This window comes from Streptomyces sp. NPDC001515 (assembly GCF_053597115.1).
Map to the genome: position 1 here is coordinate 170117 of NZ_JBSFHN010000007.1, position 54231 is coordinate 224347.

At 71.2% G+C, this 54231-nt stretch carries 54 protein-coding genes, 4 pseudogenes and 1 riboswitch (2 of these 59 only partly in view); of the genes and pseudogenes, 31 read left to right on the top strand and 27 right to left on the bottom strand.

Annotated features, from left to right (window positions below; genetic code table 11):
- Both ACWCXC_RS10695 and ACWCXC_RS10700 read right to left on the bottom strand, forming a co-directional pair.
- Nucleotides 1-735 carry the 5' portion of a zinc-binding dehydrogenase gene (locus ACWCXC_RS10695; RefSeq protein WP_450888063.1) on the bottom strand. The gene continues 288 nt to the left of window position 1, outside the view, so only the first 735 of its 1023 coding nucleotides appear in the window; the start codon lies at nucleotides 733-735; its stop codon lies off the left edge, out of view.
- Nucleotides 736-782: 47 nt separating this feature from the next.
- Nucleotides 783-1148 (bottom strand): MerR family transcriptional regulator, encoded by a 366-nt coding sequence (locus ACWCXC_RS10700; RefSeq protein WP_450888065.1) that lies wholly within the window; start codon nucleotides 1146-1148, stop codon nucleotides 783-785.
- Nucleotides 1149-1246: 98 nt separating this feature from the next.
- On the opposite strand from ACWCXC_RS10700, the pseudogene ACWCXC_RS10705 reads away from it, so the two are divergent.
- From ACWCXC_RS10705 to ACWCXC_RS10725, 5 genes and pseudogenes are all read left to right on the top strand, one after another.
- A pseudogene (locus ACWCXC_RS10705) lies at nucleotides 1247-1567 on the top strand (sugar nucleotide-binding protein); the annotation flags it as partial.
- A gap of 117 nt (nucleotides 1568-1684) precedes the next feature.
- Complete coding sequence (locus ACWCXC_RS10710; protein WP_450888067.1) at nucleotides 1685-2530, top strand: tyrosine-type recombinase/integrase; 846 nt, start codon at nucleotides 1685-1687, stop codon at nucleotides 2528-2530.
- A gap of 15 nt (nucleotides 2531-2545) precedes the next feature.
- Nucleotides 2546-2830 (top strand): tyrosine-type recombinase/integrase, encoded by a 285-nt coding sequence (locus ACWCXC_RS10715; RefSeq protein ID WP_450888069.1) that lies wholly within the window; start codon nucleotides 2546-2548, stop codon nucleotides 2828-2830.
- A 36-nt stretch (nucleotides 2831-2866) separates the two neighbouring features.
- On the top strand, nucleotides 2867-3529 hold the full coding sequence (locus ACWCXC_RS10720) for a hypothetical protein (protein ID WP_450888071.1): 663 nt from the start codon (nucleotides 2867-2869) through the stop codon (nucleotides 3527-3529).
- A gap of 42 nt (nucleotides 3530-3571) precedes the next feature.
- Nucleotides 3572-4006 carry a hypothetical protein gene (locus tag ACWCXC_RS10725; RefSeq protein ID WP_450685937.1) on the top strand — a complete coding sequence of 145 codons (435 nt, stop codon included), beginning with the start codon at nucleotides 3572-3574 and terminating at the stop codon, nucleotides 4004-4006.
- 274 nt (nucleotides 4007-4280) lie between these two features.
- Here the strand turns inward: ACWCXC_RS10725 and ACWCXC_RS10730 are convergent, their stop codons facing one another.
- On the bottom strand, nucleotides 4281-5114 hold the full coding sequence (locus ACWCXC_RS10730; RefSeq protein WP_450685938.1) for an SDR family NAD(P)-dependent oxidoreductase: 834 nt from the start codon (nucleotides 5112-5114) through the stop codon (nucleotides 4281-4283).
- A gap of 152 nt (nucleotides 5115-5266) precedes the next feature.
- On the opposite strand from ACWCXC_RS10730, the gene ACWCXC_RS10735 reads away from it, so the two are divergent.
- Entirely contained in the window at nucleotides 5267-5890 is a 624-nt protein-coding gene (locus ACWCXC_RS10735; protein WP_450685939.1) for a TetR family transcriptional regulator, read from the top strand.
- A gap of 14 nt (nucleotides 5891-5904) precedes the next feature.
- On the opposite strand, the pseudogene ACWCXC_RS10740 reads toward ACWCXC_RS10735, so the two are convergent.
- Nucleotides 5905-7592, bottom strand: a pseudogene (locus ACWCXC_RS10740) (ISAzo13 family transposase).
- Between the two features lie 141 nt (nucleotides 7593-7733).
- Here ACWCXC_RS10740 and ACWCXC_RS10745 point away from each other — a divergent pair.
- Nucleotides 7734-8231 (top strand): GNAT family N-acetyltransferase, encoded by a 498-nt coding sequence (locus ACWCXC_RS10745; RefSeq protein ID WP_450686211.1) that lies wholly within the window; start codon nucleotides 7734-7736, stop codon nucleotides 8229-8231.
- Nucleotides 8232-8236: 5 nt separating this feature from the next.
- On the opposite strand, the gene ACWCXC_RS10750 is transcribed toward ACWCXC_RS10745, so the two are convergent.
- The 3 genes from ACWCXC_RS10750 to ACWCXC_RS10760 all read right to left on the bottom strand — a co-directional run bounded on the left by ACWCXC_RS10750 (nucleotide 8237) and on the right by ACWCXC_RS10760 (nucleotide 10867).
- A protein-coding gene (locus ACWCXC_RS10750) for an IS5 family transposase (RefSeq protein ID WP_450888074.1) occupies nucleotides 8237-9045 on the bottom strand; the annotation gives its coding sequence in 2 pieces (ribosomal slippage) (nucleotides 8237-8725 and nucleotides 8728-9045; 807 coding nt in all).
- A gap of 324 nt (nucleotides 9046-9369) precedes the next feature.
- Entirely contained in the window at nucleotides 9370-10410 is a 1041-nt protein-coding gene (locus ACWCXC_RS10755; RefSeq protein ID WP_450888076.1) for a hypothetical protein, read from the bottom strand.
- A 94-nt stretch (nucleotides 10411-10504) separates the two neighbouring features.
- Nucleotides 10505-10867, bottom strand: a complete 363-nt coding sequence (locus ACWCXC_RS10760; protein ID WP_450888078.1) for a peptidase inhibitor family I36 protein — start codon at nucleotides 10865-10867, stop codon at nucleotides 10505-10507.
- Nucleotides 10868-11189: 322 nt separating this feature from the next.
- Between ACWCXC_RS10760 and ACWCXC_RS10765 the strand changes: the two genes are divergently transcribed.
- The 4 genes from ACWCXC_RS10765 (at nucleotide 11190) to ACWCXC_RS10780 (ending at nucleotide 16403) form a co-directional block, all read left to right on the top strand.
- Nucleotides 11190-13595, top strand: a complete 2406-nt coding sequence (locus tag ACWCXC_RS10765; RefSeq protein ID WP_450888079.1) for an ATP-binding protein — start codon at nucleotides 11190-11192, stop codon at nucleotides 13593-13595.
- A 200-nt stretch (nucleotides 13596-13795) separates the two neighbouring features.
- On the top strand, nucleotides 13796-14170 hold the full coding sequence (locus ACWCXC_RS10770) for a peptidase inhibitor family I36 protein (RefSeq protein WP_450888162.1): 375 nt from the start codon (nucleotides 13796-13798) through the stop codon (nucleotides 14168-14170).
- Nucleotides 14171-14397: 227 nt separating this feature from the next.
- Nucleotides 14398-15255 carry a hypothetical protein gene (locus ACWCXC_RS10775; protein ID WP_450888081.1) on the top strand — a complete coding sequence of 286 codons (858 nt, stop codon included), beginning with the start codon at nucleotides 14398-14400 and terminating at the stop codon, nucleotides 15253-15255.
- A 134-nt stretch (nucleotides 15256-15389) separates the two neighbouring features.
- Complete coding sequence (locus ACWCXC_RS10780; protein ID WP_450888083.1) at nucleotides 15390-16403, top strand: DUF5937 family protein; 1014 nt, start codon at nucleotides 15390-15392, stop codon at nucleotides 16401-16403.
- Between the two features lie 393 nt (nucleotides 16404-16796).
- Here ACWCXC_RS10780 and ACWCXC_RS10785 read toward each other — a convergent pair whose 3' ends face one another.
- Nucleotides 16797-17762, bottom strand: a complete 966-nt coding sequence (locus ACWCXC_RS10785) for a pirin family protein (protein ID WP_450686161.1) — start codon at nucleotides 17760-17762, stop codon at nucleotides 16797-16799.
- Nucleotides 17763-17905: 143 nt separating this feature from the next.
- On the opposite strand from ACWCXC_RS10785, the gene ACWCXC_RS10790 reads away from it, so the two are divergent.
- Both ACWCXC_RS10790 and ACWCXC_RS10795 read left to right on the top strand, forming a co-directional pair.
- On the top strand, nucleotides 17906-18262 hold the full coding sequence (locus ACWCXC_RS10790; RefSeq protein WP_450888085.1) for a tetratricopeptide repeat protein: 357 nt from the start codon (nucleotides 17906-17908) through the stop codon (nucleotides 18260-18262).
- Nucleotides 18263-18365: 103 nt separating this feature from the next.
- The gene (locus ACWCXC_RS10795; protein WP_450888087.1) at nucleotides 18366-18875 is read left to right on the top strand and encodes a GNAT family N-acetyltransferase; all 510 of its coding nucleotides are present in this window, start codon (nucleotides 18366-18368) and stop codon (nucleotides 18873-18875) included.
- A 74-nt stretch (nucleotides 18876-18949) separates the two neighbouring features.
- Here ACWCXC_RS10795 and ACWCXC_RS10800 read toward each other — a convergent pair whose 3' ends face one another.
- Both ACWCXC_RS10800 and ACWCXC_RS10805 read right to left on the bottom strand, forming a co-directional pair.
- A complete protein-coding gene (locus ACWCXC_RS10800; protein ID WP_450888089.1) occupies nucleotides 18950-19729 on the bottom strand; it encodes a CbtA family protein in 780 nt (259 codons plus the stop codon).
- A 27-nt stretch (nucleotides 19730-19756) separates the two neighbouring features.
- Entirely contained in the window at nucleotides 19757-19972 is a 216-nt protein-coding gene (locus ACWCXC_RS10805; RefSeq protein WP_450686357.1) for a CbtB domain-containing protein, read from the bottom strand.
- Between the two features lie 45 nt (nucleotides 19973-20017).
- Nucleotides 20018-20111, bottom strand: a riboswitch (adenosylcobalamin (AdoCbl) riboswitch).
- A gap of 139 nt (nucleotides 20112-20250) precedes the next feature.
- On the opposite strand from ACWCXC_RS10805, the gene ACWCXC_RS10810 reads away from it, so the two are divergent.
- Entirely contained in the window at nucleotides 20251-20817 is a 567-nt protein-coding gene (locus ACWCXC_RS10810; RefSeq protein WP_450888091.1) for a histidine phosphatase family protein, read from the top strand.
- Between the two features lie 124 nt (nucleotides 20818-20941).
- On the opposite strand, the gene ACWCXC_RS10815 is transcribed toward ACWCXC_RS10810, so the two are convergent.
- Nucleotides 20942-22393 carry a dihydrolipoyl dehydrogenase family protein gene (locus ACWCXC_RS10815; protein ID WP_450888093.1) on the bottom strand — a complete coding sequence of 484 codons (1452 nt, stop codon included), beginning with the start codon at nucleotides 22391-22393 and terminating at the stop codon, nucleotides 20942-20944.
- A 110-nt stretch (nucleotides 22394-22503) separates the two neighbouring features.
- Between ACWCXC_RS10815 and trxA the strand changes: the two are divergent.
- Nucleotides 22504-22881: pseudogene (trxA, locus tag ACWCXC_RS10820) on the top strand (thioredoxin); the annotation flags it as partial.
- A gap of 38 nt (nucleotides 22882-22919) precedes the next feature.
- Here trxA and ACWCXC_RS10825 read toward each other — a convergent pair.
- Nucleotides 22920-23129, bottom strand: a pseudogene (locus ACWCXC_RS10825) (hypothetical protein); the annotation flags it as partial.
- Between the two features lie 346 nt (nucleotides 23130-23475).
- On the bottom strand, nucleotides 23476-24498 hold the full coding sequence (locus ACWCXC_RS10830; protein WP_450888095.1) for a LacI family DNA-binding transcriptional regulator: 1023 nt from the start codon (nucleotides 24496-24498) through the stop codon (nucleotides 23476-23478).
- A 121-nt stretch (nucleotides 24499-24619) separates the two neighbouring features.
- Between ACWCXC_RS10830 and ACWCXC_RS10835 the strand changes: the two genes are divergently transcribed.
- Entirely contained in the window at nucleotides 24620-25087 is a 468-nt protein-coding gene (locus tag ACWCXC_RS10835; protein WP_450888097.1) for a type II toxin-antitoxin system PemK/MazF family toxin, read from the top strand.
- Nucleotides 25088-25209: 122 nt separating this feature from the next.
- On the opposite strand, the gene ACWCXC_RS10840 is transcribed toward ACWCXC_RS10835, so the two are convergent.
- Entirely contained in the window at nucleotides 25210-26052 is an 843-nt protein-coding gene (locus ACWCXC_RS10840; RefSeq protein ID WP_450888099.1) for a TIGR02452 family protein, read from the bottom strand.
- 147 nt (nucleotides 26053-26199) lie between these two features.
- Between ACWCXC_RS10840 and egtA the strand changes: the two genes are divergently transcribed.
- Genes egtA through egtD form a run of 4 tightly spaced genes read left to right on the top strand, consistent with a single transcriptional unit; the run spans nucleotide 26200 to nucleotide 30576 of the window.
- A complete protein-coding gene (gene egtA, locus ACWCXC_RS10845) occupies nucleotides 26200-27516 on the top strand; it encodes an ergothioneine biosynthesis glutamate--cysteine ligase EgtA (protein ID WP_450888101.1) in 1317 nt (438 codons plus the stop codon).
- Entirely contained in the window at nucleotides 27513-28862 is a 1350-nt protein-coding gene (egtB, locus tag ACWCXC_RS10850) for an ergothioneine biosynthesis protein EgtB (protein WP_450888103.1), read from the top strand. Before egtA ends, egtB begins: the two co-directional genes overlap by 4 nt.
- Entirely contained in the window at nucleotides 28862-29617 is a 756-nt protein-coding gene (egtC, locus tag ACWCXC_RS10855; protein WP_450888105.1) for an ergothioneine biosynthesis protein EgtC, read from the top strand. The genes egtB and egtC overlap by 1 nt, the downstream gene beginning before the upstream one ends.
- On the top strand, nucleotides 29614-30576 hold the full coding sequence (egtD, locus tag ACWCXC_RS10860) for an L-histidine N(alpha)-methyltransferase (protein WP_450888107.1): 963 nt from the start codon (nucleotides 29614-29616) through the stop codon (nucleotides 30574-30576). The genes egtC and egtD overlap by 4 nt, the downstream gene beginning before the upstream one ends.
- On the opposite strand, the gene ACWCXC_RS10865 is transcribed toward egtD, so the two are convergent.
- The 3 genes from ACWCXC_RS10865 to ACWCXC_RS10875 all read right to left on the bottom strand — a co-directional run bounded on the left by ACWCXC_RS10865 (nucleotide 30519) and on the right by ACWCXC_RS10875 (nucleotide 33632).
- Nucleotides 30519-31370: a lysophospholipid acyltransferase family protein gene (locus ACWCXC_RS10865; protein WP_450888109.1), complete on the bottom strand. Its 852-nt coding sequence runs from the start codon at nucleotides 31368-31370 to the stop codon at nucleotides 30519-30521. The genes egtD and ACWCXC_RS10865 overlap by 58 nt on opposite strands.
- Nucleotides 31367-32185, bottom strand: a complete 819-nt coding sequence (locus tag ACWCXC_RS10870; RefSeq protein WP_450888111.1) for a GNAT family N-acetyltransferase — start codon at nucleotides 32183-32185, stop codon at nucleotides 31367-31369. The genes ACWCXC_RS10865 and ACWCXC_RS10870 overlap by 4 nt, the downstream gene beginning before the upstream one ends.
- Before the next feature lie 190 nt (nucleotides 32186-32375).
- Nucleotides 32376-33632: an extracellular solute-binding protein gene (locus tag ACWCXC_RS10875; RefSeq protein ID WP_450888113.1), complete on the bottom strand. Its 1257-nt coding sequence runs from the start codon at nucleotides 33630-33632 to the stop codon at nucleotides 32376-32378.
- A gap of 201 nt (nucleotides 33633-33833) precedes the next feature.
- Between ACWCXC_RS10875 and ACWCXC_RS10880 the strand changes: the two genes are divergently transcribed.
- Entirely contained in the window at nucleotides 33834-34049 is a 216-nt protein-coding gene (locus ACWCXC_RS10880) for a dodecin (RefSeq protein ID WP_450685950.1), read from the top strand.
- Nucleotides 34050-34085: 36 nt separating this feature from the next.
- On the opposite strand, the gene ACWCXC_RS10885 is transcribed toward ACWCXC_RS10880, so the two are convergent.
- Nucleotides 34086-34574 (bottom strand): phosphatase domain-containing protein, encoded by a 489-nt coding sequence (locus ACWCXC_RS10885; RefSeq protein ID WP_450685949.1) that lies wholly within the window; start codon nucleotides 34572-34574, stop codon nucleotides 34086-34088.
- 136 nt (nucleotides 34575-34710) lie between these two features.
- Between ACWCXC_RS10885 and uvrA the strand changes: the two genes are divergently transcribed.
- Nucleotides 34711-37131, top strand: coding sequence for an excinuclease ABC subunit UvrA (gene uvrA, locus ACWCXC_RS10890; protein WP_450888116.1), 2421 nt, complete (start codon nucleotides 34711-34713; stop codon nucleotides 37129-37131).
- 309 nt (nucleotides 37132-37440) lie between these two features.
- Nucleotides 37441-39168, top strand: coding sequence for a glycosyl hydrolase family 18 protein (locus tag ACWCXC_RS10895; RefSeq protein ID WP_450888164.1), 1728 nt, complete (start codon nucleotides 37441-37443; stop codon nucleotides 39166-39168).
- A gap of 81 nt (nucleotides 39169-39249) precedes the next feature.
- Here the strand turns inward: ACWCXC_RS10895 and ACWCXC_RS10900 are convergent, their stop codons facing one another.
- The 3 genes from ACWCXC_RS10900 to ACWCXC_RS10910 are packed head-to-tail and all read right to left on the bottom strand — an operon-like array spanning nucleotide 39250 to nucleotide 42651.
- Nucleotides 39250-39996 (bottom strand): succinate dehydrogenase/fumarate reductase iron-sulfur subunit, encoded by a 747-nt coding sequence (locus ACWCXC_RS10900; protein WP_450888118.1) that lies wholly within the window; start codon nucleotides 39994-39996, stop codon nucleotides 39250-39252.
- Complete coding sequence (locus tag ACWCXC_RS10905; protein WP_450888120.1) at nucleotides 39993-41942, bottom strand: fumarate reductase/succinate dehydrogenase flavoprotein subunit; 1950 nt, start codon at nucleotides 41940-41942, stop codon at nucleotides 39993-39995. The genes ACWCXC_RS10900 and ACWCXC_RS10905 overlap by 4 nt, the downstream gene beginning before the upstream one ends.
- Nucleotide 41943: 1 nt before the next feature.
- The gene (locus ACWCXC_RS10910) at nucleotides 41944-42651 is read right to left on the bottom strand and encodes a succinate dehydrogenase (protein ID WP_450686362.1); all 708 of its coding nucleotides are present in this window, start codon (nucleotides 42649-42651) and stop codon (nucleotides 41944-41946) included.
- Nucleotides 42652-42746: 95 nt separating this feature from the next.
- Here ACWCXC_RS10910 and ACWCXC_RS10915 point away from each other — a divergent pair, with 95 nt between their 5' ends.
- On the top strand, nucleotides 42747-43643 hold the full coding sequence (locus ACWCXC_RS10915; RefSeq protein ID WP_450888122.1) for a LysR family transcriptional regulator: 897 nt from the start codon (nucleotides 42747-42749) through the stop codon (nucleotides 43641-43643).
- Between the two features lie 18 nt (nucleotides 43644-43661).
- Here the strand turns inward: ACWCXC_RS10915 and ACWCXC_RS10920 are convergent, their stop codons facing one another.
- Entirely contained in the window at nucleotides 43662-45836 is a 2175-nt protein-coding gene (locus tag ACWCXC_RS10920) for a putative bifunctional diguanylate cyclase/phosphodiesterase (RefSeq protein WP_450888124.1), read from the bottom strand.
- On the bottom strand, nucleotides 45833-46651 hold the full coding sequence (locus tag ACWCXC_RS10925) for an SAM-dependent methyltransferase (RefSeq protein ID WP_450686256.1): 819 nt from the start codon (nucleotides 46649-46651) through the stop codon (nucleotides 45833-45835). Before ACWCXC_RS10925 ends, ACWCXC_RS10920 begins: the two co-directional genes overlap by 4 nt.
- Before the next feature lie 634 nt (nucleotides 46652-47285).
- Between ACWCXC_RS10925 and ACWCXC_RS10930 the strand changes: the two genes are divergently transcribed.
- The 3 genes from ACWCXC_RS10930 (at nucleotide 47286) to ACWCXC_RS10940 (ending at nucleotide 49339) form a co-directional block, all read left to right on the top strand.
- On the top strand, nucleotides 47286-47810 hold the full coding sequence (locus tag ACWCXC_RS10930) for a hypothetical protein (protein WP_450888126.1): 525 nt from the start codon (nucleotides 47286-47288) through the stop codon (nucleotides 47808-47810).
- 18 nt (nucleotides 47811-47828) lie between these two features.
- Nucleotides 47829-48596 (top strand): bestrophin-like domain, encoded by a 768-nt coding sequence (locus tag ACWCXC_RS10935; RefSeq protein WP_450686092.1) that lies wholly within the window; start codon nucleotides 47829-47831, stop codon nucleotides 48594-48596.
- Between the two features lie 173 nt (nucleotides 48597-48769).
- The gene (locus tag ACWCXC_RS10940) at nucleotides 48770-49339 is read left to right on the top strand and encodes a hypothetical protein (RefSeq protein ID WP_450686093.1); all 570 of its coding nucleotides are present in this window, start codon (nucleotides 48770-48772) and stop codon (nucleotides 49337-49339) included.
- A 92-nt stretch (nucleotides 49340-49431) separates the two neighbouring features.
- Here ACWCXC_RS10940 and ACWCXC_RS10945 read toward each other — a convergent pair whose 3' ends face one another.
- The gene (locus ACWCXC_RS10945) at nucleotides 49432-50043 is read right to left on the bottom strand and encodes a hypothetical protein (protein WP_450686094.1); all 612 of its coding nucleotides are present in this window, start codon (nucleotides 50041-50043) and stop codon (nucleotides 49432-49434) included.
- Between the two features lie 313 nt (nucleotides 50044-50356).
- On the opposite strand from ACWCXC_RS10945, the gene ACWCXC_RS10950 reads away from it, so the two are divergent.
- Nucleotides 50357-51019, top strand: a complete 663-nt coding sequence (locus tag ACWCXC_RS10950; RefSeq protein WP_450888129.1) for a class F sortase — start codon at nucleotides 50357-50359, stop codon at nucleotides 51017-51019.
- A gap of 2 nt (nucleotides 51020-51021) precedes the next feature.
- Here ACWCXC_RS10950 and ACWCXC_RS10955 read toward each other — a convergent pair whose 3' ends face one another.
- Nucleotides 51022-51861 carry a polysaccharide deacetylase family protein gene (locus ACWCXC_RS10955; RefSeq protein ID WP_450686096.1) on the bottom strand — a complete coding sequence of 280 codons (840 nt, stop codon included), beginning with the start codon at nucleotides 51859-51861 and terminating at the stop codon, nucleotides 51022-51024.
- A gap of 163 nt (nucleotides 51862-52024) precedes the next feature.
- Between ACWCXC_RS10955 and ACWCXC_RS10960 the strand changes: the two genes are divergently transcribed.
- Complete coding sequence (locus tag ACWCXC_RS10960; RefSeq protein WP_450888131.1) at nucleotides 52025-52486, top strand: universal stress protein; 462 nt, start codon at nucleotides 52025-52027, stop codon at nucleotides 52484-52486.
- A 196-nt stretch (nucleotides 52487-52682) separates the two neighbouring features.
- Nucleotides 52683-53252: a sigma-70 family RNA polymerase sigma factor gene (locus ACWCXC_RS10965; RefSeq protein WP_450686216.1), complete on the top strand. Its 570-nt coding sequence runs from the start codon at nucleotides 52683-52685 to the stop codon at nucleotides 53250-53252.
- Here the strand turns inward: ACWCXC_RS10965 and ACWCXC_RS10970 are convergent.
- Nucleotides 53186-53383, bottom strand: coding sequence for a zf-HC2 domain-containing protein (locus ACWCXC_RS10970; protein WP_450686217.1), 198 nt, complete (start codon nucleotides 53381-53383; stop codon nucleotides 53186-53188). The genes ACWCXC_RS10965 and ACWCXC_RS10970 overlap by 67 nt on opposite strands.
- 157 nt (nucleotides 53384-53540) lie before the next feature.
- On the opposite strand from ACWCXC_RS10970, the gene ACWCXC_RS10975 reads away from it, so the two are divergent.
- Complete coding sequence (locus ACWCXC_RS10975; protein WP_450888133.1) at nucleotides 53541-54050, top strand: hypothetical protein; 510 nt, start codon at nucleotides 53541-53543, stop codon at nucleotides 54048-54050.
- An 18-nt stretch (nucleotides 54051-54068) separates the two neighbouring features.
- Here ACWCXC_RS10975 and ACWCXC_RS10980 read toward each other — a convergent pair whose 3' ends face one another.
- Nucleotides 54069-54231 carry the final stretch of a sensor histidine kinase gene (locus ACWCXC_RS10980; RefSeq protein WP_450888135.1) on the bottom strand. 1028 nt of this gene lie beyond the right edge of the window, so 163 of the gene's 1191 nt are visible here — the last part of the coding sequence; its start codon lies beyond the right edge, outside the window; it ends in the stop codon at nucleotides 54069-54071.

Here is a 54231-nt window from a genome sequence, read left to right on the forward strand (position 1 = left end):
GGTGAAGGGTTTGGCGACCGCCAGGCTGATGGTGAAGGTGGCCTTGCCCACCGATTCCAGGACCAGGTCGACCCCGGCCCCCCTGGTCAGCCGGGTGATCTCCGCGGTCAGATCGGGATGGCGGCTGTCCAGGACCTCGTCGGCACCGAGCGCTCGGACCGTGGCGTGCTTGGCCGGAGAGGCCGTGGCGATCACACGGGCGCCGTAGTGGCGGGCGAGGCGGACCGCGGCTTGTCCCACGCCCCCGGCAGCGGCGTGAATGAGCACGAGCTCGCCGGTCTTGATCTCACCCAGCGGCTTCAGCGCTGCCAGTGCGGTGGCCCAGTTCAGCACCATGCCGAGCGCTTCGGCGTCGCTCCAGCCGGACGGCACGGGCAGGACACCGGCGGCCGGCATCGTCATGTACTGCGCGAAGGCACCCGGACTCGCTCCGATGACGTGGGTGCCGAGGGGCAATGGACGCTCGACGTCGACACCGACTCCGATGATCTCGCCGGCGGCTTCGAAGCCCGCCACGTAGGGTGCCTGCGGTCCTCCGCCGTAGGTGCCGCGGGTCTGCATGACGTCGGCGAAGTTGACCCCGGCGGCCCCGACACGGATCAGGTATTCACCCGGCCCTGGGGTGGGACGACGGTGGCCGGTAGCGAGGGCCAAGTCCTTGGGCCCCCGGTGCGATTGCTGGATCAGGGCTCGCATCGCCTGGTCAGCAGCATGCTCCCGCTCGTTGATCTCCATGCACCACAACGTAGGACCCTGACACATGTGTCAAGGTCAAGCAGCTCTCAGAGACCGGTGCGACGGGCCTCCCGAAGGTAGGTGTCCAGGGCTGCCTGCTGATCGCTGAGAGCGGCGATGCGTGCCGCGAGCCGGTCGCGATAGTCCTGCACCTCATACAAGAACTCCGCGCACACGGCCTCGGTCCCGGCTGCGGTCCCGTCGGTGAGGCCCGGCAGGACTTCCCTGATCAACCGCACCGGCAGCCCGGACTCCAAGAGCGAGCGGATGACGAGCACCCGGTCGATCGTGGACTGGCAGTAGTCACGAAACCCGTTGCCGAACCGGCCGGGGACTATCAAGCCCTCGTCCTCGTAGTGCCGCAACGACCGCGCACTCACACCGCTGACCCTGGAAGCCTCGCTGATCTTCATACCTGCAGCCAACGCCCGCCCGCACCGCAATCTTCCGGCACGCGCCGCGACGGGGTGAGGTCCCGCTCCGGCGCCAGGCGCCCGTAACGTGAGACCGCATGACTGTGCTGATCATCGGCGGCAGCGGCTTCCTGGGCACCGAGCTGGTACGCCAGGCGGTATCCGCGGGCCGTCGTCCCGCCGCCACGTTCCACTCCCGCCCCGGCGCTCACGACGGTGCGTGGCATCACCTCGACCTCCGCGACCCCCTCCACCTGGAGGAGGCCCTCGACACGGCGGCCCCGATCGCGGTGATCAACGCGACGAGCGGCGGAGCGGACTGGGAGGTCACCGCCGAAGGTGGCATTCGAGTCGCCCAAGCCGCAGCCAAGCGCGATATCCGCCTGGTGCACGTTTCCAGCGACGCGATCTTCTCCGGTATTATCTGCGGTCCTGATCTGGCGCTCGTTGTGTGAGGCACATGGGCTCATCAGTCCGTGTGACTGTGAGATATCTGCTGGTTGTGAGGTACGTCTTGACGATCAGTCATCGGTGTCATGAAGTTCCGTGCTGCATGCGCTGAGTCCCCAGTTGACGGGCGCCCGCTGTGGGTCGTGGTCGATGAGTCGTACCGGCTTCACCATGAGTCCTGCCTGTTCCTGGCCTCGTTGCGGGACACGGGTCGGTCGTTCAACACCGAGAAAGCGTACGGCATCCGTTCCGCTCTGCTGCTGACCTGGTGCTCCGAACGTGGCCTCGACTGGAAGTCGATCACGCTGCTCGACCTGGCCCGGTTCCTGCGTTGGCTGGTGGACGAGCCGCTACCTCCACGCGCCCCACAGCTGTCGTCCCCGCCGCGCTTCCGGATGGAGAAGTCCGCGAACGCGGTGATGACCGGGGTCTGCAAGTTCTTGCGGTTCTGCTCGCGCAATGAGTGGGTGGACGCGGAGCTTGTGGGCCGGCTGTCGGAGACGAAGTACCTGAGCTGGCTTCCGCCGGGCAAGGATGCAGGCGAGGACGGCCAGTTCCGCACCGTGAGGACGAAGATCCTCAAGCTGCCTGAGCCGTCCGAAGAGGCCGTGGAGTATCTACCTCCGGAGGAGGCTGACCAGCTGTTCCAGGCCGCGACGCGGGCCCGCGACCGGTTCCTGATCGCCCTGCTCGGCTGCACGGGAGAGCGGATCAGCGAGGCACTGGGACTACGCCGTCAGGACATGCACCTGCTCAGCGACTCACGGATGCTCGGATGCCGGGTGGAAGGCCCGCACATTCATGTCCGGAGGCGGGCGAACAACGCCAACGGAGCCCTGGCCAAGTCCCGCTTCGCCCGGGTCATCCCGGTCACCGAGGACCTCGCCGGGCTCTTTGCGGACTATCAGCTCGAACGGGACGAGGTCCCCTAGGCGGCCGACTGCGACATGGTCTTCGTGAACCTCTTCCACGCCCCGCTCGGGCGTCCGATGCGCTATGGCACGGCGAAGGAGCTCTTCGACCGGCTGGCGAAGAAGACCCAGCTCAACGCCTGTCCGCACATGCTGCGGCACGGGGCGGCCACGGCCTGGGTCCGCGCCGGCGTCGACGAGGACGTGGTCCAGGACCTGATGGGGCACGTCTCCCGGTCTTCGCTGACTCCTTACCGGCACGCCAGTGACGCGGACAAGCGGGCGGCAGTAGAGCTGGTGGCAGCAGGGAGGCACTCGTGACCAGTCCCGCCCCGATTACAGCGGAGCCGCACTCCGATGTCGTTTCCCCTCGACCTGACGGCCTGGACGAGCTGGCTGCAGGAGCAGGTCGATCCTCTCCGGCGGCCGGGCAAGTGGTCCCAGCAGGCATGGTTCTTCGACGGCGACGTGGACAACCCGCGCACCTCGGCCTCGAAGTGCGCCACCACCTCGTGCTGGACGGTGATGCCTTCCCGCAACCTGCTCTGCCGACATTGCCTGGATGCTCACAGGATCAGCACGCTGAGCCGGGAAGAGTTCGTTGCCACCTACCAGCGGCCCCGACGGGTCCGCACGAAATGGGGGTCCGAACGCGAGCCATGCGCTGTGGAAGGTCCCTCCGGCAGATGCGAACGGCCGGCCTACAGCGGCAAGATCTGCCGCACCCACTACTCGCGTTGGCGCCGGCGCCCTGATCCGGAAACCACAGTCGAGGAATGGCTGGCTGTCACCACTGCGGAGCCGCTGGAGGCAAGGCCGACCTGCATCGTCCGGGGCTGCTTCAACCAGCGAGTGGTCGCGGGCCTCTGCGGCACGCACGTCCAGCGGTGGGACCGTGACAAGAGGGCGAGCGCGACCCGCGACCCCGAGCAATGGGCCCGGAAAGCGGCCACCCGTCTGCTCACCCACCAGTTCACCCTGCGGGACCTGGAAGACCCTGTCCGCTGGGAGCCTCTCTAGGCACTGCAGCAACGGGATGCCCGCGGCGCCATCATCGAGCCGATGGCCACCCGCCATCTGACCCGTCGACTGGAGGGCGTCCCGAGCCTGCTGACGGTGGACGTCGCGTCCTTCATCGAAGGGATCTACCAGCACCACAACCTCGCGGCCTTGATCCACGAGACCGTCCGAAGTCTGCGCCGAGCCTCTCTGTCGTTCCGCGGCCTGACACCCACCGATGCCGACACCTGGGACCTGGGCTGGATGAATCTGCGGTCCCCGGCGCTGGGCGGGCGCCGCAGCCGCCCGGGAAAGGTCGACGCTTCCGCCATCCGACAACCGTGGCTCCGGGAAGTGATCAAGACATGGGCTACCACGGTCAGCTTGGACAGCGGCAAGTTCAAGCAGGTGTTCGCTGCTTGCGTCGTCGCTTCCGATGCACCGTCCGACCAGGGCACTTCACCAAGATCCTGTTACGAGCTCTTGAGGACGCTGTGACGGGAATTCAGGACGCTATTTCCGCTGTCCGGCATGTCCGAAGCCTGGCGATGGTCACCTACACCGAGGTTCGTTTTCTCGCTGGCAGTGTCGCCGGAACGCGACTTCGCCTATCAGATGAACACCATCGCTCGGCGAGGCGGTCCGGCCGGAAGGGCGAAGGCGCGCATCCTGCATCTCTCCGAGCCGGGAGCATTATGCGGGCCTTCACCCATATCTGCGCGTGTGGAGATGACAGCGGCCAGGGGTTGGGCAGGTTACGTACCCGCCTGGCTCAGGCGGGTACGCCCTCGGCTTCCTGCGACAAGTGCTCCCAGTCTGCCCAGGTGGCGAGCCGCTCGGCGTACGCCTGGCGGATCATCGGCAGTACCTGGGACCGGAAGACCACGCGCAGCGGCGGGTGTTCGGCGTCGACCAGCTTGAGCAGTGCGGGGGCTGCGGCTTCGGGCAGCGGGTCGGGGACCGTTGCCTGAGCGGCGGCGCTCGCGAAGGCCGCGCGCAGACCGTCGTAGGCCGGGTTCTGGGCGGAGTGCGGGGGCGGGGTGGTGCCGATGTCCGTGCGGTACTGCGCCGGCTCGACGATCGTGACCTTCACCCCGTACGACGCGACCTCCGCCGCCAGGGCCTCGCTCATACCTTCCAGCGCCCACTTGGTCGCGTTGTAGCCGCCCAGCGTGGGGTGCGCGATCAAACCGGACGCGCTGGAGATCTGGACGATGTGGCCGCTGCCCTGAGCACGCAGGTAGGGCAGGACCGCCTGCGTCACGCGCAGCGGCCCGTACAGGTTGGTCTCCATCAGGGCACGCAGGTCTTCCTCGGCCAGTTCCTCGACCGCGACGCCGAACAACGCGGCACCGGCGTTGTTCACGACCACGTCCAGGCGACCGAAGTGCTCGTAGGCGCGCTTGACGGCGGCGTCCACCGCCGCCTTGTCGGTGACGTCCAGGGTCAGCGGGAGGACCGCGTCGCTGTACGTGTAGTGCAGGTCGCGGAGGGCTTCGATGTCGCGCGCGGTGGCCGCCACCTTGTCGCCGCGTTCCAGCGCGGCGGCCGTGAACGCGCGGCCGAGGCCCCGTGAGGTACCGGTGATGAACCAGATCTTGCTCATGTCGTGCTCTCGCTCTCGTGATCTTGCCGGGCACACGCTCGTGATCTTGCCGGGCACACGCCCGTAGGACCGCGTGCCACAGTCCCACGCAAGAGACGCTAACACGCTGATGGCACTGAGTACCAAAATGGGGATGAGGTACGCTGTGGGGTATGCGCGATATGTCGACGACCACGCCGCCCCGGACCCAGGCCGCCCAGCCGACCATCGCCGACCGCAAGCGGCAGCTGGTCCGAGAGGAGATCAGCGCAGTGGCGATGCGCCTGTTCCTGGAGCAGGGGTTCGATCAGGTACCCGTCGAGCAGATCGCCGTCGAAGCCGGCGTCTCGCGGACGACGTTCTTCAGGTACTTCCCGACCAAAGAAGACGTCGTGCTGTTCCAGAACGAACGGTTCGGCCCGCAAGTCCTCGACTCCCTGCGCGCCCGCCCCGACACTGAACCCGCCTGGCAGGCGTTCACCCGCGCTTTCGAGGAAGCCCTGACCGCCGCCGGTACACCCCAAGACGGCCTGCCGGCCGTCGCCATCGTCTGCGGCAACCCGCAGATCCACGCCCGCAACCTGGAAAAACAGCGCGAGTGGCGCCCCTTGTTCGCCCCCGAAGTCGCACGTCGCCTCGCCCTCACCGACGACGACGCCGACGACACCCACACCCACGCCCTGACCGCCGCCGCCTTCGCCTGCCTGGAAGTGGCCTTCGACGCCTGGACCGGCTCCGACGGCAAGAAGGACCTGCTCGAACTCCTCCGCCAAGCCATGGAGGCCATCTCCTCGTAAGGGCTTGCCGGGAATCAACACGTCGGTTTGATCTTGGTGTTGTCGGGGTCGAGGAACCTGGCGACGTCTTCCCTTGTGCGGAAACGGGCTGTTGAGGCGGCGAGATGGACACCATGGGCTTCCAGGAGCGGGCGGACGTCTTTCACTGCGCGGCTGATGGTCATGGCGGTGGTGTTGAAGAGCTGGCCCAGGAGGTCCACGGTCGCGAGTTTTCGCAGGTGGAGCACGGTGACCAGGACCCGGTCGGCTGAGGTGAGCCTGGCTTTGGCACCTGCGCCAGGGGCCACCAGGCGCTCGTGGCCTCGACGTGTGCGGCGCACTTGCTCGCGTTGAACCTCCATCGCTGGAGTCAACGAGTCGATGAGCTCGCTGAGCTACCGGCGGGTCATCCCGGTCAGTTCCGGATCCTGGAGCGAACGCCGCGTGAGGCGAGTCGGTCTGTCCGCCAGGGCCTCGTCCGGTGTGCTGCCAGCGGTCGCCGCATCCATCGGACGCTGGGGGTGGAGGGTGTAGTTCCAGTCGCCATGGAAGCGATGGCGAGTGATGGGCAGGGCCGCGATCTCGTCGTCGCTGACGCGGATGCCAGTGGGGTACTCACCGCTGTCGAGTTCGGCATGCACGGTCAGGCCGGTGCGGCTGGTGGTCGCGGCGATGGTCTGGAGCATGACTTCGTGGCTGGTCAGGGGTCTGCCGCGCCAGTTCATGGTGATGTGGGAGAACAGCCGGTGCTCGATCTTGTTCCACTTCGAGGTGCCGGGCGGAAGGTGACACACCGTGATCTCAAGGCCGGTCTCGGCAGCAAGGACGGCGAGCTGGGTCTTCCAGCCGCGGGTGCGGTAGCCGTTGGAGCCCCCGCCGTCGGCAGTGATCAGCAGCTGGCGGGCGCGGGGGTAGTCATGCCGGCCGCGGGCCTGCCACCAGCGCCGGATCGAGGCGACGGCAAACGCCGCGGTGTCGTGATCGGTGCCGATGCTGACCCAGCCGGTGTTCGCCGCCATGTCGTAGATTCCGTACGGAATCGTTTTCTCGGCCTGGCCGGGGAAGTCGTGCGTCTTGACCCGCACGGGCTGCCCTGCGGGCCGCCATTCGTGCCCGGCGTTCTTGTAGTCGCCGATCAGCTCCTTCTTCTTGCTGTCCACGCTGATCACCGGGTCACCGGCGTCCCTGTGGTCTCGTGCCTGCTCATTGAGGTAGCGGAACTGGGCGTCTCTGTCGGGGTGCTGAGCACCCTCGATGGTCTTGGCGTTGGCCTGCAGACTGAAGCCTTCCTCCCGCAGCAGGCCGGCGACCGTGTCCGAGGAGACCCGGTGGCCCTGCCGGGTCAGCTCCGCTGCCAGCTTCCGGGTCGACTTCGTCGTCCACCGCAGCGGCGACATTGGGTCACCCCGCTCGTCGGGCTCGACCAGCGCAAGCAGCGCCGGCCGCAGCCCCGGATCAAGGTCCACAGCCTTCTTCCGGCCCCCACCAGGGCGACGGACCCGCCCCAACAGAGCCTGACATGACAAGACTGCAGTTCAGCCGCTCCGCGCGAGACTGTGCCCTCTCGAACCCCGGCCGCGGCAGCGACGAGCCTGATCCCACCACGTCCCAGCGACAGCGCTTCCGCCCCTATGGCCAGCCGACGCTGACGCTCGTCCAGATGCGGCAACAACACCTGGAACTTCGCAGCCAGGACGGCCTCGATCCCCTCCGGTCTCCCCATACCAGAACAACGAGTCCCACAGCTGGAAGCCACGAGTTGTTTCCCGGCAAGCCCTAAGGGCTGTCCCGTAACGACCACCGGCTGGGAGCTGAGCAGTAGGACCATGGACGGCCCACGGGCGGCTGCGAGAGCATGGGTTGCATGCCTACTTGGACTATCGGGACCGCGTCTGTCCTGGACACAGGTGTCGACGAGGTGATGCGGGAGTACTTCAGCGAGATGGGGAGGCGGGTTCTGGGACGTGAGGTCACAAGTGAAGAGCTTCGTGCGGTGCTCGCGAAGGACCCCCATCGTGACCTCAGCCCGCCCGGTGGCGCGTTCCTCGTTGCACGCAGCGAGGAGGGCGAGTTTCTGGGCTGCGCAGGAGTGCGGTTGATGAGATGCACCGCTGGGACCGCGGAACTCAAGCGGATGTACGTGCGCCCCGCTGGCAGGGGAGCAGGGGTGGGCCGGGGCCTCCTTCTGGCCGTTGAGGAGACGGCCACCAGGCTCGGCGCCGTCCGGATCGTGTGCGAGACCAACACCCAACTCATCGAGGCGCGGACTCTGTACTCCAAGCACGGCTACCAGGAGACCGAGCCGTATGAAGGTCACGGCAGGGCGGATCACTGGTTCGCCAAGTCTCTTTCGAGCTGGTAACACGATCATGGTCGGGTCTTCTTGAGGCGTCGGTAGCAGATGAGGCTGCAGGCGAGGGAGACGAAGGCGTCGTGGAGTTCGGTACGGCGTTCCCAGCGGACGGCGAGTCGTTTGAAGTGGTGGAGGAGAGCGAAGGTCTGCTCGACGACGTAGCGGAGCTTGCCGATGCCCTTGATGTTGGGTGATCCCTTGCGGGAGATGACGGGGAGGATTCGTCGGCGGCGGAGCTCGTCGCGGTGGGCGTTGGAGTCGTAGCCTTTGTCGCCGAGCAGTGCCTCTGGTCGTCGGCGGGGCCGGCCGGGGCGGCCTGCGACGGGTGGGATGCCGTCGACCAGGGCCAGGGTCTGGGTGACGGCGTTGACGTTGGCCGCGGTCGTGATGACCTTGAGCGGGGTGCCGCGTCCGTCGTAGATCAGGTGGTGTTTGCTGCCCGTCTTCCGCCGGTCGACCGGCGACGGCCCGGTGTCGGCGCCCCCTTTTTCGCGCGGATGCGGGAGCCGTCCACACACGTACGCGACCAGTCGAGTTCGCCGGCCGCGTTCAGCTCCGCGAGCAAGACTCGATGCAACTGGTCGAAGACCCCTGCCCTCTGCCACCGGTCCAGCCGACGCCAGCAGGTCTGCCCCGATCCGAACCCGAGCTCCAGGGGCAGGAGTTGCCAGGCTATGTCGTTGCAGAGGACGAACAGGATGCCCTGGAGGCAGAGCCGATCCGACACCGGCCTCGGCCCCGGAGACCGCTCCGGCCACGGCGGCAGCAACGGCTCGACCAGAGCCCACAACTCATCGTCCACGATCCACGGTCGGGTACCCACACCCTCACGAACGGCCGAATCATCACACCGGTAACGGCCTACCAGGACGATTCAGCAAGATCGTGTTACGAGCCCTATGTCATCAGCAGCCTGCGGTCGGTTTGCAGGCCAAGACGCGTTCGCGTTCACACGGCCCCCACAGCCCCGAGGTGGTGCCGAAGGCACCGTGCGGAGGCCGTTGGGCCACTGCACCCAACGACCCCGGATCCGTTACTCCAGGACTGATCCCCGCCGAGACGCGATGCTTCGAGGCCACTCTGCACAGCGGGGCCCAGCCCAAAGGAGGCTCGAAACCGCACGCCGGCGGACGTGGGAAGGAGAAGGTCAGTGGTGGCGCAGAAGTTCCGGTGCGCGCCGTACTGCTTCGGCACGGGCCAGGTGGTAGGCGTTGATCTCCGTCGAGAGGTCCGCGGAAACGCTGTTGCGGTAGCGACGGTCGAGGCGTTCGGCGACATCGACCAGCCGGCTCACCCGCTGGCACTCGGCGTCTGCCACCGCGATCGTGATCTCTGCGGTTGTGGGCGTGGTGGCGGCGGTTCCGCCGCCTCGGGTTCGTGCAGCGGCCTGGCGCGCGGCTTCTGGTGTCTCGAAAGCGCGATGCCGGTGTTTCATGCATGCCTGCCAGTTCGACGTCGCTTTGTGGTAAGCGGGATCGGCGGTGACGTGACGGAAGACCTCACGGTTCAGGTTGGTCGCCACGAACTGGTTGCGCAGCCAGGTAACGAGGTCTCGTCCGTAGAGGAGGCGCCGTGTTTCGGACGTGCAGCCGTCCTGGTTCGTGGTGATGCTCTCACCGCCCGGCAGGCCGATGGTGATGCGGGTGTCGACGTGTCCGAAGAGAGCGACGGAGTATGCCTGCCGGCGGCTCTTTGAGAGCGACGCCATAAAGGACTGGTTCGGGTCGTCGGATACGAACGTGCGGATCTCGACGCTCGTCCGCGACGGGTCTCTGTAGCCGTAGCGGCGTGCGGTGCTGACGTCCAGGCGGCCGTAGTTGGCGGTGCTGGTCCGCGACACGGCTTGCCCGGGAGGCAGGCGGACTACGAACCGGAACCCGGCGTCAGCCATGCACCGTGACACCAAGCGGCCCTCGGCGAGGAAGAGGTACTTCGCGGCCTCCCCGGTCAGATCTCCGTGGGCATTGCGCAGCGTTGCCGGCGGCGTCGGCAGCGGTGCCGATTCGGCCGCGTGCCGGCCGGTGCTTCCACACCCGGCGAGGAGCACACCGAGAGCCACCAGCAGGCATGCGCCGGTCCCCCGGATCGGCCGCCGGCCGAGAAAAGCGTCCGGACCGTTCCCGGACAGGGGGTTTCCGCGGCGCAGGCGTGGCTGCAAGGGAGTATCGGTGGCCGCATGTGCCGCCATGACAAACCTCCGTCGTGAGAGAGGGGTCCGGCCCGGTCTTCGTTGGGGTGAGCCGTCGGCCCAGAGGCTCTCCGGGCCGACGGCGTCCTCGGTTTCAGCAGCCCCAGTTGTTGGAGCTGCCCAGGTGGGCGTGGGCGGCGTCCTGGGGGGAGGAGGTACCCGACGCCACGACCTTGACCGACCCCAGGTAGCCGGGGTACTGCCAGATGCAGGCGTTCAGTCCGGAGGTTCCGTGGTTGTACCAGGACGAGTCGTGGTTCTCGATGGCCCAGGCACTCCAACTGGAGTTGGAGCCGCTGAACTTGTACATCTTGCCGTTGTAGGAGGTCTGGTCCCAGACGCAGAGGTAGCCGGACGGGCAGTCCGCGGTGGCGGCCTGGGCGGGCGAGACCGGACCGAGGAAGACGGCCGCGGTGGCGGCGACGGCGACCAGCGGCAGAACGCGATTGAGGCGCATGGGATTTCTCCTCTGACGATTCGAACAGCAGGAATGCGATCACCGGCAGGTACAGGAAAGGGCGCCGAACGACTTCTTTTCGGCCCGTCGCCGTGCATCTGCGTCAACTACGAGCATCAGGGCGCCGAAGGTTGTTCAGCATGCAGAGGGGGCGTCCATAATCAACGAATCAATGGGAACCTCCGGAGGGCAGAGCGAGTTGACAGGCAGGCCGGGCCGGCCGGAACAGCCGCTGGATCCCGAGGCGGGGCCCCTGGCGCGCTTGGCGTTGGATCTGCGGGCACTGCGTAGGCGGGCTCAGCCGCCCATTACCTACGCCCAGATGGCCGCCTCGACGCGTTTCTCGCAAAGCGCTCTGTCCCAGGCTGCGGCTGGCCGGCGGCTCCCCAGCCTGGAGGTTCTTCTGGCCTACGTTCGGGCGTGCGGTGGGGATCCCCGGTGGTGGGAGGAGTGCTGGCAGCGCGTACGGCAGGAATTGCGCCAACAGCCGAACGCCCCGGAGGCCGGTGCGCTCGGGCCGCCGAGCATGGGCGGACTGGAAGCCACCAGTTTCGTGGGCCGCGAGGCCGAAATCGGCGAGGCCACCGCCCTTCTGGAGCACAGCCGGCTGGTCACGCTCGTCGGCACGGGCGGTGTCGGCAAGACAAGGCTGGCCAGACGAATCGTCCGGCAAACGGGCGACCGGTTCGCGGACGGAACCTACTGTGCGGAACTCGCTGAACTCGGTAGCGACCACGCTGTTCCGGAAGCGGTCGCCGCCGCCGTCGGCGCACACGCCCGGGTGGGGCAGGACCCTCTGTCCGTACTGGTCGAGGCGCTTCGCGAGCGGAGCGTTCTCCTGCTCCTGGACAACTGCGAGCATGTGCTCCGCGGATGTGCAGCCACCATCCAGGGTCTGTTGGAGCTGTTGCCGAAGCTGCGTGTACTCGCCACCAGCCGGCAGCCCCTCAACCTGGGCGCGGAGCACGTGGTGCTGGTGAGCCCCCTCGGCCTCCCTCCCCTGCCGCCGGACCCGTTACCGGACGGGGCGCGCGCCGAGGCCGAGCGCACCTCGGGCGAGGATGGCTTGGGTTCTCCGGCCATGACCCTCTTCGCTGACCGGGCCGAAGCGGCGTGCTCCGGTTTCAGGGTGACTGAGGCGAACCGGCACGTTGTCGCCCAGGTCTGCCGTCGGCTGGACGGTCTGCCGCTCGCCCTGGAGATCGCCGCCCGGCGGCTTCGCACGCTGTCTCCCGAGGAGCTTCTGCGGCGGCTGGATCACCGGTTCCGTCTGCTGGGCCCCAGTGCCGGAGAACGCACAGCACCTCCTCGCCACCAGGCGCTGCGTGCCCTGTTCGACTGGAGCTACGAGTTGTGCACCGAGACCGAGCGAGCGGCGTGGGAGCAGCTGTCGCTCTGTGCCGGTGGGGTGGTGCTGGGCGATGCGGAGCAGCTCTGCGTGCCCGCCGGGGAAGGCTCCGGCGCCGAGACACCGGAGGCCGTTGCTGGGGCGTTCGATGCCCTCGCGGGGCTCATGGACAAGTCGCTGCTCACCCGTGTCGAGGCAGGTGGCCACACCCGTTTGTACATGCTGGAGACCGTTCGCGCCTACGGGCAGGAACGCCTCGTGGAGAGTGGACGGGCTCAATCAGCCCTGTGCCGGCACCGTGCGTGGTATCTCCGGCTTGCCGCGCGGGCGGGGCGGGCGTACGGATCGTCTGCGCAGGCGTCGTGGCTGCGTCGCCTGCGGGTCGAGCACGCCAACCTGCGGCAGATTGTCACGGCGGCTCCGCCGCCCGGTGAGCCTGCGGCGGTCCTGCTCCACGCGTGTCTCGGATTCTGGCTGCACTGTCTGACCTCGGCCAATGTGGGCGAGGGTGCGGGGTGGATGCGAAGAACACTCGAACGGCACCCGCGACCTCCCTCCCCCGAGACTACGGCCCTGTGGTGCCAGGCTGTATGGGTTGCGGGATTTCTGCTGCTTCTCCACGGAGATTACGCCGGCGCCACAAAGGTGATTGCCCGGGGTGAGAAGGCATTGGCCGAGATTCCTCCGGCGACCACCACGGTGATCAGCGACCCGACCACCCGCCCCGAACCGGAGGAACTCACCGCCGCATTTCTCCAGCTGCGCGCTCTGCCCGCGTTGTTCGCCGGGGAGTCCGAGACCGCGAAGAAGTACACCGAAGCCGCCCTGGCGATCGGTCAGTGGTCCGACGCGCTGCTGACTCGGGAGCAGTGCGTCGCCCAGCTCGGCTTCGCCGCTGTGATGGAGGGCGACCATGCCCGCTCCATCGCGCTGCTCGAACAAGCGCTGGAGATGTCCGAGGCCCGGGGCGATGTGTGGCACCGGTGCTATCTGCTGTGGGCCCTGGCCGTCGGCCACAGCGAGGCCGGGCGGCCCGAGCTTGCCCTGGAGCCCCTCGAGCGGGCTCTCCGGCACACGCGAGAGATCGACGAGCACCTGGGCGAAGCCGCTCTCAGCGAGACCTTGGCCTGGGTCCTCTCCTCCTGCGGCGACCCGCGCTCGGCAGCGGTCGTACTGGGCGCCGTGGACCGTGTGTGGCTCCCGTCGGGCGCTCCTCGCCTCTTCGGCTTTACGCTCCTCACCGCTCATCGTGAGCGCGGACTCCAGAGCGCGCACCGGCAACTGGGTGAGAACGAGTACCGGCGGGCCTACCGGCAGGGGCAGAGCCTCGGCCTGCGGCGGGCGGTAGAGCAAGCATTCGCAGCACATCAGCCCGGGTAAGCGGGCCCTCTCCCGCGCTCTCGGGAGCCGGCGCCGCGGCGGTTCGACCGAAGACCGTCGAGGTGTGCGGACCGAGGTGTTCGGGCCACGCCGAATCGTCTCGATCCGCCGGGTGGGCCTGGCCAGTCTGGAACGCAGCGACGCTGCCCGCGCCCTTCCAAGCGGACAGCACGGCAGACAAGGAGCACAACGTGAAGCGCATGCTCACCGCACTGGCCGGAACCGCACTTCTGGGGGCCGGTCTCTTCGGGGCGCCGGGGGCCGCGGCGGCCGAGACGGCTGCGGACACCGCTGTGGCGAACACCTGCGATGCGGGCTACTACTGCGTGTACTGGGACGCCAACTACCAGGGTCGGGAGTTCCTGTTCGGCGGGAACAACTCCAGTTGGGCCTCCTGGGCGATCTTCAACGACGACTCGTCGTCCTGGAACGGAGGTACGTCGGGAATGGGCGTCATCCTCTACGGCGACGAGGGCTACAGCCGCCCCCTGGGCTGCCTCCCCGACGGCCGGGGCTGGACCCAGCACCGCCCCAACGACGACGGCGAAGGCAACAAGTGGACCTGGAGCTGCTGACCCCGGTCCCGTGACCCACCCCGGTCCCCGGGGCGGTACGCCGCCCCGGGGACCGCCTCGACCCGACGAACGAGGTGCCCCGCATGTTCCGTTTCCGCCCTCCGCGACGTATGACCGTGCTGCTCGCGGGGACGACCGCGCTGTGTGCTCTGGCCTCCTGCGGGCCGGCCCACGACAACGACCACCGGCCGGCTTCGGGGGTGTCGTCGCGAGCGGGGACGGCCCCCGTGACCCCGCCGACGATCACGTCCCACGAAGACCCCACCGGAGATTTCCGGAGCGACCCCAAGGGCGACCCGGCGGAACAGCGGCTGCTGTTCGAGACACAAGAACGCATGGTCGCCGCCTGCATGCGGAGTCGCGGCCGGGCGTACCGGCCCCTGGCCTGGCATGCTCCGGACCGTCCGGACGGCAGCGACGACGCCCACGGCGACGACGTCGCGGCACGCCGGCGCGAGGGGTACGGCGGCCTTTCGGCGCTCGTGCCGGCGCGCGCCGAGGACCCCAACGGCGACTACCTGCGGACCCTGCCCCGGGACGAGGCCAAGGCCTACGGTGCGGCCCTGTTCGGTACACAGGTCCATCGCCTCGAAGTGAACCTCCCCGACGGGGTGGTCTTCATGAATACGGACGGCTGCGTCGCACACGCCGAGCGGCAGCTGTACGGCGACCTGACCGTGTGGCTGAGAGCCCAGATGACGGTGATGAACCTGGCCAGTGAGATCAGCCGCAGGGTGACCGACGACGACCGGGCCGTCCGAACCCTGCCGGCGTGGCGTGACTGCATGAAGGCTCGCGGATTTCCCTACCGGGACCCGGTCGCCAGCCGGGCGGCGGTGTTCGCCAGGTACGAGAAAGAGACCGGCGGTCCCAGCGCCCGGCCTCAGGATCTCGACCGGCTCAGGCGCCGGGAGATCGCCGTTGCCGTCGCCGACGCCACGTGCGACGCGCGCGCCGGACGCGCGCGCACCATACGCGACCTCGAAAACCACTACCGTCGCAAGGTCACCCGGGAACACGCGGAACAGATCGCGGTCTACCGGACGCTCCGTCAGCAGGCCGCCGCCCGCCTGACGGAGCGCTGAGCCCGCCTGGCCCGGCTGCCTTCGCCTCGATCCCTACTGGCCCGCCCGCCCTCCTCTCAACGAGGATGGCTGTCGACGCGCAGGCGGACGGCAGCACCGGCACGGGCCGGGCAGGTTTCGGGGATGGCGACGACGTGTCGTTACGCATTCACTTCACCGTGGAGGACCTCGCGCGGACGCGCATCGCCGATGGGCCCGCCCCCTGCTTCGAGTTGAGCACCGCGGTGCGCCAACTTCAGGAACGGACCCATCTCGTCCGTCTCGGAGCCTGGCGCCACCGCACCCTGTCCGCCCTGCATCCTGCCTCCCGGATGGTCTTCGGACTCATGCCCTCCCGCGGCCGGGTCACCGAGTTTCTGAGCGGCGCGAACAGCTCCACCCCGGCCGAACTGCTCGAAGAGATCCGTGCCACGCCCCGGCGCCGCCTGCGGGCCAGTCTGGAAGGGACGGCGCGGCACCAGCCCCTGCCCTCGTGGGCTCTCCGGCTGCCGGACGACCCGGCGCTGCTCCAGCGGTTCTGCGACATCCTGGAGCACGTGGCCGGCCACGCCGTGGCCCCGCACTGGCAGGAGATTCAGGCCATGACGGCGGCCGACGCGGCGGTGCGCTCCCGCCAGATGCTCAGCGGCGGTGTGGAGAACCTTCTTGCCCGCATCAACCCGCGATGGATCCGCTGGCGGGCCCCCGTGCTGGAGGTAGCGGTGCTCTCAAGTTCAGACGCCGACGTGCACCTGGCCGGACAAGGGCTTCTGCTCCAGCCGTCGGTGTTTGCTGTGGAGGTTCCGGTGATCGACCTCGACACCGTGCCGCAGCCCGTCCTCACCTACCCGGTGGCTCAGCTCCAGGACGGGGTGACCACCCCCCTGTTCACTGCAGGGCGGGGCCGGACGGCACCAGCGGTCGACCTGGTCGGATCCATGCTGGGCCATACCCGGGCCGCGGTGCTCAGCGCCATCGTCGGCCACCCAGGCTGCTCGACCCAGCAGCTTGCCGCCCTCATCGGCATCGCCAAGGCCAGTGCCAGCGAGCACGCCACGACGCTCCGCAACGCTGGCCTGATCGACACCCACCGAGACCGCCGAACTACCGCCCACATCGCCACAACCACCGGCATCGCGGTGCTCAACGCGCCGTACGGACGACCCTAGTTCTGCCTGGGCCACGAGCCACGGCGCGCGCACCACTGGCATCAGATGGTGCGTGCTACACGGTGGTGGCGAGGCGCACCGGCGCGCTTCCATCAGCGTGACGGATCGAGGTACCCCTCACCGATGCGTCTATCGCACACCGCCACGAACGCGGGGACAACCGTAGGGACATCACCAGCGGCATCCGACCCACACCTGACGGGTAGTCGGGAAAGTCGGCAACAGGTCAGCATCCGTCCTGACACACCTGGTCGTCGAACAAGGTCCCTCATGATCACGCAGCCGTACGCGAACACCCGGAACCAGGCCCCCTCCAACGCCCCCTGTGGAGGCCATCCTCCGCCCGCACGTGACCACGGGTGACGAGGACCCCCACCGAGGAGAAAGAGCAGGTCAACGCACCCGACCGCGCGCCTTCAACGGCACCGCCGGCAGGGCCGGAGCGGAAAGCGGGGCGCCGTCGTAGCCCCGTACGGTGCCGAAGCGGTCGCCGTTCGTCCATGCCTCGCGGGCCTGCGCGATGTCGTCCTGCGTCCTGCCGATGAAGTTCCACCACATCACGATCTCCTCCTCGAACGGCTCCCCGCCCAGCAGCATCAGCCCCGCGTCCGACGCCGCGCGCAGGGGGAGTTCGGTGCGGCCGCAGCCGAGGTAGAGCATGGAGCCGGGGAGGACGGGGACGCCGTCGACCTCGGCCTCGCCGGACATGGAGAGGACGGCGTACTCGAAGTCGGGGTCGAGGGGGAGGCGCGCCTCGGTGCCGTGGGCGAGGGCGAGGTCTGCACCGACGATGGGGGTGTAGGCGGTGCCGGGGGAGGTGGCGCCGTCGAGGGTGCCGAGGATGACCGTGGCGGTGAGGCCGGGGGCGACCACGGTGGGCAGGTCCGTGTGGTGCTGGAAGTGGGGCTCGACGTCGCGGTGGGCGTCGGGGAGGGCGACCCAGAGCTGGGCGCCATGGAGGAGGGCGGCGTGCTGCCGGGGGCTCTCCTCGGAGTGGCTGATCGCGCGGCCGGAGGTCATCAGGCCGAGTTCGCGGGGGCGGATGGTCTCCAGGCTGCCGAGGCTGTCGCGGTGGAGGACCTCGCCCTCGTGCAGCCAGCTCACGGTCTGGAGGCCCATGTGCGGATGGGGCGGCACCTGCATCCCGGGCTCGTCGGCGATGTCGTCGGGGCCGTAGTGGTCGACGAAGGCCCAGGCGCCGACCATGCGGCGGCCCAGGTTCGGCAGCAGCCGGCGGACCTCGGTCGACTCACCGAGCCGGACGTGTCGCGGGGTGAGGAGTTCGCGTACGGGCTCGGCGACGACGAAGCCCCGCCCTCCGCAGACGGAGAGTGCGGCCTGGCGATCGAGATTGCTCATGGCGCTCAACCTATTCCCGTGCGACTGCGCGTGGCCGGACTCCACGCCGAATATTTAGTGGAATGTTAAACCATCTATCGGTGTTGTGGCGTACGGACAGGTACGGGACCGGCCCGGCCGCCGCCCTCGACCGAGGAGGTCACATGAGCGACGCCTACTACGAGTTCGGCACCGCCGCCGAGCGCTGGGAGCGTGCCCGGTTCTTCTTCGACGCGAAGGAGTACACCACCGCCGCCCGCATCCTGACCGGCCTCGTCGAGGAGGTTCCCGAGCAGGTCGCGCCGCGGCTGCTGCTGGCCCGCGCCTACTACCACTCGGCGCGCCTCGTCCGGGCCGAGACGGAACTGCGCGCCGTCCTGGAGCGCGACCCCGTCGAGGAGTACGCCCGGCTGATGCTCGGACGCACCCTGGAGCGCCAGGGCAAGCAGGCCGAGGCCGACACGCATCTGCGGATGGCCGCCGCGCTCGCCGGGGACTTCCCGGCGAAGGGTGACGTCTGAGGTTCCAGGCAGCGTCCGGAGCCCCGTTCCGGAAGACGCCGCCGGGCCCGCACCCCCGTCAATGGGGGTGCGGGCCCGGCTCCGCGCGTGATACCCCACGGGCATGAACGATCTCTCCACCCCGCGTCTGCTGCTTCGTCCGATGACCGTCGCCCACGCCGAGCGGGTGGCGGCGGGCAGCCCCATCGACGGGGAGCGGTGGGCCCCCGGTTTCCCCTCCCCCGGCGAGCGTGCCGCCGCCACCCGCTTCCTCGCCGACTGTGCGACGAGCGGCGACCCCACTCCCTTCGGTTCGTACGCGATACGGCTCCGCGCGGACGGGCTGGTCGTCGGGGGCATCGGCTTCCACGGGGCGCCGGACGGCCGGGGTCACGTCACGATCGGATACGGGCTCGTGCCCTCCGTGCGGGGCAAGGGGTACGCCTCCGAGGCGCTGCGCGCCCTGCTCCGGTTGGCCTGGGAGCAGGGCGTCGTGTGCGTGCACGGGGACACCGATCTCGACAACACCGCGTCCCAGCACGTGATGAGCGCGGCCGGCATGCGGTTCGTGAAGCAGGACGAGCGGCTGAAGCACTACCGGATCGAGTGGGGCGGCCACGACGACACCCGTTGAACGGGCGCGCCCGTTCAACGGACGGAGCCCGCCGGATCGTTCCCGGCGGGCTCCGTCCGTTGACGGCCCGGGTGTCAGCCGGTCAGGGCCGCCGTCCGGTCCGCCTCGCCGTTCCGGGCCGCGTCGCGGTCCGGGGACGGCACCAGCAGGCGTTCCGCCAGCGAGCCGAAGACCAGGCCGAAGACGGTCCACAGGGTCGCCTGGACCGCCAGCGTGGCCAGGCGGAACTCCCAGAGCAGCGAGGCCGGGAAGTCCTTCCCGACCTCGTCGTACGACGGGAGGAAGGCGTACGCGAGGCCGATGACCAGCACATAGCCGCCCGCCGCGGCGATGCTCGCGTTCCAGTTGCCGAGGCGCGGGGCCAGCCGCTTGCCGGTGAGGACGGCCGCCACGGCCAGGAGCACGCTGAGGGCGACCATCAGGAAGAACAGCGTGGTGCGCGAGCCGATGGTGTCGGGGTTGCCGACGGCCGGCGGGTTCGCCGGGTACTTCAGGAACGGCACGACGTACACCGCGAGCAGGGCCGCGCCCGCGAGGAGTGCCGCCGTGGCCCTCGGCCCGAACCGGCCGACGCGGCCGAGCGCGTAGCAGAAGACGAGTGCGGCGATGCCGCCCACGGCTACCCCGAAGACGAGGACGCCGGTGGCGAGACCCGCGGTGGACTGGAGGGTGCGGCTGACGAGTTCCCCGCCGCCGCCGTGGTCGTGGCCGTGCGCGTGCGCCTCTTCGAGCGCGATGGCCGCGTCGACCCGCGGCTCACCGAGGAAGTGGGCGACCAGCAGGGCGAAGGCGCCGGCGATCAGGCCGGCCAGCATGCCGCGGACCAACAGGGCCCGTACGGATAGAGAGTTCATGGGTGTCCCCTGGCTGAAGCGGCAGGATCAGTGGCAGGGGAAACCGAGGAGGTGGCGTCCGTCGTGGACCCATTCGTGCACGCCCTCACCGGAGATGAGCGCGGTGGCGCCCTGCTCGGCTCCGACGAAATAGAGCAGGACCAGCATGAGGATGCCGAAGAAGACCGCCCAGGGGGCCAGGGTCCTCAGCGAAACGGGGGTGACGGCGGGTGCGCCGGTGACGGGGGCAGCGGACTGTGCCATGGCAGAACCTCCTGAGGGAACACGCGTCCCGATCGTGGTGCCTGAGACGAAGGTGCCGGGTCTGACTTCCCGCACGCGTGCGGGTACACAGTGGCGCGACCGTGCCGGATTCCCACCGGACTTCCATCACACCCTCGTCATGTCGTCGCGACGATACAGCCTGCGCGCGGGTGCCGCCATGGTGCCCGAGGCGGGCGGCGGGCAGCCGGGATGCCAGGGTGGGCACGGGCAGGTGACCCTTGTTCGGGAAGGGGAGTGCGGTGGTGACGGTACGGGTGATGCTGATCTCACCGGCGATGAACCCGGGGCTGCGCGAGGCCCGGTTCGCCGGGGACGGGCCGCTCGACGCGGCCGGGTTCCGGCAGGCGCGGGCGGCCTCCGCGCGTCTTCCGGCCGCCGACGGGGCCGTACGCGGACCGTCCCGGCGCTGCGCCGCCACCGCCGAGGCCCTGGGTCTCGACTGCGATGCCGAACCCGCGCCCCACGACTGGGAGTTGGGGCGCTGGACCGGGGAGCGGCTGGACTCGGTGGCCGCGCGCGAGCCCGATGCCGTGGCCGCCTGGCTCGCGGATCCGGGCGCCGCCCCGCACGGCGGTGAGTCCCTGCTCGACCTCTGCGTACGGGCCGGGTCCTGGCTCGACGCGCTCGCCGCCGGGGCGGGCGGCCGGCGCCGGGTGCTGGCGGTCGCGGAACCCGCCGTGGTGCGGGCGGCGACCGTCCACGCGCTCGGCCTCCCGGCGGTCGCGTTCTGGCGGCTCGACGTCCCTCCGCTCACCCTGACCGAACTCGGCGGCCGGCCGGGGCGGTGGAACCTGCGGTGCGGGCGGCCCCTGACACCCTCGTAGAGCCTGTCCGGCCCTTCCCGTCCGTCCGCCCGCAGGGCGTGGCCGGGCGCTGTCCGGTGCGTGCTCTCGGCGTGCGGGGCGTCGCCCGGCAGACGGGAAGGGGCCGGACAGGCTCCCGGGGCGCTCAGCTGTCCCGGTACGTCTCCAGCAGCCGCAGCCAGATCTCGCTGATCGTCGGATACGCGGGCACCGCGTGCCACAGCCGGTCGATGGGGACCTCACCGGCCACCGCGACCGTCGCCGAGTGCAGCAGTTCGCCGATGCCGGGGCCCACGAACGTGACACCGCGCAGGATCTCCCGGTCCAGGTCGACGACCATGCGGGCGCGGCCCCGGTAGCCGTCCGCGTACAGCCCGGCTCCGGCGACGTCCGCCAGGTCGTAGTCGACGGCGCGGACGCGGTGGCCCGCCCGTTCCGCCTCGGCCAGGGTGAGGCCGACCGAGGCCGCCTCGGGGTCGGTGAAGACGACCTGGGGCACGGCCGCGTGGTCCGCCGTGGCCGTGTACGGGCCCCAGGGGTCCGCGTCCGGGTCCGCGGCCTCCTGCCGGGCCCGCGCGGCGATGGCGGCGCCCGCGATCCTGGCCTGGTACTTGCCCTGGTGCGTCAGGAGGGCGCGGTGGTTGACGTCCCCGACGGCGTAGAGCCAGGGGGTGCCCTCGACGCGGCAGCTGTCGTCGACCGTGAGCCAGGAACCGGGCTCCAGGCCGATCGACGCGAGGCCCAGATCGTCGGTGCGCGGGGCGCGGCCGGTGGCGAAGAGGATCTCGTCGGCCTCGACGCTCTTCCCGTCGTCGAGTGTGACGACGACGGGTCCGTCCGGGTCGCCGCGCCGTACGGAGGTGGCGGAGACGCCCGTACGGATGTCGGCGCCCGCCTCCGTCAGCGCCTCGGCGACCAGCTCGCCGGCGAAGGGTTCCATCCGGGGCAGCAGCCCCCGCCCGCGGACGAGCAGGGTGACCTGGGACCCGAGCGCACCCCAGACCGTGGCCATCTCGACGCCGACCACTCCCCCGCCGACGACGACCAGGCGGCCCGGCACCTCCTTGGCGCTGGTGGCCTCCCGGCTGGTCCAGGGGCGGACCGTGTCGATGCCGGGCAGTGCGGGGAGGACGGCCCGGCTGCCCGTGCAGACGGCCACCGCGTGCCGCGCGGTGAGCCGGTGCTCCGTACCGTCGGGAGCCGTGACCGTGACCTGTTTCGGTCCGGTCAGACGGCCGTGACCGCGGTGGACGACCGCCCCGATCCCCTCCAGCCAGGCGACCTGTCCGTCGTCCTTCCAGTGCGAGGCGTAGTCGTCACGGTGGGCGAGCACCGCCTCGGTGTCCAGCGGGCCCCGTACCGCGCCGGCGAGGCCGGGGACGCGGCGGGCGTCGGCGCGAGCCACGACCGGGCGCAGCAGGGCCTTGCTGGGCATGCACGCCCAGTAGGAGCACTCGCCGCCGACCAGTTCGGACTCCACGACGGCGGTGCTCAGCCCGGCGGCGCGCGCCCGGTCCGCCACGTTCTCACCGACCGGGCCCGCACCGATGACCACGACGTCGTACGCGAGGGGCTCCACAGCAGAGGCAGATGTCATGGCCCCATTCTGGCCATGGGGGTGCGGGGCGGCCACATGGGCAGGCGGAATAGCGCGAGCACGGACACCGTTGTGCCGGACACGTCGATACGGGCACGGAAAAGAGGGAGCAGAGCATGAGCACGGTTGAACTCACCAAGGAAAACTTCGATCAGGTGGTCAGTGACAACGAATTCGTCCTGATCGACTTCTGGGCTTCCTGGTGCGGCCCGTGCCGGCAGTTCGCACCGGTCTACGACGCGGCGTCCGAGCGTCACCAGGACCTCGTGTTCGCGAAGGTCGACACCGAGGCGCAGCAGGAGCTGGCGGCGGCGTTCGAGATCCGGTCCATTCCGACGCTGATGATCGTCCGTGACAACGTGGCGGTCTTCGCCCAGCCCGGCGCGCTGCCGGAGGCGGCCCTGGAGGACGTGATCGGCCAGGCCCGGAAGCTGGACATGGACGAGGTCCGCAAGTCCATCGAGGAGCAGCAGAAGGGCCAGAAGTAGGCCCTCCACTGCCGCACGCAGACCCCGCGCGGGGCGGTTCAGCCCCCGACGCTCCGCTCGGAGAGGCGGACCGAGAGTCCGTAGTCGAGTTCGGCGCCGTCGACCAGCAGGGCCTCGACGGTGTGCGTCGCGGGGTCGATGTCCGCGACCATGCCGTCGCCCGCGTAGCGCGGATAGCCCGACTCCCCGGTCTCGCCCGTGGCGGTCACGACCGCCGAACGGATGGCGGGGCCGGGCCCCAGATTGCCCGCGTCTCCGCCGGAGACGAGCGTGGCGCCCGTGGGCGTGCCGGAGTCGTGACCGGATGCGCCGGGGAGACCGACGCGGGCGGGACCGTCCGACGCCTCCGAGCCGTCCGGGCGGGCGGTGCCCTCGGCAGCGCCGTCGGACCCCTTCGTTCCCGCATCCTCCGCAACGGCCCCGCCGCCACTGCCGCCACTCTCGGGTGCGTCGGCGGCGGTCTCCTGCTCCACCACGGGCCTGCCGTCGGTGAAGGCGGGGACGATCAGGATCTCGTAACTCTGCGGATGGCTCATGGTCACGACGCTAAGCACGAGTGGTCCGCCCCGCACGTCGCGCCGTCGTGCGGTGCCGTCAGCTGGATTCCCGGTGGACGGTACGGGCCCGCAGGAGATCGTGCCGTTCCGGTTCCGTGGCGGGGTGGCGTACCAGGCGGTCGACGAGGTCGGCCAGCGGCTCCACGGTGGCCAGTTCCATCCGCACGCTGCTCAGTCGCGGTCTGAGCAGCCGCGCCGGCAGGGAGTCGTCCGCGCCCACCAGCGCGGTGTCCCCGGGAACGGATACTCCGGTGTCCTGGAGGGCGCGCATCAGGAGCATCGCGTAGGTGTCGTCGTACGCGAAGACGCCGTCCAGCCCGAGCGCGGGCCAGCGGGCGGCCAGTTTGGCGGCGGAGTCCTCCGCGTAGCGGAGGGGAAGGACCTCGATCGCGGCCCCCTCGGCCTCGGCGGCCAGGCGGGCACCGGCGAGCCGGGGCTCGGCGAAGAGCGCGAGTTCCGGCTCCTCGGGCATCACCACTCCGATCCGGCGCCTGCCCCGTGCCAGCAGATGGCGGACGGCGCTGCCGCCGACCTCCCGCTGATCCATGATCAGCGCGTGGGCTCCGGCGACCGGCTGCGGTCCGAGGGTGAGGATCGCCTTCGCGCCGGAGCGGCGCAGCAGGGCGATGCCGGACGGAGTGAGCGGGACCGAGCCGGGGGCGATGACGGCGACGGGCCGCAGTTCGGCCCAGGAACGGGCGGCGTCCTGCGGGCCCAGGCCCAGCGATCCGTACTGGACGACGGTGTAGTCGAGACGGCGCAGACCGGCTTCGAGTCCGTGCAGGAAGCGCTGGTGCAGGGGCGCGGCCGGGAAGTGCGCCGTCGGCAGGAGGACCATGCGCGAGTGCCCGGCGCGCAGGCTCCGGGCGGCGGCGTGGGGTACGTAGCCGAGTTCGGTGGCCGCCTCCCGCACCCGTCGGCGGGTCGGATCGCTGATCCGTACGGCCGTGTTGTTGTTGAGGACGTACGACACGGTGGCCCGGGAGACGCCGGCGAGCCGCGCCACATCGGCGCTGGTCGGGACGGGGCCTTCGGCGGGCTGCTTGGGTAACTGACTCATGGCGTCGGGCAGTCTCCCAGACCCGTGCGACGGGCGGGCGCCCCGGGGCGGGTGTTGGCCCCCGGTTCCGTCGGCCGGACCCGGTCGGCACCGGCCGGGGCGCGCGTCCTACGGTGTGGCGATGAGCTTCCAGCACCGCAGCGACAGCACCGACGACCCGGCCGCCTTCCCCGGCCGTACCGGCTCCTCCGCCACCACCGAGGCCGACCCGCAGGCCGTGGGCCCGGTCCGCACCTCCTACGCCCCCGACCGCGACGGCGACCCCGATCCGGGCGAGATCGTCTGGACGTGGGTGCCGTTCGAGGAGAACGACGGGCGCGGCAAGGACCGGCCGGTTCTCGTCGTCGCCCGCGAGGCCGGAGGGACGCTGCTCGCGGTCCAGCTCTCCAGCAAGCAGCACGACCGGGACCGCGAGTGGGTGGCGCTGGGCGCGGGGCCCTGGGACAGCTCGGGGCGGCCGTCGTGGGTCGATCTGGACCGGGTGCTGCGGGTGCACGAGGACGGGATGCGGCGTGAGGCGTGCGCGCTGGACCGGGACAGGTTCGACCTGGTGGTCGGTCGGCTCCGCGAACGCTACGGCTGGCGCTGACGGCCGGTGCGGCCGTACGCCCGCCCCGGGGTGACCGCCGGTCACCGACCCGAACGGCCGAGCGGGGCCGTCCGGGCCGGGGCGGCGCCCGCCACGCCGTGACCTCGACCTCGACCTCGACCTCAGGGTGAGACTCGCGTCTGTTCCGCGAAGGTGCGGGCGAACGCGGCCCGGGTCGGTGAGTCCTCGTTCCGGTCGAGGATGCCGAAGACGATCTGCTCGAAGTGGCCGGCGAACCGCCCCGCCCCGGTGAGGTGGGCGTGGAACGCCCCCGCCACCTCGGCCGGGTCGTTGCGGAAGACCCCGCAGCCCCACGCCCCCAGCACCAGCCGCCGGTAGCCCCGGACCGCCGCGACCTCCAGCACCCGTTCGGCGCGCGAGGCGAGCGCGGCGGGAACCAGATGGGCCTTCTGCGGGGTCTGCGCCCGGATCACGCCCGCGTTGGGCGCGGGCGAGGTGAGGAACCCCGCCGTGTACGGGACGTCGAGGAGCCGGCCCCGGTCGTCGCGGAAGACCGGTACGCCGGGAGAGTGGATGACCCGGTCGGTGTAGAACGCACTGCGCTCCGCGCGGTGGTGGGCGTAGAACTCGGGCGCCCGCAGCAGCGTCGCGTACAGCGCCGAGCCCCGGCAGAGCGCCTCCTCCTGGGCCTGCGCCCCGTTGAGGTAGCCGCCCCCGGGGTTGCGCGCGGACGCGTAGTTCAGCACGGCCACCTTGCCCGGCGCCTCCCGGGTCATCCGGGCGGCCGCCGCGAGGCTGCTCTCCCCGGTGACCTCGACGGCCGGGGTGCGGTCGCGGTCCAGGACCGCGACCGGAACGGGATCCGGCCCGTACAGCCTGGTTCCGGACAGGGCCGCCGTCAGGGCCCGTTGGATGCTCACCTCGCGGCCGTCCTCGGTGCGGTAGCCGCCCTCCGCGACGACGGTCTCGGTCTCGCGCGCGATTCCGCGCAGCCGGGCGCTCACGGCCCGTCCCCCTTATGGTGCATACGGGGCATCGTCGGCCCCCGGGCGGCTCGGCCGCAAGCGGTTTTCCGTCGCGCAGGGGCACCCTTGTGCGATCCCCCGGCAGAGGTTTGGGTAGGACGGACGCACCGGAACAGGAGGCCCGGCATGTCATCCGACACACCCGGCGGCCACGGTCCGCCCGGCCAGAGCACCCCGCTCGGCGAGGGCGAGGCGGAGGATTTACTGCATGGCATCTGCTTCAAGACGGGACCGCCCACCTACGTGGGCGTCGAACTCGAATGGCTGCTCCACGACCGTGAACGGCCACGGAACCCCGTTTCGCCCCACCGACTCCAGACGGCCGCGGAGGCCGTCCGGGCGCTGCCCCTCAACGCGGCGCTGACCTTCGAACCCGGCGGCCAGCTGGAGCTCAGCTCGCGCCCCGCCGACTCCCTCATGGCGTGCGTCGAGGAAACCTCCGCCGATCTCGCCGCCGTCCGCGACACCCTCGACACCCTGGGCCTGGTCCCGGCGGGGCTCGGCGTCGATCCCTGGAATCCGCCGTACCGGACGCTGCGCGAACCCCGGTACGACGCCATGGAGGCCGCCTTCGACCGGTGCGGCCCGGCGGGCCGCGCCATGATGTGCACCAGCGCCTCGGTCCAGGTCTGCCTGGACGCCGGGGAGGAGGAGCCGGGGCCGCTCGGCTACGGGCGGCGCTGGCAGCTCGCCCATCTGCTGGGGGCGGTCCTGGTCGCGGCGTTCGCCAACTCGCCCTTCCGGCTGGGGCGGCCGACGGCCTGGCGGTCGACGCGCCAGTCGCTGTGGGCCGATCTGGACCCGCTGCGCACCCTGGCGCCCTCCGGGCAGCTGCCGCCGCGCGACGCCTGGGCCGCCCACGCGCTGGACACCCCGGTGCTGTGCATCCGGGGCGAGAAGGGGCCGTGGGCGGTGCCCGAGGGGCTGACCTTTCGCGACTGGATCCGGCGCGGGGGCCCCCGACGTCCGGACCGGGCCGATCTCGACTACCACGTGACCACGCTCTTCCCGCCGGTACGGCCGCGCGGGCATCTGGAGCTGCGCATGATCGACGCCCAGTCCGGCGAGGACGGCTGGCTGGTGCCGCTCGCCGTGACCACCGCCCTGTTCGACGACCCGGAGGCCGCCGAGACCGTGTACCGCACCGTCAAACCCCTGGCCGAGACGGCCGGCACGCCGTCCGCCCCGCGCAATCCGCTCTGGGTGGCCGCGGCCCGCGACGGGCTGACCGACCCCGAGCTGCGGGCGGCGGCCGCCACCTGTTTCGACCTCGCGCTGGAGGCCCTGCCCCGCCGGGGCGCGACCGCCCGCGTCCAGGACGCGGTGGCCCGCTTCCGCGACCGCTACGTCGCACGCGGCCGATGTCCCGCCGACGATCTGCGCGGACTGCTGACGACCGGCCGGGACCGGACTCCCGCCGATGCGAAGGGGACCCTGTCATGACCCAATCCCCCGGCCCCGTGCACGAACCGCGCGGCACGACGACGGACGCGGAGCCCGAGGCGCTGCGCGCCCGCGCGCTGGACGCGCTGCTCACCGCCCGCGCCCGCACCACACTGCTGACCGACAGCGTGGACGACCACGAACTGACCGCGCAGCACTCGCCGTTGATGTCACCGCTGGTCTGGGACCTGGCGCACATCGGCAATCAGGAGGAGCTGTGGCTGCTGCGCGGGGTGGCCGGCCGCGAGGCCATGCGGCCGGAGATCGACGGACTGTACGACGCCTTCGAGCATCCGCGCGCCACCCGCCCGTCGCTGCCGCTCCTGCCGCCCGCCGAGGCGCGCGCGTATGCCCACGAGGTGCGCGGGCGGGCGCTGGACGTCCTGGAGTCCACGCCGCTGGGCGGCCGTCCGCTGATCCGGTCCGCGTTCGCCTTCGGGATGATCGCGCAGCACGAGCAGCAGCACGACGAGACGATGCTGATCACCCATCAACTGCGATCCGGACCGGCCGCGTTGAGCGCCCCGGAGCCGCCCCGGGCGCAGGACGCGGCCGGGCTGCCGGCCGAGGTCCTGATCCCCGGCGGTCCGTTCACCATGGGGACTTCCACCGAGCCGTGGGCGCTCGACAACGAACGTCCCGCGCACCGCCGCGAGGTGCCCGGATTCCACATCGACACCGCGCCGGTGACCTGCGCCGCGTACCAGGCGTTCATCGAGGACGGCGGGTACGCGGAGCGGCGCTGGTGGGCCCCCGAGGGGTGGGCCATGGTCCGTGAGCACGCGCTCTCGGCGCCGCTGTTCTGGCACCGCGACGCCGGGCAGTGGCTGCGCCGCCGCTTCGGGGTGACCGAGCCCGTGCCGGCCGACGAACCCGTGCTGCACGTCAGCTGGTACGAGGCCGACGCCTATGCCCGCTGGGCCGGGCGCCGGCTGCCCACCGAGGCGGAGTGGGAGAAGGCCGCCCGGCACGATCCGGCCTCGGGGCGCTCCCGGCGCTATCCGTGGGGCGACGAGGACCCGACACCCGAGCACGCCAATCTCGGGCAGCGCCATCTGCGTCCGGCGCCGGCGGGCGCGTACGCGGCGGGGCGGGCCCCGTCGGGCGCGGGGCAGCTCATCGGGGACGTGTGGGAGTGGACGTCCAGTGACTTCCTGCCGTACGCGGGGTTCGCGGCGTTCCCCTACCGCGAGTACTCGGAGGTGTTCTTCGGCCCGGAGCACAAGGTGCTGCGGGGCGGTTCCTTCGCGGTCGGCCCGGTCGCCTGCCGGGGCACCTTCCGCAACTGGGACCTGCCCGTGCGGCGCCAGATCTTCTCCGGCTTCCGTACCGCCAGGGATCTGTGATGTGCCGTCATCTCGCCTATCTGGGGCCGCCCGTGCCGCTCGGGGTGCTGCTGACCGAGCCGCCGCACTCACTGGTGCGCCAGTCGTGGGAGCCGCGCCGGCAGCGGTACGGGACGGTCAACGCGGACGGATTCGGCGTCGGCTGGTACGCGCAGGGCGATCCGGAGCCCGCCCGCTACCGGCGGCAGGGGCCCGTGTGGGGCGACCAGACCTTCGCCGATCTGGCGCGCGTCGTACGGAGCCACGCCTTTCTCGGCGCGGTCCGGGACGCCACCGAGGCGGACCCGGACGGGGAGGCGGCGGCCGCCCCGTTCCGTGCGGACGGGGTGCTGTTCAGCCACAACGGCGCGGTGAAGGGGTGGCCCGGCTCCCTGACGGGCCCCGCCGCCACGCTCGCGCCGGCCGAACTGCTCGGCCTCACCGCCCGCTGCGACTCCGCCCTGGTCTGGGCGCTCGTCCGCCACCGGCTGGCGGCGGGCGACGCCCTCCCCGGGGCCGTCGCCGCCACCGTGCGCGAGGTCGCCGAGGCGGCCCCCGGCTCCCGGCTCAATCTGCTGCTGACCGACGGCCGGACCATCGTGGCGACCGCCTGGGGGGACACCCTGTGCTACCTCTCCGAACCCGGCCGGCACACCGTCGTCGCCTCGGAGCCCTACGACGACGATCCGCGCTGGCGCGAGGTCCCCGACCGCACCCTGCTGACCGCGACCCGGTCCGACGTCCTGCTGACCCCGCTCAAGGAGCCCACCGAGTGAGTCCCTTCCTGCTGACCCGCACCCTGCCGGAGGACGCCACGGACGCGGCGCTGCGCGCCGACGTCCTGCACGGTCTGTCCCGGCGCCCCAAGACGCTGCCGCCGAAGTGGTTCTACGACGCCCGGGGCAGCGAGCTGTTCGAGGAGATCACCCGGCTGCCCGAGTACTACCCGACGCGCGCCGAGCGGGAGATCCTGATCGACCGCGCGGAGGAGATCGCGGCGGCCACCGGGGCCCGCACCCTGGTCGAGCTGGGTTCGGGCTCCTCCGAGAAGACCCGGCATCTGCTGGACGCACTGCCGGAGCTGCACAGTTACGTACCGGTCGATGTGAGCGAGAGCGCGCTGCGCGGGGCGGCGAAGGCGCTGCTGGCGGAGCGGCCCGAGCTGTCCGTGCACGCGCTGATCGCCGATTTCACCGCGCGGCTGGCCCTGCCCGCGACGCCGGGGCCCCGGCTGGTGGTGTTCCTGGGCGGCACCATCGGCAATCTGCTCCCGGACGAACGGGCGGCGTTCCTGGCGTCGGTGCGCGCCCTGCTCTCCCCCGGCGACGCGCTGCTGCTGGGGACGGATCTGGTGAAGGACGAGGAGGTGCTGGTCGCGGCGTACGACGACGCGGCCGGGGTGACGGCGGCGTTCAACCGGAACGTGCTGGCGGTCGTGGACCGGGAGCTTGGCGCGGACTTCGTCCCGGAGGACTTCGCGCACGTGGCCCGGTGGAATCCGCGCGAGGAGTGGATCGAGATGCGGTTGCGGGCCCGGCGGGCGCTGACCGTGAAGATTCCGGAACTGGATCTGGTGGTCCCCTTCGAGGAGGGCGAGGAGGTGCGGACGGAGGTGTCGGCGAAGTTCCGCGAGGCCGGGGTGCGGGAGGAACTGGCCCGCGCCGGGCTGCGGCTGTCTCAGTGGTGGACGGACGCGGCGGGCCGGTTCGCGCTGTCGCTGGCGACCGTGGACTGAGCGAGGAGGGCAAGCGCGCGGCGGCCGGGGACGCTGCCCGCCGGGATCGGTGCCAGGACGTGGATCTCGGCGGTCAGCCCGGCCGCCCGCACCACCCGCCACAGGGAGGCGGTGAGCGGGTCGTCCCCGACGAAGGCGGCGGCCCCGGCGGTGACCGGGCCGGCTCCGTGCGGCCCAGGGGTCCGGTAGCGGATGCGCAGCGGCAGGACGGCGGCGTGCGCGTCGATCGCCGCCTGGAACGGTGCGGGCCGGAACCGGCCTCCGGGGCCGCGCCCGCACCAGGTGCTCCCCTCGGGGAAGACGACCACCCTGCCCCCTTTCCTCAGCGCCCCGCTGACGGTGCGCACGGCGGCGGGCAGGGTCCGCAGCCGGTCGCGTTCCACGAAGAGCGTGCCGCCGAGCGCGGCCAGCGGTCCGAGCAGCGGCCAGTGCCGGATGTCGCTCTTGGCGAGCATCCGGCCGGGGCACACCGCGGCGACCAGCGGGATGTCGAGCCAGGACACGTGGTTGGCGACGACGAGGGCGCCCGGTCCGGGAAGCCGTCGCGGGGGTGGGCCGACGATCCGCACCCGTACGCCGAACGCCCGGATCACCGTGTACGCCCAGGCGCGGACGATTCCGGCGCGGGCGGCGGGGTTCAGGAGCAGGGCGAGGGGGGCGCCCACCACTCCGGTGAGCACGGCCGCGCACCCGGTGAGCAGGAGGAGGGACGCGGTGACCGGGTGGCGGGCCGGGCCGGTCCGGGTGGCGCAGCCGGCCGGGGTGCACGGCGAGACGGGCAGCCAGACGCTCACTGCTGCGGGGCGAGCGAGAGGAAGTGGCGCAGGTAGCGGGGGTCGGTCGCGCGCAGCGAGAGCAGGACGTAGAGGTCGGCGACCTGGAAGTCGGGGTCGTGGGCCGGGGCTCCGCAGACCCGGGCGCCGAGGCGCAGATAGCCGCGGAGCAGCGGCGGCAGTCCGGCGAGTCCGCGGCGGGCGCCGGGGAGAGGGGCGGGGGTGGGCCAGAGCCGGTGCGGGGAGACCCAGTACTCCTCGGGCGCCAGGTACCTGGTCCGCACGGTCTCCCAGGCAGCGGCGGCGGACGCGCCGCCGTCGGAGAGCGGGATCGAGCAGCAGCCGGCCAGCCAGGTGTGTCCGGTGCGTTCCATGTAGCGGGCGAGTCCGGCCCAGATGAGGGCGATGACGGCGCCGTCGCGGTGGGCGGGGTGGACGCAGGAGCGGCCGACCTCGACCAGGTCGTCGCGGAGCGGGGCGAGCCGGGTGAGATCGAACTCGGTCTCGGCGTAGAGGCGTCCGGCGATGCGGGCGCGGTCGGGCGGCAGCAGCCGGTAGGTGGCGACGACCTCGTCGGTGGCCGTCTCGCGGACCAGGAGGTGGTCGCAGTGGGCGTCGAAGGCGTCGGTGTCCAGTCCGGGTTCGGGGCCGTCGAGCCGGGCGCCGAACTCGGCGGAGAAGACCTGGTGGCGCAGGCGCTGGGCGGCGCGGATGCCGGCCTGGTCGGTGGCGAGGCCGACCCGGTAGCGGGGCGGTTCGGGTGCGGTGTCCCGGGTGTGCCGCGGGGCGGGGAGGGAGGGGGTGGCGGTGGGCGGGTCGGAGGGCAGCACATGCATGACGGACTCCGGGGACGGGTCGGCAAGGGCGGCTGCCGGGCGCCCGCGGTGTGCGGGGCCGGCTCCTTACTTCTTCCGTGACCGGCTGGATTCGACGTGTCCGCCATGGAGCGCCGGGATGTGCGACGGCTGAATCCCGTGGTGCGGTGCGGGCCCCGCCGGGGTGCGGCGGGGCCGTCGTACGGTGGGGTCAGCTTCCGGCGAGCAGGGCGGTGATCTTCTCGGAGGCCCGCTTGGCCGCGGTCTTCGGGTCCTCGCCCTGGAGGACGGCCGTCATGTACGGCTTGATCGGGTTGTCGGACTCGACGGCCACCCACTGCGGCGAGTTGGGGGTGGCGTGGCCGCGCCGGGCGCCCTCGGCCATGGCCGCGGTGCTCTCGTCGCCCTCGACGACCTTGGCGAGCGAGTGCTTGTTGGGCACGTAGTTCATGGTCTTGGCGAGGTCGGTCTGCCACTTCTCCCCGGCGAGGGCCTTGATGACCTCGAAGCCGGCGCTGCGCTGGTCGGCCTTCTGGGGGATGATCAGGTCGGAGCCGCCGGTGAAGACGGAGCCGGGCGCCTTGGCGGTCTTGCCCGGGATCGGGAAGAAGCCCAGTTTTCCCTTGAGTTCGGGGTTGGCCTTCTCGATCAGCGGCACGGAACTGGGGGTGGAGATGATCTGTGCGACATTCCCCTTGGCGAACACATCGGTCTGCGGGGGCTTTTCCTCGTCGGCGTCCTTGGGACCGTCGCCCAGGGCCTGGAGCCGGGAATAGAAGTCCATGCCGCGCAGTGCCGCCGGGGTGTCCAGCTCGCCCCGCCAGTCGCCTTCCTTGTCACTGGCGAGTTCGCCGCCCTCGTCCCAGATGAATCCGGAGAGCACGTACCAGTTCTGGCCGGGCAGATACATGCCCTGATTGCCGTCGCGGTTGAGCTTCTCGGTGTCCTCGATCCACTCGTCCCTGGTCTTGGGCGGGGTCTTGATCCCCGCCTCCTCGAACAGGTCGGTGTTGTAGATCACCACGCGGTTGGCCGCGTACCAGGGTATGCCGTACTGGACGCCGCCGATGCTGCCGGGCTCGGCGAGACCGGGGATCCAGTCCTCGCTGCCCAGGTCACGCATGGACTCCAGGGTGAGATCGCGCAGGTTGCCGGTCTGGGCGTAGGTGGCGACCTGGGTGTTGCCGACCTCGATGACGTCGGGGGTGTCCTTGCCCGACAGCGCGTCGAGCACCTTCGGCCCGATGCCGCCCCACTCCTGGATCTTGAACTCCAGTTCGATCGAGGAGTGCTCCTCCTCGTAGGACTTCTTGAACCGGTCCAGGAAGTCGGCGGTCGCGCTGTCCTTCATCAGCCAGATCGTGACCTTCTTGCTGCCCGAACCGCCGGAACCGGGAATCATTCCGCACCCGCCCAGGGCGAGCGAGGAAATCACGGCAATGGATCCGACGAGCACACGGTTTTTCACGGGGTCACCTTCTGCGGAACGGCTCGACAATAGTGCGGACCCGGTGTGGGGGACTGCGGGCTGCGCTCGCACGGGCGTGGCTGGATTTTGGTATGTACCAAATCCTTTGGTCAAGGCGCTCGGGAACGGCGCGTCGACGGTCGCTCACTCGCGAACCTCGCCCCGGTGGGGCACCTTGGTAGAGGCGAGAGGAGAAAAAAGGTGTCAAATCACACGTATCGCGTCACCGAGATCGTAGGAACCTCCCATGACGGGGTCGACGCGGCCATTCACAACGGCATCACAAGAGCTTCAGAAACGTTGCACAATCTCGACTGGTTCGAGATCACCGAGGTGCGCGGCCAGATCAAGGATGGCCGAATCGAGCACTACCAGGTCGGCCTGAAAGTGGGTTTCCGGCTCGATGATCCGGCCTGACCCAGCCGGGCCCTCGACCCCGGCCACCAGGGGATCTCAGGTGCGCCCCTCGCGCTCCTGCGCATCCTTCACAGCGGGCGAGGCCGTCGCCCAGCGGGCGCGCACCACGGTGAATCCGGCCCGCTCGGCGGCGTCGCAGACCAGTTCGTCGTCGTCCACCAGCACCCGGACCGTGCGCTCGCGCCCCATCCGCTCCAGGATCTCCAGCTTGGTCCGCCGGGCGGGGCGCCGGTCGTGGTTGCCCCGCATGTGCAGCCGCCCCTCCGGCAGCCCGTACCGGGCGAGCCAGGCCAGGGTCGCCCTGCGGCAGCGCTCCGGCCGCCCCGTCAGATAGACGACCTCGCACTCCTCGGCGCTGTCGAGGACCAGGCGTACGCCCTCGGGCAGCGGCGGGTCCTCGGACGCCGCCGCGAAGAAGCCGTCCCAGTCGCGCGGGGACCCTTCCAGGTAGTGCTGCCGGTGCGCGGTGTCCGCGAGCGTGCCGTCCAGATCGAATACGGCCAGCGGCCGGGCGTCGTCCGTCATGGCCCCAGCAAACCAAGTCCCCGCCGCGCCCTGCCACCCGGCACGGCCCGCAGGCCCCCGCGATATCGTCGGCACGCCCGGGAATCAGCCCCTTTGCCCCGGTCGGCCCATCCGAACCGTACGGAGTCACGCCCCCATGACCACCCCTCACGATCCGTACGTCCGGGTGCGCGGCGCCCGCGAGCACAATCTCCGGGACGTCCGGGTGGACATCCCGCGCGACACCCTCACGGTCTTCACGGGCGTCTCGGGCTCGGGCAAGTCCTCGCTCGCGTTCGGCACGATCTACGCCGAGGCGCAGCGCCGCTACTTCGAGTCCGTGGCGCCGTACGCCCGCCGGCTCATCCACCAGGTGGGGGCGCCGAAGGTCGGGGAGATCACCGGGCTCCCGCCGGCCGTCTCGCTGGAGCAGCGGCGTTCGGCGCCGGGCGCCCGCTCCTCGGTGGGGACGGTGACGACGCTGTCCAACTCCCTGCGGATGCTGTTCTCGCGGGCGGGGCGGTATCCGGAGGGAGCCGAACGCCTGGACTCGGACGCCTTCTCGCCCAACACGGCCGCCGGGGCGTGCCCGGAGTGCCACGGTCTCGGGCGGGTGCACCGCACGACCGAGGAACTGCTGGTCCCCGATCCGGACCGGTCCGTCAGGGAGGGGGCCATCGCCGCCTGGCCGGGGGCGTGGCAGGGCAAGAACCTGCGCGATGTGCTGGACGCGCTGGGCTACGACATCGACCGGCCGTGGCGGGAGCTGGACCCGGCGGACCGGGAGTGGATCCTGTTCACCGACGAGCAGCCGGTGGTGACCGTGCATCCGGTGCGTGACGCCGGCCGGATCCAGCGCCCGTACCAGGGCACGTACATGAGCGCGCGGCGCTATGTGATGCATACCTTCGCCGACTCCCGGAGCCGGGCGCTGCGGGCGAAGGCCGAGCGGTTCCTGACGAGCGCGCCCTGTCCGGTCTGCGGCGGGAGCCGGCTGCGGCCCGAGGCGCTGGCGGTCACGTTCGCGGGGAGCACGATCGCCGAGCTGGCGGGTCTGGCGCTGACGGATCTCGCGGAGGTGTTGTCGTCGGCCGGGGGTGACGGCACGGCCCGGGTGCTGACGGCGGATCTGCTGGCCCGGATCGGGACGGTGACGGAGCTGGGCCTGGGGTATCTGAGTCTGGACCGTACGGCTCCGACGCTCTCGTCCGGCGAACTCCAGCGGTTGCGGCTGGCCACCCAGCTGCGTTCGGGGCTGTTCGGCGTGGTCTACGTGCTGGACGAGCCGTCGGCCGGGCTGCACCCGGCGGACACGGAGGCGCTGCTCGGGGTGCTCGGACGGCTGAAGGAGGCCGGCAACACCGTCTTCGTCGTGGAGCACCAGCTGGACGTGGTGCGGCGGGCGGACTGGCTGGTCGACGTGGGGCCGCTGGCCGGGGAGCACGGCGGGCGGGTGCTGCACAGCGGTCCGCCGGCCGGGCTCGCGCAGGTCCCGGAGTCGGCGACGCGGCGCTTCCTGTTCGACGACTCCCCCGCCCCGGTGCGCGAGGTCCGCGCCCCCACCGGCTGGCTGCGGCTGCGTGGGGTGGAGCGGCACAACGTGCGCGGGCTCGACGCGTCCTTCCCGCTCGGGGTGTTCACGGCGGTGACCGGGGTGTCCGGTTCAGGGAAGTCGACGCTGGTGGGCCAGGTGCTGGCCGGGGCGCTCGCGGACCGGCGGGCGGCCGGTGACGACGAGGGCGGCGAGGAGCACGCGGCGCCGGGGTGCGCGTCGGCGGAGGGGCTGGAGGCGGTGGACCGGCTGGTCCAGGTGGACCAGCGGCCGATCGGGCGGACGCCCCGCTCCAATCTGGCGACGTACACCGGTCTCTTCGACGTGGTGCGCAAGCTGTTCGCCGCGACGGACCTGGCCCGGGAGCGGGGGTACCGGGCCGGCCGGTTCTCGTTCAACGTGGCGGGCGGGCGGTGCGAGACCTGCCAGGGCGAGGGCTTCGTCTCGGTGGAGCTGCTCTTCCTGCCCAGTACGTACGCACCCTGCCCGGACTGCCACGGCGCGCGGTACAACCCCGAGACGCTCGACGTCACGCTGCGGGGGCTGAACATCGCCCAGGTGCTGGATCTGACGGTGGAGTCGGCGGCCGGGTTCTTCTCGGACACGCCCTCGGCCGAACGCAGTCTGCGGACGCTGCTGGACGTGGGTCTCGGATATCTGCGGCTCGGCCAGCCGGCCACCGAGCTGTCCGGGGGCGAGGCGCAGCGGATCAAGCTGGCGGCGGAGCTCCAGCGGGCCCGCCGGGGCCGCACCCTGTATCTGCTGGACGAGCCGACGACCGGGCTGCATCCGGCCGATGTCGAGGTGCTGATGCGGCAGTTGCACGGGCTGGTCGACGCGGGCGGCACGGTCGTGGTGGTGGAGCACGACATGGCCGTGGTGGCGGGTGCCGACTGGGTGATCGACCTCGGTCCGGGAGGCGGTGACCGGGGCGGGCGGATCGTCGCCCAGGGGCCGCCGCTGGAGGTCGCGGGGGCGGCGGGCAGCCGGACGGCCGGGTATCTGCGGGCCGCGCTGCGGCGGTGAGGCGTCCCCGACGCATCTCGAACGAGGCGCCCGGCCCTCGTCAACTTCCACCACGCCTCCATGAGTTGTTCTTCAGTCGGGCGCAGGGCATGAAACAGTAAAGTTTATTGACAGTTATCTGGTCCAGACCAATCATGGGCATGCCTCACGGCGCGCATGGCCGTGAGGCATGTGACCCCGGCCGGGAATCACAGGAACGGACCGCGTCCCCCACGGGCGCGGCAGAGCCGTGCGATCCGCCCGCTGTCTCACCCCGCTGGGAGCTGCCCCATGAGACGTCCACGAACAGTCGGCGCCGTCCTGAGCGCCATGGCCACCGTCGTCGCCACCGCAGGTCTGGTCCTCGGATCGGGCTCCGGCGCGCAGGCCGCCGCCACCGCCGCCACCCCCCTTCCCGCGCACGTCTTCGCCCCGTACTTCGAGGCGTGGAACGGCGACAGCCCGGCCGCGCTCGCCCAGGCGTCCGGTGCCAAGTACCTGACCATGGCCTTCATCCAGGCCGCCACCAAGGGGTCCTGCACCCCCTACTGGAACGGCGATTCGGGCTCCCCCATCGCCCAGTCCGAGTTCGGCGCCGACTTCACCACCATGCGCTCGCGCGGCGGTGACGTGATCCCCTCGTTCGGTGGCTACACCGCCGACAACACCGGCACCGAGATCGCGGACAGCTGCACGGACGTCGACGCCATCGCGGCGGCGTACGAGAAGGTCATCACGACCTACGACGTGTCCCGCCTCGACATGGACATCGAGGACAACTCCCTGGAGAACAACGCCGGGATCGACCGCCGCAACAAGGCGATCAAGAAGGTCCAGGACTGGGCGGCCGCCAACGGGCGCTCGGTGCAGATCTCGTACACCCTGCCCACCACCACCCACGGGCTCGCCGAGAGCGGACTCGCGGTGCTGGAGAACGCGGTGTCCAACGGTGCCAAGGTCGACGTCGTCAACCTCATGACGTTCGACTACTACGACGGCGCCTCGCACAACATGGCGAACGACACCCAGACCGCCATCACCGGGCTCAAGGGCCAGCTGGCGAACCTGTACCCGTCGAAGACCGACGCCCAGCTCTGGGGCATGACCGGCATCATCGAGATGCCCGGCATCGACGACTACGGACCGGCCGAGACCTTCACCACGGCCGACGCGGTCCAGGTCTACAACTGGGCGGTCTCCAAGGGCGTCAGCACCCTGTCGTTCTGGGCGCTCCAGCGCGACAACGGGGGCTGCCCCGGCACCGGCGGCAGCGACACCTGCTCCGGCATCGCGCAGGACACCTGGTACTTCAGCCACACCTTCGCCCCGTTCACCAGCGGCGGGTCCGGTCCGGTGACCAATGACTACTCGGTGGCGGTCAGCCCCGGGTCCGCGACGGTGGCGCCGGGCGGTTCGGCCACGGCGACCGTGAAGACGGCCGTCACCTCGGGCACCGCGCAGACCGTCGCGCTCACGGCGAGCGGGGCCCCGGCCGGGGTGACCGCGACGCTCAGCCCCGCCTCGGTCACCGCGGGCGGCAGCTCCACCCTGACGCTGGCCACCACCGCCTCGGTGGCTCCGGGCACGTACACCATCAACGTGACCGGCACGGCGGGCACGCTCGGCCACTCGGCGCCGTACACCCTGACCGTGTCCGGTCCGGGCGGCGGCACCGGGGCGCTGGTGAACGGCGACTTCGAGAGCGGCGCGCTGGGTCCCTGGACCTGCCAGTCCGGCGGCGCGGTCGTCTCCAGCCCGGTGCACGGCGGTACGCACGCCCTGGCCGTCGCGGCCACCGGCTCGCAGACCGGTGAGTGCACCCAGACGCTGACCCTGTCGCCCAACACGAAGTACACGCTTCAGGGATACGTCCAGGGCAGCTACGGCTACCTCGGGGTCCGGGGCGGGGCGACGGCCGGCACGTGGGGCTCGTCGAGCGGGTACGCCAAGCAGTCGGTGGCCTTCACCACCGGGGCGTCCGGCACGGTGACCGTCTACGTCCACGGCTGGTACGCGCAGGGCACGGTCTACGCGGACGACCTCTCCGTCACCTCCTGACCTGCCGGAGGCGGCACGGGCCCTCCCGGTCCCGGAGGCGGGCGGCCTCCGGGGCCGGGAACCGGCCCGTCCGGCCCCGGTTCAGCGGCGGACCCTGCGGGTGGCGCGCAGCCACTCCTTGTTCATCGCCGAGATCGACGGCAGCGGAATGCCCTTCGGGCAGGCCGTGGCGCACTCCCCGGTGAGGGTGCAGCCGCCGAAGCCCTCGCTGTCCATCTGCTCCACCATGTCGAGCACCCGCGTCTCGCGCTCGGGGGCGCCCTGCGGCAGCACGTTCAGATGGTTGACCTTCGCCGAGGTGAAGAGCATGGCCGAGCCGTTGGGGCAGGCCGCGACGCAGGCGCCGCAGCCGATGCACTCGGCGTGCTCGAAGGCGAAGTCGGCGTCCGGCTTCGGCACCGGGGTGGCGTGCGCGTCGGGCGCGGTGCCGGTCGGGGCGGTGATGTAGCCGCCGGCCTGGATGATCCGGTCGAAGGCGGAGCGGTCCACGACCAGGTCCTTGACGACCGGGAAGGCGGAGGCGCGCCAGGGTTCGATGTCGATGGTGTCGCCGTCCTCGAAGGACCGCATGTGGAGCTGGCACGTGGTGGTGCGCTCCGGTCCGTGGGCGTCGCCGTTGATGACGAGGCTGCACGCGCCGCAGATGCCCTCGCGGCAGTCGTGGTCGAAGGCGACGGGGTCCTCGCCGGCGAGGATGAGTTCCTCGTTGAGGGTGTCGAGCATCTCCAGGAAGGACATGTCCCGGGAGATGCCGTCCACCTGGTAGGTGGACATGGCGCCGGGGGTGTCGGCGTTCTTCTGGCGCCAGACGCGCAGGGTGAGCTTCATGCGTAGCTCCGCTGGGTGGGGTGGACGTACTCGAAGACGAGGTCTTCCTTGTGCAGGACGGGGGCTTCGCCGGTGGCGGAGAACTCCCAGGCCGCGGCGTAGGAGAACTCCTCGTCACGGCGGGCGGCCTCGCCGTCGGGGGTCTGCGACTCCTCGCGGAAGTGGCCTCCGCAGGACTCCTCGCGGTGCAGCGCGTCGAGGCACATCAGCTCGGCGAGCTCCAGGTAGTCGACGATGCGGTTGGCCTTCTCCAGGGACTGGTTGAACTCCTCGCCGGTGCCCGGGACCTTGATGCGCCGCCAGAACTCCTCGCGGATCCGGGGGATCCGGGCGAGCGCCGTGCGCAGGCCCTCCTCGGTGCGGGCCATGCCGCAGTACTCCCACATGAGTTCGCCGATCTCCCGGTGGAAGGAGTCGGGGGTGCGGTCGCCGTCGACGGCGAGCAGCAGGTTGAGCCGGTCCTCGGTCTCGGCGACGGCCTCCTCCACGGCGGGGTGCGAGGCGTCGATCTCGTCGTGGTGGGGGTGGCGGGCCAGATAGTCGTTGATGGTGGACGGCAGGACGAAGTAACCGTCCGCGAGCCCCTGCATCAGCGCGGAGGCGCCGAGGCGGTTGGCGCCGTGGTCGGAGAAGTTGGCCTCGCCGATCGCGAAGAGTCCGGGGATCGTGGTCTGGAGGTCGTAGTCGACCCAGAGCCCGCCCATCGTGTAGTGGACGGCGGGGTAGATCCGCATCGGGGTCTCGTACGGGTTCTCCGCGGTGATCCGCGCGTACATGTCGAAGAGGTTGCCGTACTTCTCCTCGACCTTCGCGCGCCCCATCCGCTGGATGGCCTCCGCGAAGTCCAGGTAGACGCCCTGGCCGCCGGGTCCGACGCCGCGGCCCTCGTCGCAGACGTTCTTGGCGGCGCGGGAGGCGATGTCACGGGGGACGAGGTTGCCGAAGGCGGGGTAGATCCGCTCCAGGTAGTAGTCGCGCTCGTCCTCGGGGATCTCGGCGGCGGGCCGGTCGTCGCCCCGGGCCTTCGGCACCCAGATCCGTCCGTCGTTGCGCAGCGACTCGCTCATCAGGGTGAGCTTGGACTGGTGGTCGCCGGTGCGCGGGATGCACGTGGGGTGGATCTGGGTGAAGCAGGGGTTGGCGAAGTAGGCGCCGCGCCGGTGGGCGCGCCAGATCGCGGTGGCGTTGGAGTTCATCGCGTTGGTCGACAGGTAGAAGACGTTGCCGTAGCCACCGCTGGCCAGGACGACCGCGTCCGCGAAGTAGGTGTCGATCTTCCCGGTGATCAGGTCGCGGGCGACGATGCCGCGGGCCCGGCCGTCGACGACGATCAGGTCGAGCATCTCGGTACGGGCGTGCAGTTCGACGGTGCCCGCGGCGATCTGCCGGGAGAGCGCCTGGTAGGCGCCGAGGAGGAGCTGCTGCCCCGTCTGGCCCCGGGCGTAGAAGGTGCGGGAGACCTGGACGCCGCCGAAGGAGCGGTTGTCGAGGAGGCCGCCGTACTCGCGGGCGAAGGGGACGCCCTGGGCGACGCACTGGTCGATGATCTCGACGGAGATCTCGGCGAGCCGGTGGACGTTGGACTCGCGGGCGCGGAAGTCGCCGCCCTTGACCGTGTCGTAGAAGAGCCGGTGGACCGAGTCGCCGTCGTTGCGGTAGTTCTTCGCGGCGTTGATGCCGCCCTGGGCGGCGACCGAGTGGGCCCGGCGGGGCGAGTCCTGGAAGCAGAACTGGACGACGTGGTAGCCCTGTTCGGCCAGGGTGGCGCCGGCCGAGCCGCCGGCCAGGCCGGTGCCGACGACGATGACGGTGTGCTTGCGGCGGTTGGCCGGGTTGACCAGCTTGGCCTGGAAGCGACGGGTGTCCCAGCGCTCGGCGACGGGGCCGCCGGGCGCCTTGGTGTCGGTGACCGGCTCCCCGGTCGTGTAGTGCGTGTAGTCGTTCATGTCAGCTCACCACTCCGGTCATGACCGCGACGGGTACGGAGACGAAGCCCGCCGTCAGCACCAGGGCGAGGGCGTTGGCCAGGATCTTGAGGGCGCGGTCGCGGTGCGCGCGGCCGGCGCCGAGGGTCTGCGCGGCGCTCCAGAACCCGTGCCGGACATGGAGCCCCACGGCGACCACGGCGACGATGTAGACGACGTTGCCGTACCAGGTGGAGAAGGTGTCCACGACGTTCTGGTACGGGTGCCCGGACTGGAAGCCGCCCGAGTGCACGGTGCCGGTGGTCAGGTCGAGGATGTGCCAGACGATGAAGAGCGCCATGATGACGCCGCCCCAGCGCATGGTCCGGGTGGCGTAGCTCGTACGGGCCTTGCGGTGGACGTATCCGGTGGGGCGGGCCCGCAGATCGCGGCGGCTGAGCTGGTACGCCGAGACGGCGTGCAGCACGACGGCGGCGACGAGCACGACGCGGACGATCCACAGCGCCCACTCGTGGTGCAGGAAGGGCTCGCCCATCACCCGCAGCCAGTGCGCGTAGCCGTTGAACTCGTCCGGCCCGAAGAAGATCTTCAGGTTGCCGAGCATGTGGACGACCAAGTAGAGGAGCATGATCAGACCGCTCACGGCCATGATCGTCTTCTTGCCGAGGGACGAGTCCCAGAGCGTGCGCGTCATGGACGGCCGTCGGTCCGTCCGCGTTGCCAATGCCATGCACACGACGCTAGGGCCGAAGGACCCGATCAGTCCAAGACATGGAATGCCTCATGTCCATAGAGGTTCCCTATGGACACCGGTAGGCTGGGTGCATGCAGCTCCAGCAGCTCACCTATTTCGTGGCCGTCGCCGAGACCCGGCACTTCACCCGGGCCGCGGAGGAGGTCCATGTCTCGCAGCCCTCGCTCTCCCAGCAGATCCGGGCCCTGGAGAACGAGCTGGGCGCCGAGCTGTTCAGCCGGGCCCGGGGGAACATCACCCTCACCGACGCCGGGGAGGCACTGCTCCCGCTGGCCCGGCGCATCCTGGCCGACGCGGACACCGCGCGCCACGAGGTCCAGGAGCTGGCCCAGCTGCGCCGGGGCCGGGTCAGGCTGGGCGCCACCCCGAGCCTGTGCACCGGCCTCCTCCCCGATGTGCTGCGCGCCTTCCACGACCGGCATCCGGGGATCCAGCTGCTGCTGGAGGAGGGCGGTTCGCACGACCTGGTCAGGGAGCTGGCGCGGGGCGCCCTCGATCTGGCCCTGGTGGTGCTGCCGCTGCCCGCGGCCTCGCCCGCGCTGACCACCGTCGAACTGCTCCAGGAGGACCTGGTGGTGGTCTCGGCGGCGGACGCCCCCCGGCCGGGCCGGGGCGGCGAGGTCCGGATCCCCGATCTGGAGGGCGTTCCGCTGGTGATGTTCCGTCACGGGTACGACCTGCGGGAACTGACCGTGGCCGCCTGCCGGGCCGAGGGCTTCGAGCCGTCGTTCACCGTGGAGGGCGGGGAGATGGACGCGGTGCTCGGCTTCGTCCGGGCGGGTCTGGGCGCCGCCGTCGTCCCGAGCATGGTGGCCGGCCGGGCGGGCCGCGATCTGCGGACCACGCCGCTGGCCCGGCCGGGTCTGAGGCGCACGATCGCCCTGGCGCACCGCAGCGACGTGGCCCCGCCGCGCGCGGCCCGCGAGTTGCAGCGGATGCTGCTGACCAGCCGGGCGGACGCCGTCTGAGGCGTCCGCCCGGAGGGCTCACACGGCGTCGGCCAGCAGCAGCGAGTGGATCCGGTCCGGGGCGCCGGGGCGGGCGTAGTACCAGCCCTGCGCCGTGTCGCAGCCCAGCTTGCGCAACTGCTCCGCCTGCGCCCCGGTCTCCACGCCCTCGACCGTCACGGCGAGGTCGAGGCTGTGGGCCAGCGAGACGATCCCCTCGACGATCTTCAGGTCCACCGGGTCGGCCGGATGGTGCTGCATGCCCTGGGTGAAGGAACGGTCCAGCTTGAGCACGCTGACCGGCAGCCGTCGCAGGTTGGCGAGGTTGGAGTAGCCGGTGCCGAAGTCGTCGAGAGCGATGTCGACGCCCATCTCGGACAGTTGCCGCAGCGGCTTCAGCAGGTCCTCGTCGGCCCCGATGAGCGCGGACTCGGTGACCTCCAGGCAGAGCGCCCCGGCTTCGAGACCCGAGCGCTCCAGGACGTCCACCGTCTCGGCGACCAGGTTGGGGTGGTGCAGCTGGGCCGGGGAGAGGTTGACGTTGATCCGCAGGGGACCGCCGTCGCTGTGCCGCTCCTGCCAGAAGTTGGCCTGCCGCACCGACTCCTCCAGCACCCACCGGCCCAGCGGCACGATGAGCCCGGTGTGCTCGGCGAGCGCGATGAAGCGGTCGGGCCCCAGCACCCCGTGCTGCGGGTGGCACCAGCGCACCAGCGCCTCCGCGCCGTGCACGGAACCGTCGCCGAGGTGGACGAGCGGCTGGTACTCGATGAAGAACTCGCCGCGCTCCAGCGCCGCCGGCAGCGCGGTGGTCAGCCCGTGCCGGGTGATCGCGCGGGCGTCCGCCTCCGCGTCGGCGCGCTCGAAGCGGTTGCCGCCCGCGGACTTGGCCCGGTACATGGTGATGTCGGCACTGCGCAGCACCTCGGCGGCGCTGCGTTCGCCGGCCGGGCCCTCCACGACGCCGATGGAGCCGCGCACGCTGAGTTCACGTCCGTCGAGCCGGATCGGCGTGCCGAGGACCCCGAGGATCCGGCAGGCCAGCTCGTCGACCTCGTCCGCCGTGCCGGTGCCGGTGGTGAGGGCGACGAACTCGTCGCCGCCGAGCCGCGCGACCATCTCGCCGGGCGCGGTGGCGCAGCTCTGCAGCCGGTCCGCGACCTCGACGAGCAGGCGGTCGCCCGACGCGTGGCCGAGGCTGTCGTTGATGGCCTTGAAGCCGTCGAGGTCCAGGTAGCAGAGGCCGAAGCGCCGTCCGTCGCCCGCCGAGAGCGCTTTCTCCAGACGTTCGAAGAAGAGCGTGCGATTGGGCAGACCGGTGAGCGCGTCGTGGGTGGCCTCGTACCGCAGCCGGAGGTTGAGCAGCCGGCGCTCGGTGGTGTCCTCCAGCAGCGCCAGCTGGTATTCCGGCCGGCCCTCGGCGTCGCGCAGCAGCGAGACCGTCAGATTGGTCCACAGCACGGTGCCGTCGTTGCGGTAGTACGGCTTCTCGACCCGGTAGTGCTCGCGTTCGCCGCGCACCAGCTCGTTGTAGTACTTCCAGACCTGCGGCGAGTCCTCGGGGTGCACCCATTCGTTGATGCGGTGGCTGAGGACGTGGTTCTCCAGGCCGCCGAACATCCGGGTCAGGGTGTCGTTGACCTCCAGGACGTTGCCGTCGAGGTCGGCGATGCCGATGCCGATCGCGGCGTCCTTGAAGACGGCGCGGAAGCGGGCCTCCGTGGCGTGCAGGGCCTGTTCGGCCTGGGAGCGCGCGGCGAGCGCGGAGCGGGCGATCGCCTCCTGCTCGGCGAGGGTGCGTTCGCGCAGCGCCTGGGAGAAGCCGCCGGCGACGGCGTGCTGGATGCGCGCGGCCCGGGACCGGCCGTCCTCGGTGGACAGGGTCTGGGGTCCGTTGCCGCCGAGGTAGAGCACCAGGTACGAGTCGACGACACCGAGCGTGGAGCTGAGGGCGTCGGGGTCCGTGCAGTGCGCGGCGACGAGCGCGGTGCCCACCGAGGCGGCGGGGGCCGCGTCGAAGGGGTGCGCGTGCAGGATGTCGCTGAGGGTCCGGGCCAGGGGGAGCAGGTGCTGCTCGAACTCCGGCCGGGTCATGGAGGTGGCCGTGGACGGGAAGATGGCCCGGCTCCAGATCGTGGCGAATCTCCGGAGCCGGTCCTCGGGCCCGTCGGGCTCCGCGTCCTGGGCTCCGGACTGCTGGGCGGGGATGCTCACGCCTTGCGTCCCACTCCGGCGAAGCCCGAGAAGGCGTACGGGTCCTCGTTCTCCCGGCTGCCCGGGGTCTCGGGACGCCAGTCCGGCATGGCCACCAGTCCGGGTTCGACCATCTCGTAGCCGTCGAAGAACCGGGCGATCTCGGCGCTGGAGCGCATGATCAGCGGATTGCGGATGTCCTTGTAGACGCCGACCGCGCCGCCGGCCTGCTCCTGGGGCAGCGGGATGCCCTCGTACGAGGCGTGGGTGACGACGAGCAGGCTGCCGGGGGCGAGCATGTCGCGCAGCGCGGCGACGGCGGCCTGCGGGTCGTCGGCGTCCTCGATGAAGTGGAGTACGGCGACGAGCAGCAGGGCCACCGGCCGGTCGAGGTCGAGCAGCTTGGCGACCTCGGGGTGGTCGCGGATCTCCTCGGGGCGGCGCAGATCGGCGGTGGCGATCACGGCGCGGTCGTTGCCCTCCAGGACCGCCTGACTGTGTGCGACCGCGACCGGGTCGTGATCGACATAGGCGACGACCGCCTCCGGGTCGATGGACTGGGCGACCTCATGGACGTTTCCGAAAGTCGGTATCCCGGATCCGATGTCCAGGAACTGGTTGACGCCCTCGTCCAGCGCGTAGCGCACGGCGCGGCGCATAAAGGCGCGGTTCGCCTGCATCACCTTCGGAAGTCCCGGCATGAACTCCATGGCCTTGCGGGCCGCTTCCCGGTCCACCTCGAAATTGTGCGAGCCGCCCAGATAGAAGTCATACATGCGGGACACGCTCGGCACCGAAATGTCAATGCCTTGCGGTGCCCAGGCGGGACGCTCCATCGATGTCTCCAACAAGTCGCCACGGCGATCCGGCCATGTTCATGGTCAGTGTTGACCAGAGGCTACTGATCCACCGCCAAGAGAGCGAGCGGAAACGGAAATTAGCGGTCCGTTATTGGTCACACACCAGTGGCATGTGCAACCGTCCCGTCGCTACGCGTGACATTCGCCGTTCCGGGGAACAGGAAGGACGCCCGGAGACCCCCATTCCCACCTTCTCTCCCAGCTCACCGAACACTTTGGGCCACGAGCACAACAAATCGGCCACTTCGCACGACGGGCCCCGAGAAGAGCCGACGTGACCCGGCCGGCCTTTCGCACCGTCGCCTTCGCAATTCCCCCTCGGTCGCGCCGACATCCGCCCCGGACCGCCCTCCGACGTCAACGCCCGCCGTCCCCGCGCCGGCACACCGTCGCGCGACACGCTCGCGAACCCCCTTGAGAATAGGGGCTGTTGTGACAGGAGAGGCCGCTGGGGCCGGGCCGGGGCACCGCCCCCGAGGACGGCAGGCCGCTTTGTCCCTCCACCCACGGTTCCGGAGTTCCAAACGCCGAGTGCTCCAGGTCCGCTCCATCGGGCGAACCGGGCGACACTCCGGCGTGCCGTCCCCCGGCCCGGACCATGCTCCCGATCGTGTACGGATCACTCATCGGCCGGCTGACCGCGGCCGTCGCCCTGACCTGGCTGCTGACCGCGCCCGCGCCCGCGGTCGCGGACAGCTGCGCCTACGCGTCCATCGGGGAGGACGGCACGGGCTCCGCGGTGGCCGTCAGCGGCGACGGCGACTGCTGGGCCGGGCCGGTCGAGCCCACACCCGCCCCGGAGCCCACGCCCACCCCGGCTCCGCCACCCCCACCGCCCCCGCGGCCCGCTCCGCCTCCTCCCCCGCCTCCTCCGTCGCCCGAACCCCGGCCGGCGCCCGCGCCGCCGCCCCCGCCGCCTCCGGCACCGTCACCACCGCCCGAGCCGGCGCCGCCCCCTCGGCCCTCCCCCTCGCCCACCCCGTCCGCGCGCCCGACGCCGGCCCCCGTCGCCCTGCCCACGTACCGCCGCCCCGTCCGCAAGACACTCCGGCGCCACACCTCGCTGGTCACGCTCACCCTCATGATCACCGCGCCCGCGGTGTTCGCCGTCGCCGTGCTGCGGCCCCGCTCCTGATGACCCACGGAGGCATCCATGTCGGAATGGCTTGTTCTCACCCTCGCCATGGCAGCGGCCTGCGCGGTCGTCCTGACCATCGCCGTCCTCAGCAATCGGAGGCTGCCCGAGGACGACGACCCGTCCGAAACCCCGGACGTCATCGAGTACATGACGATGATGATCGGCGTGGTGTACGCGATCGTGCTGGGCCTGGCCATCGCGGGCGTCTGGGAGGGACGCGGCGCGGCCCAGGAGTACGTACGCCAGGAGGCCCAGGCGCTGCACGAGGTCAGCGCGCGCTCCTCGGCCTACCCCGTGGAGGTGCGCACCCGCATCCGCGCCGACGTCGACGCCTATGTGAGCTTCGTCGTGCACGACGAATGGCGGGTGATGACCGACCACGGCAGGCTCGACGACCGCGGCACGGAGCTGCTGGACCGGGTGCGGGCCGATGTCACGGACTACCGGCCGAAGAACGACTACGAGGGGCAGGCCTACCAGCCGCTGGTCGACCAGGTCGCCGCCGCCGACGACGCCCGCACCGCGCGGGGTCAGAGCGCCGGGGCCACGATGCCGGGGGTGGTCTGGTTCGGGCTCATCACCGGGGCCGTGGTGACGGTGGGGCTGATCTTCACGCTCCAGATCCGGCGCACCTTCCGTGAACTGCTGCTGGCCGGCCTCTTCAGTGTGCTGATCGCCTTCCTGCTCTTCCTCATCTGGGACTTCGACTCCCCCTTCGGCCGGGGTCTGTCGGCCACCGAGGCACCGTTCCTGGATCTGTTCCCCCAGGTGACCGGGGGTTAGGGCGTTCCGCTCCCCCGGGTGGTGCGCCGCTCGGGGGACAGCGGAGCCCCATTGGCCGTTCCCCGATCGCGGGCGAAATGCGCCACTTTTAGCGTGGCCGCATCGAGGTGCATTTCTGACGCTTTGTGGAAATCCGTTCCGCAACTGCTCCTCGGGGACCCGGAGGACTCACCATGCGCGCAATACGTGTCGCCCCCGTCGCCCTGCTCGGTGCCGCGGCACTCGCCCTGTCCGGCCCGGCCGTGACCGCGTACGCCGCGACCACGGGCGGTCCGCCCAGTGGTGGCGGATACACCGTCACCCCCTCGGTGATCTCGCCGGGCGGTCAGGTCACCCTGGCCGCCAAGGGCTGCTCCACCACGGCCACGGCGTCCTCGGGGGTGTTCGACACCGTCACGATTCCCCAGAACGGGACGGCCCGGGCGACGGTCGACTGGGACGCCAAGCCCGGCGCCGTCTACGAGGTGACGTTCATCTGCAACACCTCGCCGAGTTCCACGGCCAAGGTGAACCTCACCGTCAGCGCCGCCTCGGCCTCGCCCACCACCAGCTCCACCCGCTCGCCCGCCCCGGGCGTCTCCCCGGGCTCGACGGTCTCCCCGGCCGGGGTGCAGGGCGGTCTCGGCGGCAGCATCGACAGCGTGGGGACCGGTGAGATCGTGGCCGGCACCGCGCTGGCGGTCGCCGCCGCCACCGGCACCGTCTTCATGGTGCGGCGGCGCAGGGAGAGCCGCTCGCACTGACCGGCGCCGACGGCACGACGCACGTCGCCCCGGGTCCTCGTGGAGGACCCGGGGCGACGTCGGTTATCGGTCCGGCGGGGGCGTCCCTACGGTCAGATCGCCCCATGGCCCGCCCTCCGGCGGCGCATCAGGTACATGCCTCCGCCGAGGGCCGCCGAGGCGACCAGGCCCGCGCCGATACCCATCTCGGCCGGGGTCGCCGCCATCGAACCGCCCAGGCCGCCCTGCGCACCGCGGCTGTCGAGCACCGTGAATCGGTGGCTCGCGGTGCGGTCGGTACCGTCGCAGCGCACCGTCAGGTTGTAGGAGCCGGGGGTGGCGTCGTTGAGGATGCGCACCCGGGCGTGGCCGACCCGCCCGGCGGAGAGCCGGGTCGTACGGAAGGCGTTCGACGAGACGCTGCCGCCCCGGCCGCAGCCCTCGGCGGTGACCTGCATGGCCGCGCCCTGGTGGACGCGCTCGGGGTCGACGGTCACGTTGTTCGGCCCGTTGTTGCGGCCGCGCCCGTTCCCGTCACCGTTGCCGTTGCCGTTGCCGTTGCCGTTGCCACCGTTGTCCCAGTCGCCCGGGTCGTTCCAGTCGTTCTGGTTGGTGCCGTTGTTCTGGCCGCCGCCGACGTCTCCACCGGCCGCGGCCATCGGGGCGCCGAGCCCGAGGGCGGCGACCGCGGTCGCGGCGACCACGAGAGCGCGTGTAGCACGCATCGTACGAACCTCCAGCGGGAAGCGCCCCGGGGCTCTGTGCGCCGGGATGGATCGACGAGAACGCCTCCCATGTCGAACCCTCACCAGAACCTTGATCCACCGCATTTCGGGACTGCTCCACTACGGTGATCCGACACGCCGGGCGGACGACATCGGTTCTGACGGACCCGCAGGTCACAGAGCGTCAGAAGTTTTGTCCGGGCACTACTCCGAAGAGAAGGGCCCCGGTTCGCCGCCACCCGTTCGCCCTTCCCGTCATGCCGCCGCGACGGCCCCGGCCTAGCGTTCCCCTCGTCGCGACGAAGGGAGAACCATGGGCCGGGACAACTGGCGCCCCGAACGCATCCGACACTCGCCGTGGGGCGCGCTGGCGCTGGCGATGCTCACCGGTCTCGCGCTGATGCGCAACGGCGCCGATCTCTCGCCGGGTCCGCCGCAGCCGGTGGCGGCGGCCTCGGTGGGGCACCAGAAGGACGCGCCGGGCGCTCCCGTGGCGGACGGCCCCGCCGTGAAGCCGCTGGCGTTCGCCCCGGTCGACCGGGTGACCATCCCGGCGATCCAGGTCGACGCTCCGGTGATCGACGTGAACCTCGACCCGGACGGCTGGATCGAGACCCCGCCGCCGCAGGACCCCAATCTGGCCGGCTGGTACCAGAACGGCGTCGCCCCCGGGCAGATCGGCACCTCGGTCATCGTCGGCCACGTCGACAACCAGGCGGGGCCCGCCGTCTTCTACGGGCTCGGCTCGCTGCGCAAGGGCAACCGGATCGAGATCACCCGCAGCGACGACCGGATCGCGGTCTTCGAGGTGTACGGCGTGGAGGTGTTCTCCAAGAACGACTTCCCCGGCGCCCGGGTGTACGGCGACACCGGCCGCTCCGAACTGCGGGTCATCACCTGCGGCGGCGGCTACACGAAGGCCAACGGCTACGACGGCAATGTCGTGGCCTTCGCCCGCCTGGTGGAGACCCGCTGACGTCAGAGCCGGCGGGGCACCGTGAGCCGGTACCCGTCGTCGAGCAGTTCCGGCAGATAGCGGCGCAGCGCGGCGACGCTCTGCGACCGGTTGCCCCCGGCGTCGTGCGAGAGCACCACGACCCCGGGGGCCGCGCCGTCGCGGACCCGGCGGACGATGGTGTCGGTGCCCGGCACGGTCCAGTCCAGGGTGTCGACGGTCCAGGCCATCGGTTCCATGCCCAGGGACGCGCCGATCTCGAACGAGATGCGGTTCCAGGCCCCGTAGGGCGCGCGGTACCAGAGCGGCGGGGCGCCGGTGATCTCCTCGACGACATCGCTGGTGCGGCCCAGTTCGTCGGCGACCGCGGCCCGGGACAGGCCGGTCACCAGCGGATGGGTCCAGGAGTGGTTTCCGACGGTGTGGCCCTCGTCGAAGATCCTGCGCACCAGGTCCCGGTTGTCGTGGGCCATCTCCCCGCAGAGGAAGAACATCGCCCGGACGTCGTGGGTGCGCAGGGTGTCCAGGATGTGCGGCGTGTAGAGGGGGTCGGGGCCGTCGTCGAAGGTGAGGACCATGGCCCGGCCGATCTCGGGCAGTTCCTCGAACGGGCGGGTGCGGACGGGAGGCGCCGCCGGACGGTACGGCAGCGGGTTCTCCCCCGTCATGGGCCGCAGCCGGTACGTGAGCGGCCGGACGTCCGCCGCCTGCTGCGGGCCGGCCGCCGGCGCGGGCGGTGCGGGGCGGCGGAACGGCGTTGCGGCGGGGTCCGCCGCCACCAGACGTACGGCGGTGGCGGCGCCCAGCGCGGCCGTCAGTCCCAGCAGCGCGCGGCGGCTGCGCGGCGTAGAAACGTCTCTCATGCCCCACTGCTCGCACGTTCGCGCGGCCGGTCCGCACAACGACACCGGATCCGTGCGGTTCTGCACCCGATGGAGGGAGCGCGCGGGCGCCATCGGCAGCAGCGCGCCGGGGCGGACGGGAGGCCGGACCGGAACGCGCCGTGACGACCGATAGCCTCCTGCCGTGACAGAACAACAGCCCCACCAGTTCGAACGTGGCACAGACGGACCGAAAGTGATCGTTGCGGGCATCGACGGCTCCGAGTCCTCGATGCGTGCGGCGGCGTACGCGGCGGGGCTGGCCCGGCGCCAGCGGGCCATGCTCGCGCTCGTCTACGTCCAGCCGGTCCTGGCGGCGGGTGCCGCCCTGGGCGCGCCGGTCGCCGACGCCACCGCGGAGGTCGCCGAGGGGCTGATCAACGAGATCCGGACCGCGACGGACAAGATGAAGGACATCTGGGACGTGCGCTGGGAGTTCCATACCTTCCGGGGCGATCCGTACAACGGGCTCGTGACCGCCTCGGACGAACTGAAGGCGGACGCGGTCGTGGTGGGCGCCTCGGAGTCGGCCGGCCACCGCTTCATCGGGTCGGTGGCCGTGCGCCTGGTGAAGGCCGGGCGCTGGCCCGTCACCGTGGTCCCGTAGCGCTCACGCGTTCGCCTCCCGTCCCCCTTCCGTCCCCCTCCGGGCCGCCGTCCGACCGTTCACCGCACCATTCGCCGCTCGGTGCGACCGCTCGTCGCACGGGACCGCTTTTGTCCTGTTGCCCGTGGCGCGAATGCGTTCGTATACGGCCGTCGGGCAGCGGGGCCGAAGGGCCTGGGCGGAGAGGGCGATCACCATGACCACGACGACGACCGATGAGCGGGCACTCGCGGATCTTCAGCGTGAGCACGGGCCCGCCCTGTTCCATTTCCTGCTGGGGCTGACCTTCGGCGACCGGCAGCGGGCCGAGGATCTGCTCCAGGAGACGCTGGTGCGGGCGTGGCAGCATCCGGAGGCCTTCGACGGGCCGTACGAGTCGATGCGCCCCTGGCTGTTCACGGTCGGGCGGCGGCTCGCCATCGACGCCCGCCGCTCGCGGCTGGCCCGGCCCGCGGAGGTCGGTGACGCCGTGCTGGAGAGCGCGCCGGCGGTCCGGGACACGGCCGACTCCACCGTCGCCGCGCTCGATGTGCGCGAGGCGGTCCGCACGCTGAGCCCCGAGCACCGGGCGGTGCTCGTCCAGATCTACTTCCGCGGGCTGAGCGTCGGGGAGACCGCCGAGGTCCTCGGCATACCCGCGGGAACGGTCAAATCGCGCTCCTACTACGCGCTGCGCGTGCTCTCCCGCAATCTGCCCGGCTACTCCAGCAGGTCCTCCGCGCTCAGCAGCGGAAGCAGCGCGGCGGCCTCCAGCACGGCCGCGTAGTCGGCGGTGCAGCGGTCGCACCCGCGCAGGTGGCGGGCGACCTCCTCCGCCTCCTCGGCGGTCAGCGCGTCCAGGACATAGGCACCGAGCAGCTCGCGCATGTGTGCCCCCTCCCCCGGGTCGGCGGTCATCGCAACCTCGTGTCTGTGACGGATCGGGTCCGACGGATCCTGCCCTTCTGGCCACGCGGGGCGCGCCGCCCCGGTTCAATGCTGCGTGGGGGCCGGCCCGGAGCCGGCCGCCGACGGCGCCCGGTCCGGTACCGGGAAGGGAAAGGAACGGCACGGAATGCGTCCGGAACGTCATGACACGACCGGCGGGGGCGGACTGCTGGTCCCGATGGCCTGGATGTACGCGGAGTACCTCGCCGACGAACTACTGCGGACCGGGGACCTGATGGAACCGGCCACGCTGGAGTACCGGGCGGGACGGGACGCCCTCGCCCTGACCATCTTCCTCTCCGACGGCGCGGTGGCCGAGGCGCTGCCCGCCGCACGGGTCGACGAACTGCGGCTGCTGACGGCGTACGGGACGCCGTGGCGGCGCTGGATCTGCGAGCGGCTCGACGCCTTGGAGGCGGCAGCACCGGGCCCCGATCCGGATCTGGCGCTGGCGCGCGCGGCGTGGCGGTGGCTGGAGGAGACGGAGCTGCTCGCCGCGGACCTGGAGACGATCGGCCCGCTGCCCTGGGAGGAGGGCGGTCCGGACGAGCCGGAGGCGGAGGACGCCGCACAGGTGTGGACACCGGCCTGGCAGCTGGGGCTGCCGCTGGGGCATCTGGCGATCCACCTCTACTGACCGCGCGGGTCCGCCCGGTCAGGAGCCGTGCACCCCGGCGCGGTACTTGGGCAGCCGTACGGTGATGCGCATCCCGGCCCCGATGCCGGTCTCGATGACGAGCCCGTAGTCGTCCCCGTACACCTGGCGCAGCCGTTCGTCGACGTTGAGCAGGCCGATGCCGGTGGAGGTGCCGCCCTCG

Bases quoted from the DNA above. Each gene is read 5' to 3' on its own strand.
- ACWCXC_RS10700 (WP_450888065.1), bottom strand. From the start codon at position 1,148: ATGAAGATCAGCGAGGCTTCCAGGGTCAGCGGTGTGAGTGCGCGGTCG.
- ACWCXC_RS10710 (WP_450888067.1), top strand. From the start codon at position 1,685: ATGAAGTTCCGTGCTGCATGCGCTGAGTCCCCAGTTGACGGGCGCCCG.
- ACWCXC_RS10715 (WP_450888069.1), top strand. From the start codon at position 2,546: ATGGTCTTCGTGAACCTCTTCCACGCCCCGCTCGGGCGTCCGATGCGC.
- ACWCXC_RS10720 (WP_450888071.1), top strand. From the start codon at position 2,867: ATGTCGTTTCCCCTCGACCTGACGGCCTGGACGAGCTGGCTGCAGGAG.
- ACWCXC_RS10725 (WP_450685937.1), top strand. From the start codon at position 3,572: ATGGCCACCCGCCATCTGACCCGTCGACTGGAGGGCGTCCCGAGCCTG.
- ACWCXC_RS10730 (WP_450685938.1), bottom strand. From the start codon at position 5,114: ATGAGCAAGATCTGGTTCATCACCGGTACCTCACGGGGCCTCGGCCGC.
- ACWCXC_RS10735 (WP_450685939.1), top strand. From the start codon at position 5,267: ATGCGCGATATGTCGACGACCACGCCGCCCCGGACCCAGGCCGCCCAG.
- ACWCXC_RS10745 (WP_450686211.1), top strand. From the start codon at position 7,734: ATGCCTACTTGGACTATCGGGACCGCGTCTGTCCTGGACACAGGTGTC.
- ACWCXC_RS10755 (WP_450888076.1), bottom strand. From the start codon at position 10,410: ATGGCGGCACATGCGGCCACCGATACTCCCTTGCAGCCACGCCTGCGC.
- ACWCXC_RS10760 (WP_450888078.1), bottom strand. From the start codon at position 10,867: ATGCGCCTCAATCGCGTTCTGCCGCTGGTCGCCGTCGCCGCCACCGCG.
- ACWCXC_RS10765 (WP_450888079.1), top strand. From the start codon at position 11,190: ATGGCCGCCTCGACGCGTTTCTCGCAAAGCGCTCTGTCCCAGGCTGCG.
- ACWCXC_RS10770 (WP_450888162.1), top strand. From the start codon at position 13,796: ATGCTCACCGCACTGGCCGGAACCGCACTTCTGGGGGCCGGTCTCTTC.
- ACWCXC_RS10785 (WP_450686161.1), bottom strand. From the start codon at position 17,762: ATGAGCAATCTCGATCGCCAGGCCGCACTCTCCGTCTGCGGAGGGCGG.
- ACWCXC_RS10790 (WP_450888085.1), top strand. From the start codon at position 17,906: ATGAGCGACGCCTACTACGAGTTCGGCACCGCCGCCGAGCGCTGGGAG.
- ACWCXC_RS10795 (WP_450888087.1), top strand. From the start codon at position 18,366: ATGAACGATCTCTCCACCCCGCGTCTGCTGCTTCGTCCGATGACCGTC.
- ACWCXC_RS10800 (WP_450888089.1), bottom strand. From the start codon at position 19,729: ATGAACTCTCTATCCGTACGGGCCCTGTTGGTCCGCGGCATGCTGGCC.
- ACWCXC_RS10805 (WP_450686357.1), bottom strand. From the start codon at position 19,972: ATGGCACAGTCCGCTGCCCCCGTCACCGGCGCACCCGCCGTCACCCCC.
- ACWCXC_RS10810 (WP_450888091.1), top strand. From the start codon at position 20,251: ATGCTGATCTCACCGGCGATGAACCCGGGGCTGCGCGAGGCCCGGTTC.
- ACWCXC_RS10815 (WP_450888093.1), bottom strand. From the start codon at position 22,393: ATGACATCTGCCTCTGCTGTGGAGCCCCTCGCGTACGACGTCGTGGTC.
- ACWCXC_RS10830 (WP_450888095.1), bottom strand. From the start codon at position 24,498: ATGAGTCAGTTACCCAAGCAGCCCGCCGAAGGCCCCGTCCCGACCAGC.
- ACWCXC_RS10835 (WP_450888097.1), top strand. From the start codon at position 24,620: ATGAGCTTCCAGCACCGCAGCGACAGCACCGACGACCCGGCCGCCTTC.
- egtA (WP_450888101.1), top strand. From the start codon at position 26,200: ATGTCATCCGACACACCCGGCGGCCACGGTCCGCCCGGCCAGAGCACC.
- egtB (WP_450888103.1), top strand. From the start codon at position 27,513: ATGACCCAATCCCCCGGCCCCGTGCACGAACCGCGCGGCACGACGACG.
- egtC (WP_450888105.1), top strand. From the start codon at position 28,862: ATGTGCCGTCATCTCGCCTATCTGGGGCCGCCCGTGCCGCTCGGGGTG.
- ACWCXC_RS10870 (WP_450888111.1), bottom strand. From the start codon at position 32,185: ATGCATGTGCTGCCCTCCGACCCGCCCACCGCCACCCCCTCCCTCCCC.
- ACWCXC_RS10885 (WP_450685949.1), bottom strand. From the start codon at position 34,574: ATGACGGACGACGCCCGGCCGCTGGCCGTATTCGATCTGGACGGCACG.
- uvrA (WP_450888116.1), top strand. From the start codon at position 34,711: ATGACCACCCCTCACGATCCGTACGTCCGGGTGCGCGGCGCCCGCGAG.
- ACWCXC_RS10895 (WP_450888164.1), top strand. From the start codon at position 37,441: ATGGCCACCGTCGTCGCCACCGCAGGTCTGGTCCTCGGATCGGGCTCC.
- ACWCXC_RS10900 (WP_450888118.1), bottom strand. From the start codon at position 39,996: ATGAAGCTCACCCTGCGCGTCTGGCGCCAGAAGAACGCCGACACCCCC.
- ACWCXC_RS10905 (WP_450888120.1), bottom strand. From the start codon at position 41,942: ATGAACGACTACACGCACTACACGACCGGGGAGCCGGTCACCGACACC.
- ACWCXC_RS10910 (WP_450686362.1), bottom strand. From the start codon at position 42,651: ATGGCATTGGCAACGCGGACGGACCGACGGCCGTCCATGACGCGCACG.
- ACWCXC_RS10915 (WP_450888122.1), top strand. From the start codon at position 42,747: ATGCAGCTCCAGCAGCTCACCTATTTCGTGGCCGTCGCCGAGACCCGG.
- ACWCXC_RS10925 (WP_450686256.1), bottom strand. From the start codon at position 46,651: ATGGAGCGTCCCGCCTGGGCACCGCAAGGCATTGACATTTCGGTGCCG.
- ACWCXC_RS10935 (WP_450686092.1), top strand. From the start codon at position 47,829: ATGTCGGAATGGCTTGTTCTCACCCTCGCCATGGCAGCGGCCTGCGCG.
- ACWCXC_RS10940 (WP_450686093.1), top strand. From the start codon at position 48,770: ATGCGCGCAATACGTGTCGCCCCCGTCGCCCTGCTCGGTGCCGCGGCA.
- ACWCXC_RS10945 (WP_450686094.1), bottom strand. From the start codon at position 50,043: ATGCGTGCTACACGCGCTCTCGTGGTCGCCGCGACCGCGGTCGCCGCC.
- ACWCXC_RS10950 (WP_450888129.1), top strand. From the start codon at position 50,357: ATGGGCCGGGACAACTGGCGCCCCGAACGCATCCGACACTCGCCGTGG.
- ACWCXC_RS10955 (WP_450686096.1), bottom strand. From the start codon at position 51,861: ATGAGAGACGTTTCTACGCCGCGCAGCCGCCGCGCGCTGCTGGGACTG.
- ACWCXC_RS10965 (WP_450686216.1), top strand. From the start codon at position 52,683: ATGACCACGACGACGACCGATGAGCGGGCACTCGCGGATCTTCAGCGT.
- ACWCXC_RS10970 (WP_450686217.1), bottom strand. From the start codon at position 53,383: ATGACCGCCGACCCGGGGGAGGGGGCACACATGCGCGAGCTGCTCGGT.
- ACWCXC_RS10975 (WP_450888133.1), top strand. From the start codon at position 53,541: ATGCGTCCGGAACGTCATGACACGACCGGCGGGGGCGGACTGCTGGTC.